We start from the raw sequence: 57,243 nt of genomic DNA on the forward strand, positions 1-57,243 counted from the left end.
CGCCATTCGGCATTACCTGAGAATCAATAACGCCGACCCCAAGCCGTTTGTCTGGACCAAATCCGCCGACGACATCCTGGCCAGCATCGAACGATTTTGTCTTCGAACTTCTAACTCAGGACACTAGCAGGAAAGCAGCCAAGCCTGGCAGGCGGGATTATCAGGCTGAAAGGAGCGAGACATGTTCAAGCATCTTCTGTTGCCGACCGATGGTTCCGCTGCCTCGGAAAGCGCCGTGCAGCAAGCCGTCGAGTTCGCCAGGGCGACCGGTGCAAAGATCACCGGCTTTCACGCAATGCCTGCATTCCATACCTTCACGACGAATCCCGACATGCTCGAGGATACGCGGGAGCAGTTCGAGAAGGATCGCGAAGAACAGGCGCGCAAATTCCTTGCTTCGATTGAGACCGCCGCACGCGAAGCGCGGGTGCCGTGCGAGGTGGTGCACAAGACCGCCGAACATCCGTATGAGGCGATCATCGACCTTGCCGCCGAGCGCGGATGCGACCTGATCGCTATGGCGTCACATGGGCGGCGCGGCATGAAAGGCCTGTTGATGGGCAGCGAAACGCAAAAAGTCCTGACTCACAGTACGATACCGGTGCTGGTGTACCGTTGAGCTTTCCTGATTTTTCCTGATTGAAGCCCGGTGCACGGCAGTCGTGGCCGCATGAAGATGGCGGCCACGATTTTTTGTGTTGATGCCCACCGGGCTCAGGAAAAAGGACCAATGCATGCAGATACTGGACGCCGCGCGCACCGCGCAAGCCCTTCCTTACGACAAACTGGTGCCCGCCGTGGCCCGTGCCGCGCATGAACTTGCCAACGGCAAGATCCGTGCGCCGGAACGCCAGCTAGTGCCGATCGATGCGTCCAGCGTGTTGCTGTGCATGCCGGCGATTGCCGACGACATTGGCGTGACCAAGCTGATCACGGTGCACGCCGGCAATGCCGTGCACGGGCTGCCTGCCATCCAGGGTGAAGTCATCGTCTTCGATACGGCAACCGGCCGTCGCATCGCCTTGCTCGACGGGCCGACGGTCACCGCGCGACGCACTGCGGCGGTGACCCTGCTTGGCATCGATGTGCTGGCCGCGAGGAAGCCGCAGTCGGCACTGCTCATCGGCGCCGGCGTACAGGCTGCTGCGCACGCCGAGGCGCTGATCGCGTATTTCGGTATCTCTGCATTCTGGCTGGCCGCACGCGACGCGTCCCGTGCACAGGCATTCGGGGAATCCCTTAAGCGCCGTTATCCGCATATCCATTTCCAGTCGATTGCGGCAGACTCGCTCGCAACGGAAGTGCCGGAAACTGATCTCGTGCTGGCATTGACGACGTCCAAAGTCCCCGTCATCCCCGCATCATTGGCGCCGCAGACGCTGGCGATCGGCGTGGGGGCGTTCAAGCCCGACATGGCCGAGTTCCCGCCGGAGCTGCTCCGCAGCCGCCGGGTTGTCGTCGATGACCTTGCCGGCGCACGACACGAGGCAGGCGACCTGCTGCAGGCCGGGATCGACTGGTCTGCCGTCAAGCCATTATCTGCAGTGCTGGACGGTAGCTGCAGGGGGCTGGAACCCATGCCCGTTCTCAAGACCGTGGGGCAGGCTTCATGGGATCTCGCCGCCGGCCGGGTCGCGGCTGCAAGCCTCGAGTCGCGTTGAAAGCCGTAGCAGATGGATTCCGGCAGCCTCTTGCTGCCCCAGCCAGCGCATAGTGCCCCTTATCGGCAAACAGATTTCGTGTTTTTCTCGCTGTTAAGTTGTGTTATAAGTGCTGCCACTTTCTCCCCGGTGCTCGTTACCCCGTGGTTCGCCCAGTACTTTCCGCTGATCTTTTCGCTGCTCTTAGTGCTGACAGGCGAACCCATGTCCATCTCGGCTTCCACGGCAGCCAGAAAGTGCGTATAACGGCAGTGCCGGCTTCTCCTGTACAAGGTGCGCGACGATGTTAAACGGACGTTTTGAAATGTATGACAAGCTAGGAATCAAGCCACGAAACCTGGAGGCGTTGGAAACCAGGGTTCCAGCTCCCGTCGTTGCGATTGCCATCGGGGTGGCAATGAAGCTGTACGCACATGCCGCCCACATTCCGATGGATAGTTGGCCGATCCTCGCCGAGGTCGGCGTCCGTCTCGCCCAGCTCAGCGCGGTCATTGCGGTCCTGGCCTTTGCCAGCTTTGCACTCGCCAGGACGACGATCAATCCGCGCCATCCTTCACGCGCATCGGCGCTTGTGACGAGCGGCGTCTATCGCGTTACGCGCAATCCGATGTACCTGAGTCTCCTGCTGCTTCTCGTTGCGTATGCGGCGCGCCTGGGCAGCTGGTCGGAAGGGCTGGGGCCTGTCTTGTTCGTGGCCTATGTCACGCGTTTCCAGATCATTCCGGAGGAAAGAGTGCTGGAGGCAAAATTTGGCGCCGCCTTCCTTGCGTACAAGGGGCGGACGCGCCGATGGATATGATTCTTCGCGTTTCCTGATCCGTCACGCCTTGTTGTCCGCAGTAGCGCTGCGCGCGGGCAGGGAAGTCATGGAGCTGCCTCGTTCCGAACGGGCGGCGCAGCTCAGCTTTTTGCGCCTCCGGCAAAGTGTTCGAGCGCGGTGGTGAGGTCGGCAAACTTGACCGGTTTGGGAAATACCATGTCAAATCCCGAGTCCAGTGCCTGCCGGCGGTCCTCCTCGGTCGCATAGCCGGATACCGCGATGAGCGGAACGCTGCCCAGTGCCGGATGGGCGCGCAGGCTGCGGGCAAAATCATGGCCGTTCATTTCCCCGGGCAATCCGATATCGCAGAAAATCAGGTCGGGTTTGTTCTGCTCCGCAATCTCAAGGCCGACTTTTGCTGTGAACGCGATCTCGGTCTCGCATCCCTTTATCTTCAGGATGTCGCTCAGGATGCGGGCAATATCGCGGTTGTCTTCAATCACTAGGACATTCATATTCGAGCCGTTGTTCGTTCAAACGCCTTGCGCTGCAGGGGTTTTCTGCAAGGTGGCCAGCGCCTTTTCAAGTTGTGCGAAATGGTAGGGTTTGGTCAGGACGACCGGATCTTTCTGGGAAAAACCGTTCAGCGTATCCCCGTAGCCGGTGGCGAAAATCACCTCGATATGCGGTTGGGCGGCGAGGGCCTTTTCCGCCAGCTGGATGCCGTTCATTCCCGGCAGATTGACATCTGTCAGCAATACGTCGATGCGCTTGTCGGAAAGAGCCTTCATCCCTTCCTCGGCAGTCGAAGCGCTCATTGCGGAATGTCCCATGATCCGCAGGAAGTGGATGGCGATCTGCCGCAGATCGTCGTTGTCTTCGACGACGAGAATGCTTAATGGAGTCTCGATACGGGCCTTGGGTTCCAGTCCCGCGTTCGCTTCGAGACTGTGGATCATGGTTTCGGCTGCGGCCTGCGGCGGAAACGGCTGGCTGCGGTCGGCGAGCACCTGGCGCACCTTGCGGGCAAGCTGCTGGCGCGTGTACGGCTTGCTGATGAGTTCGACGCCGGGGTCGAGCCGTCCGCCATGGACGATCGCGTTTTGCGTGTATCCCGACGTAAACAGGACCGCAAGCTCGGGCAACATCTCTTTTGCACGCTTGGCGAGTTCAGTGCTGCGCAGCGAACCGGGCATGACGACGTCTGTGAAGAGCAGGTCTACCTTGCTGCCTTGTTCGACGATGTCCAGGGCGCTTTGCGCATCACTTGCCTGCAGCACCTTGTATCCGAGGTCGCCGAGCATGCCGACTACCGTCGTGCGCACCTCATTGTCGTCTTCCACCACGAGCACCGTTTCGGAGCCGCCTGCCAGCGTTTCTGCGGTGCGGTCTTGCATTTCCTGTTCCGTGCCGAAGGAGCGCGGCAGGTAAATCCTGATCGTCGTGCCGTGACCAAGTTCGCTGTAGATGCGGATATGGCCGCCGCTCTGCTTGACGAAACCGTATGCCATGCTCAGGCCGAGACCGGTACCGACGCCTTCGGCCTTGGTGGTGAAGAAGGGCTCGAAGGCGCGTTCGGCGACCTCCGGCGCCATGCCGGAGCCGGTGTCCGACACGGCCAGCATCACATACTGTCCCGCGCGCATGCCGGGAATCAGCGAAACATATTCGTCATTGAGCACCGCGTTTTCGAGCTCGATGGTTAACCGGCCGCCGCCGGGCATCGCATCGCGGGCGTTGATCGCAAGATTGAGGATCACGTTCTCAAGCTGGTGCGGGTCGACCAGCGTGTTCCAGAGTCCGCCGCCTACCACCGTTTCGATATCGACTGCTTCGCCGACCGCCTGGCGCAACAGCTCGTCGATGTTGCGGAGCAGGCGCCGTGGATTCACGACGCGCGGCTCCAGCGGCTGGCGCCGCGCAAAGGCGAGCAGCTGCGTGGACAGCTTGGTGCCACGCTCGACGGCGTTCAAGGCATTTTGCACCAGGCGCTCCCGCTCGGATTCCGAGCCGCCGATGATCTTCAGCATTTCCATGTTGCCGGAGATGATCTGGAGCATGTTGTTGAAGTCGTGCGCAACCCCGCCTGTCAGCTTGCCGACGGCTTCCAGCTTTTGTGCATGCAGCAAGGCGGTACGCGCCTGGTCCAGCGCCTTCTGTCGCTGGGTTTCCCGACGCTCGGTTTCCTTGCGCTCGCTGATATCGCGGATGAACGCATTGGCGATGTAGCCGTCACCGACCTTGACCGCCGCGAGCGACAGCTCGACCGGGAAATGACCGCCACCACGGCGCGCAGCAATCAGTTCCCGGCGAATGTTGCGCACGGAGCCCGAGCTGTCGTCGAGGAAGCGTGCCATCCGCTCATGCGCAGCCGCGCGCTGCTCGGGCGGGATGAGCAGGTCGACCCCGTTCTTGCCGATGGCCTCGTTTGCTCGCCATCCGAAAATGCGCTCGGCCTGGCTGTTCCAGTCGGTAATGCGGCCTTTTGTATCGATAGCCACAAAAGCGTCATGCGTGTTTTCAAGAATGACCTTGATACGCCTTTGTTCAGCGTCCAGGCGTGCGTTGGACGACCGCAGCTCCTGCGTCATGCCGACTGCGATCTCTACCGCGCGCGTACGCCCTTGCGCCAGCATCCACACCAGCACCGCGAGCAGAAAGCTGATGCTGGTGCCGGCAACGGCAATGGTGGACGCCGTGATCGTTTCAAGGTCCGCTTCGAATTCAGGTGTCGATTGGGCGTCGATGGTCCAGGGGTGCCCGGCGATGTCGATCAGCCTTGTGGTCTTGAACAGGGGAACATGACCGGCAGGCTCGGCGCATCCGAAAAGGCAGGCATCGGCCGCCCGGGTGTCGCCATCGAAAATCCGGGTGTGCAGGTCTGCCGAGCGCTCGCCGCCGAGCCCGGCCATGAAGTCGATGGCGCGAAACGGTGCGTAGACCCAGCCGACGAGTGCATCGCGGCGTTGAGCCAGCGTGCTCAGGGGCGCGCCCAGCCGGTATACAGGCAGGTACATCAGGAAGCCGGACTGTATGTTCTTCTCGGCTTCCTGCACCAGCACCACGCGCCCCGAGAGGGCGGGGCGGCCGGTGTCGCGCGCCTGTTCCATTGCGGCGCGGCGCACCGGCTGTGTCCACATATCGAAGCCGAAGGCGCGCCGGTTCATCTCGGTGAAGGGTTCGATATGCGTGATCGAGGTATAGGTTTCACGTTCGCCCTCCGGCCAGATTGCATAGCCGGGAAAGCCTTCGCGCTGCACGGAGCGCACATGCGCTTCCTTTTGTGCCTTCGGAATCAATTCGGTGATCGCAACACCCTGGATACCCGGATGGCGCTCGGCCAGGCGCAGGCTCGCGGCGTAGTACGCGAATGCCTCGCGCTCGATGGTCATCGAACCGTTCAGCATTCCCTGGGTTGCGCGAAGGACCTGCTCGTAGGTGCCCATGCGGCGAATGATGTTTTCCGCAAGGTCTCGGACGCGGAAATCGAATTCCGCTTCCAGGTTCTTGTGCGCCGTGTATCGTGCATTTGCCCAGAGCGCGTAGACAACGGTGAGGGAGACGAGAAGTACCAAACCGGTCAGGACGACTGTCAGAGCACGGTTGACGGGTTTCATCCGCAGAACCGAAGGGGCAGCGATCAGGCCGGCATCAGCCGAAGAAACGTTAGAGCGCATTGTTTTACTTGTCTGGATAGTGATCTGGGCAGGAACGCCGGATTCCTGCGCTTTCCCGGTTGCTTGGTACGTACCTGGAAACCAGCGTCAGGTGCGCATGAAATTGGTGCTGAATGGCAATGTCGTCGGACAGGCAGCGGTAGGCGCACAGCATTATATGTGCATACCGCAATCGCCGCAGATGGAGGGAAACGCGTTGCCAACATGAGGAAAATTGGCGGAACCAGCGGCAGCGGAAGCGAGAGAAATTTCCGACCCGAAAAATTTGATGCAAGTGCCTGTGTGCAACCAGATCGCGCTTGTCGGATGAAATCGTCGTCCGTGCTCTTCCTCATGAAGGTTAAGACCGGAATACGCTTTATCCGTTTCCGTCACATCTGTTTTTCAGTCGCAGGCTATGCATGCCTTCCTGCAACGTGGGCACATAGGAACGAAAGCCGAATCCTGTCGACCGCGTACGGCGCCGGAGCCGGACCGCAGCGCAGATTGTCACGCCGGCAGGCGGCGCAACAGCCGTACGTGCATCGGGCGCGTGAAATGCGCACCGTCCGGCCCGCAGTGCGGGGCGAACGCCTTAGCCACCTCAGCGATCATGGCATCGTCGAGCTTGTGGTCGGCAAAGGTCGGACGCATCATTCGCGCTTCAAATTCCGGGAAGTCCTTGTAGGACACCGGCATGGCGAAGCGCCGTTCCGCCACCTGTTCCCATTTGCCGCCGGTGAGTGCGGTGTCGACCGCAGCCTGCGCGGCGGCACGGACGATGCCCTCGTCGTTGAACAGCCTGATCACCTCGTTCAGCGCGCCATCGTAAATCGGCTCCGACACATACAGATGCCCGTCGGGCTTCAGCACGCGCGCCACTTCATCGAGCGCGCGCGCCATAGCGGGCAGCGGCACGTGGTGCAGGGATTTGAGCATCAACGCGAGATGGAACGCGGCATCCGGAAACGGAATCGCTTCCGCGCCCGCGGCAACGAAGCGCAGCCCCTCTTGCGGAGCGGCGAGGTTCTTCACATGCTGGCGCTCATCCACCTCCAGCCCGGTCACCCGGCAGCCCGGATGGCGTTCGAGCAGCGTGCGCGCCATGCGTGCATTGCCGCAACCCAGTTCAATGATGTCGAGCCGCTCCAGCGGCACGAGCTCGGCAAGGATGGCCAGTTCGTCGTTGACAAGGGGAAGGGCGGTATCGATGTTCGTCATGATGTCCTTGCAGCTGCGGGAATGCGGTGTTTGTGGGCGGGATGCGCATTACCAGTTGGGCGTTTCGACTGGCGGCGGTGGCGGTGGTGGTGCAATCCATGCGCCGCTTGCTCCGTACATTGCCGCACCGGCCACGACAAGCGCAACGAGTACCGCCACGAGGCCGCCACCACGGGCGGGTTCGCCATCGGCGCTGTTCTTCCAGCCGGTGATCATGGGCTTGACCAGGTCCTGTTTTTTGAGAACGACATAGAAAACCACCGCAAGAATGTGCAGCACGACGAGACCGATCAGCACATTGGACAACTGGTGGTGAATGCCGGTGAGCGTGTTGCTCAGTTCGCGGCCAGCGACGTCGTAGAGCGGGCCGTAGAAGGAAATGTCGTCATTGGAGACGAGACCGCTTACCGACTGTACGAGGAGGACGGCGAGCAGCGCAAAGACGGACAGTGCGCCCAGCGGGTTATGTCCCGCGGTACGCAACTCGCCGCGCAAATAGGCGCGGATCCTTCCGGGCGTCGGCATGAACTGCGCGAACCGGGCGTAAGTTGAGCCCAGCAGCCCCCATACGATGCGGAAGGCAAGCAATCCAACGATCAGGATGCCGATGCGGCCATGCCAGACGATCAGGTTGCCACCGGCTTTTCCCGTGACGATGGCCGCCGTCACGGAAATGACGAGCGACCAGTGAAAGAGGCGCGTGGGCAGGTCCCAGATGCGTATGCGTTGATGATTCATCAATGGCTTTCCAAGTGAAAAAGGCGCCCGCAGGCGCCTTGAAGCAGGCACCAGCGGTGCCCGTCAGTCCTTGATCTTGAAGTCGTCGTGGCAGCCCTTGCAGGTGGCACCCAGCTTTCCGAGCTGTTGCTTGACTGCGCCTGCGTCGCCGGTAGCGGCTACCTTGGCCATTTCATTGGCTTCCTTGTTGAAGGCCATCGCTGCCTTGCCGAGCTTTTCCTTCTCGGTCCAGATCGCCGGCTTGGCGCGGGTCTGCTCCCAGCCCTTGCCCTTGTCGGTGCCGGGCAGGTAGAGCGCGCCCATGCCGGAGTTGGCGATTGCCTGGATGGCGTTGGCGGACTTCACGACCTCATCCTTGTCGAACTTACCTTCGACATTGGCCTTGATGCGCTGCATGTTCCAGGCCATGAAACCGTAGCCGGACTGGCGGAACTTGATCGCGTCTTCAGGCTTGAGCTGTGCGCCGGCGGTTCCGGCGATCGTGGCGGCGAGCAGAGCAATGACCAGTTTTTTATTCATCTGTACTTCTCCATGTGTAAAAAAGGCGACGGGAACTCCCCGGTCGGTGCAAGCGGATGCTGTCGCCGAGGACAGATCCGTATTCTTATCAAGAAGCATGCCATCTGGAAACGGCAGGACAGTATACGAAAAATCAACGATTTACGTGCGAGCACCGTTCTGCCAGCTGCCGGTATGCACGCACATGCTGCCAACAATGGCAGCAGTGGCAGGCAAGCCCGCGCCAAGTGTAGCGAAAAATGCGCTGCGGACTTGGTGACCCAGGTTACATACGCAGGAAAAGGAAGTCGTTAGCATGCTGGCAGCCGTGCGGAAACCGTTTCCGCGCGAGTCAGCAAGCCAGTGCGAAGCCGCAAGCGGCTCGCTCCCTATCCAGGAAAAGGAATACCCGAAGCCATGAAAAAGACTCTTCTCGCCGTCGCACTGTCATCCCTGTCGCTTGCCGCGGCAGCCCAGGAATGGCGGTTCGCTCCCGGCCTCAAGGATCCCAGCTTCAAGCACGAACCGACCATCGCAGCCACCGTCGGCGCGATCAAGCCGAATGGTGGCGGCGACACCGCCACTGCCTATGGCGTGGAGCTGAACTTCAACTGCGGCCTGTTCCAGTCGCCCGACAACCGCATCCGCACGCATCTGAGCGTGAGCCGGGCGGATGAAGACGATGTCGACGCAACGATGGTCGAACTGTCGCCGCGCTATACCGTGCCGCTGTCCAACGGCTTCTCCGTCGGTGTCGGCCCGAGCATCGGTGCAGTGCGCGTGAATCCGGCCGCGGCCGGTGCGGATACCGAAACGGTATTCGCCTATGGCGTCGTTGCCGGCCTCAACTATCGTTCTGGTGGCCTCTATGCGGGGCTGGACCTCGGCGTACGGCGCACGACAGAAAAGAGCGGCATCGATTTCGACAGCCGTGGCGCGACGCTGAAGGTCGGCTACAACTTCTGAACGGCCAACCCGACGGCAGTACGCCAGTAGATAACTGGCCCAAGTGCAGGGGGCAGCCTGTGGCGAAGCTGCGCCGCATGCCGTGCTCCTTGCACTCTCCTGCGGCGATGCATTGCTTTCAGCGGCGGGATCGCTGTCGGATCATCGCCAAAACGCTCACTCCATCCATCACATCTTTCCGCACCGCGCTCGCTTTGCCCCCGACAGCCTGACACATTTCGATACGAGCGCGACAAACGCCATACACATGGCGCGACTACGATTTTCCCGATCGAAAAGCAGAATCGATGCAGAAGGAGAAGCACGGACGGGATACTTCGCTTCGCCCCTGCTTGCGTCGTCCAATGTGATTTGTCCTTGATTACGGCCCCCGCTGATGCACCCGCAGGCGCAAGACCCGAAATGTTTGATCTGGCGCATACAAGTTGCAGCTGGCCATCCAGTACCCTGTCCTGATGACCGGTCTCGTCCAATGTTTCTTCTTCTCGCGGGAATACGTTCCGGTCGCATATTGGAGTCATCGCCAGAATGCGCAAGAAAATGAATTGCATCGGCAGCCGACAAACAAGGTTGGCGACGAGGCTGGTAGAAGAGGGAGCGCAGTCTCCGAGCTTGCGAAAGCATGCAGCGCGCCTGTCATTTCTGATCCTCGCAGCGGCACTTTCGGGCTGCGCTGCCGTCGGCCCGGACTATCGCCTGCACGAGGTCGCCGCCCCGGCGACATGGCACGCCGATATCGCTGGTGGCCTCCCGTTGGAAACGGCCGGTCCGGAAGCGAACGCGCAATGGTGGCGCCAGTTTGATGACGCCGCGCTGTCGGAGTTGATCGAAAAGGCGCTTGTTGCGAATCCCGACCTGCGCAGCGCCCAGGCAGCATTGCGTGAGGCGCGGGCCCGCCGTGCCGCTGCAGGCGCAGCCTTTTTTCCCGTTGTTGGCGCATCCGTCTCCGGCCGGCGCACGTCGCCCGCATCACCGGCAACGGGGAGGGAACTGTATTCCGCAGGTTTCGATGCACGCTGGGAGCCGGACATTTTCGGCGGCACTCGCCGTGCCATGGAGGCGGCCGAGGCGGACTTGCAGGCCAGCGAAGCGACGCTGGCCGCGACGCAGGTATCGCTTGTTGCCGAACTTGCGCTCAACTATGTGGAATTGCGTGCGACGCAGGCGCGGCTCGCAATTGCACGCAACAATCTGGGCAGCCAGTCCGAAACCCTGCAACTGACCGACTGGCGCGTGCAGGCCGGCCTGGTTGGCTCGCTCGAACTGGAGCAGGCAAGGGCAAACCTCGAACAGACCCGCGCGCAAATTCCGCTGCTGGAAACCAGCCTTGTCGAAGCGCAGAACCGCCTCGCGATCCTGATCGCCGCCGCGCCCGGCACGCTGAACGAAAGGCTCGCACAGCCCCGTGCAATCCCGGCCATGCCGGAAAAACTGGCCGTCGGCATCCCCGCCGACACCTTGCGCCGCCGCCCGGATGTGCACGCCGCAGAACGGCGGCTCGCCGCACAAACGGCGCGCGTCGGGCAGGCCCAGGCCGCGCGTTATCCCGGCTTCAGCCTGACGGGCTCCATCGGGCTGGATTCGCTGACCTTCGACCGGCTGGCCGACGGCACGGTGACGCGTTCCTTCATCGCATCGATTGCGACGACGATTTTCGATGCCGGCCGGCTGAAGCAACAGGTTGTCGTACAGGACGCGGTGCGCGAGCAAGCCATGGTCGCGTACGAGTCGGCCGTGCTGACCGCGCTGGAGGAGGTCGAGAACGGCCTGGTTGCCTTCGCCCGCAGCAAGGAGCGCCAGGCGGCGCTGCTTGCTGCCGCTCAGTCCGCCCGCAACGCTGCGCAACTCGCGCGCCAGCGCTATCTAGGGGGCGTCATCGATTTCCAGACCGTGCTCGACACCGAGCGCAGCGTGCTTGCCATCGAGGATTCGCTTGCTGCGGCACAGGCCGACGGCGCCGCCGCGTCAATCCGGCTCTACAAAGCGCTTGGCGGAGGCTGGACACCGATTGCGGCATCGACAACAGAACGGAATGAATGACGCCTCCATGAACGACAACCGGACATCACGAAAAAAAGAGATCGCGACCATGCTGCAGGTGGGCGGCGGACAGGGAGCACTTTCCGGCCGGCGCCGCTGGATCGCCGCTGGTCTGCTGATTGCGCTACTCGCAGCCATTGCCGTGGGTGTTACGCGATTCGGGGGCGATGAGCAGACTACGCGCTACCTGACGGAACAGGTCACGAAGGGCAATCTGGTCGTCACCGTTTCCGCCACCGGTACCTTGCAGCCGACCAACCAGGTCGATGTCGGCAGTGAATTGTCGGGCACCATCGAGAACGTGTTCGTCGACGACAACGACCGGGTGAAGAAGGGGCAGCCGCTTGCCCGCCTTGATATCTCCAAGCTGCAGGACCAGGTGACGAAGTCGAAGGCGGCTCTCGTTGCCGCCGAAGCGCAGGTGCAGCAGATGCAGGCCACGGTCGAGGAAGCCCGTGCCAACCTTGCCCGGCTGCGGCAGGTGGCGGAGCTCTCCGGCGGCAAGGTGCCGTCCAGGGCGGAACTGCAGACTGCGGAGGCGGTGCTCAAGCGCGCCATCGCAAACGAGGCTGCAGCGCGAGCATCGGTCGGGCAGGCGCGCGCGACGGTGAAGTCGGATGAAACCAATCTCGGCAAGGCGACGATCCGCTCGCCGATCGATGGCGTTGTGCTCGTGCGCAAGGTGGAGCCCGGCCAGACGGTTGCCGCCTCGCTGCAGGCGCCGGTGCTGTTTACGCTCGCGGAAAACCTCAAGCAGATGAAGCTGGAGGTGGATGTCGACGAGGCCGATGTCGGGCAGGTGCGGGATGGGCAGAGGGCAAGCTTCCGCGTGGACGCCTATGCCAACCGCGACTATCCGTCGAAGATCGTGCGCACCTCGTACGGCTCGCAGATCAAGGAAGGCGTGGTGTCCTACCTCACGGTGCTCGAAGTCAATAATGACGATCTCAGCCTGCGCCCGGGCATGACCGCCACCGCCGCGATCGTCACGGCGGCGAAGGAGAACGTGTTGCTGGTGCCGAATGCGGCGCTGCGCTTCACGCCGCCGAGCGCGCAGCAACCGGCAAAAGCGGACAGCCGGGGGCTGGTCGGCAGCATCATGCCGCGCCCACCGTCGAGCGGCGTCAGGAAAAGGAACACCGATACCGGCGCAGGCAAGGGCGGCGCGCAGCAGGTGTGGATATTGCGTGACGGGCAACCGGTCCCGGTATCGGTGACCGTCGGTGCGAGCGACGGGCGGGTGACTGAAGTGGTCAATGGTGACCTGCAACCGGGCATGGAAGTTATCACCGAAAGCCTGGGTACCGCCCAATGAGCGGCATCGACGAACGGCCCGGAACGGATGGCCCGCTGATCCGGTTTGCGGGCGTGACCAAGACCTTCGGCGAGGGCGCGGCCGCCTTCCAGGCCTTGCGCGGCGTCGACTTCTCGATCGAAGAGGGGGAGTTCGTCGCGATCATGGGGCCGAGCGGGTCGGGCAAGTCGACGGCGATGAACATCCTTGGCTGCCTCGATACGGCGAGTTCTGGAGAATATTTCTTTTCCGGCGTTCCCGTTCATGCGCTGGGCCGCAAGCAGCGTGCGCTGCTGCGCCGGAATTATCTCGGCTTCGTGTTCCAGGGGTTCAACCTGCTGGGGCGTACTTCGGCACTGGAGAATGTGGAGCTGCCGCTGGTGTACCGCGGCATGGCTGCCGCCGAACGGCACAAAGCCGCGCAGGCGGCGCTGGACGCCGTGGGACTGAAAGGATGGGAAAAGCATGTGCCGGCGCAACTGTCGGGCGGCCAGCAACAACGCGTGGCGATTGCGCGCGCGATTGTCACCGACCCCATCGTGCTGCTCGCCGACGAGCCGACCGGTAATCTCGACACCGCGCGCAGCCGCGAAATCATGGAGTTGCTGTCCGCGCTGAACCGCGACAAGGGCATCACGATCCTGATGGTCACGCACGAACCTGACATGGCGGCCTATGCGCGGCGCATCATCCGCTTCGTCGATGGCAAGGTGGAGTCGGATATCCGTCAAGAGGAGCATGCCTGATGTTCTGGAATACCCTGTTGCTGGCCGTGCGGGAGATCCGGCGCAACCTGATGCGCTCCTTCCTCACGATCCTCGGCATCGTGATCGGCGTGGCGGCGGTGATCACCATGGTTACGCTGGGCAACGGCGCAACGCGTTCGGTGCAGGACCAGATTGCATCGATGGGCAGCAACCTGCTGATGGTGCTTCCCGGGCAACGGCTGGGACCGATGGCCGGCGGCGCGCCGCAGTTCAAGGTGACGGATGCGGAAGCGATCGAGCAGCAGATCAGCGGCCTGCGCGCGGTGGCGCCAGTTGCCAGCAGGGCGGTGACGGCGGTACGCATGGCCAAGAACTGGTCCACCGGCGTGACCGGCACGACCGCCGACTACTTCGAGATCAGCCGCTGGCGGCTGGCAAGCGGACGGGTATTCAATGCGGCGGAGGAGCGTGCAGGCAAGGCTGTCTGTGTCATCGGCGAAACGGTGCGGCGCGAGTTGTTCGGTCGGCAAAACCCGATCGGCGAGGCGATCCGGATCAAGCAATTCTCCTGCGAGGTGATCGGGCTGCTGACGTCGAAAGGACAATCGACGATGGGATCGGACCAGGACGACACGATCATCATGCCCTTGCGCACGGTGCAGCGGCGGCTGACCGGCACGCAGGATGTACGGATGCTGCAGGTATCGGTGATGGACGGCGTCTCCATCGAACGCACAAAGGACAGCGTGCGGCAGTTGATGCGGGAACGGCGCAAGATTGCCGGCAACGAGGATGACAACTTTACCGTGATGGATACCAGGCAGATCACCGAGACGCTGACGGCGACGACGAAGATCATCACCGCCTTGCTGGGCGCGGTCGCAGCCGTCAGCCTGATGGTGGGCGGTATTGGCATCATGAACATCATGCTGGTGTCGGTCACCGAGCGGACGCGGGAAATCGGTATCCGACTCGCCATCGGTGCGCTGGAGCGCGAGGTACTGCTGCAGTTCCTGATCGAGGCGGTAGTCCTGTCCAGCCTGGGCGGCGTGGTCGGCATTATCGTGGCGACGCTTGCGTCCATCGGTCTTGCGCAACTGATGCAGGTGCCTTATCTGTTCAACCTGAAAGTCAATGCGCTGTCGTTCATGTTCTCGGCCGCAATCGGCGTCGTGTTCGGCTACTTCCCGGCACGGCGCGCCGCGCGTCTGGATCCGATTGAGGCACTGCGGCATGAATAAGCGGAACATCGATGATGACGAAACGGCATCCTTTGGATTGCCGAATGCACATGTTTATGACGGTTTTTGGCATTTACGGTATTTCTACGGTAAAGGGCGATGCGCTGCGTCCAATTTCTGTACATCGGGATTTTCCGTCCTGAAACTGGACAGCTCGACCTTGGAAGATTTGTTTTCCCTGAATCCCCGTTTCACCCCTTGGTTGTTGGATGAAAAGGGAATGTGGCTCGGTTATCCGGTGCTGTAGAAACACCAACTTCCGGTTCGCATTGCGCCGGCATGGTGTCCAGACAGAATACATATTCCCGTTTTTTCCCACCTACCCACAACGGCAACAGATGTTTCCGTGTGGAAAAAATCATTTTCCTTCGCTACACTGGGCCGAGTGCGTTCTGTGGGCAATCCGCGCGCAATGCTTAATGCATGGATTGCAAGGCGGGCACGCATTGCAGTCCCACCTCGATAAAAAGTGAGCACAACAAGACCGGGCAATACCAGTCCGGCTGGCGGTGTCCAATTCACCGCACACCACAACAGGGAGACAACCAGTGAATCTGCGTACGGTTCGTATCGGTACGAGGCTCGGTATCGGCTTCGGCATCATTCTCGTCATGGTGATCTGCGTTCTTCTCGCAGACATCGTCATCAGTGCAAACAGCAGGCGCCAGCAACATGACGGCATGACGCATGCGAACGCCAAGGCGGTCATCGCCAACGCCATGCGCGGAGCGATCCTCGAGGGCGGCATCGCCATGCGCAACGTCGGCCTGCAGTATTCCACGCCCGACATGGAGCGCGAGGAAGCCAAGGCTCAGGTGCAGCGCAAGCGATTTGAAGAGGTGCATGCCAAACTGCTTGCGATGGGCCTCAATCCGGAGGAAAAGGCGATCGTTGCCACCATCGCGGACCTGCAGAAGCAGACGGACGCACCGTTCACGGAAGCGATCCAGAAGGTCAAGGATTATGCAAACGAATCCGCCGGCAAGCTGATCTCTTCTCAGATCGATCCGCTCAACCAGAAGGCGATCGCCGAGATCGACAAGCTGGTCGGGATGCAGCAAAAAGCAGTGGACCAGCTGCTGGAGAGTTCGGAAGCGGCCGGGCAGCGCCTGACGTATCTGCTTATCGCCATGGGGGTGGTGGCCGTTGTCGTCGGTGGCTTGCTGTCGGCAATCATCACCCGCAGCATCATCGGTCCGCTGCAGGACGCGGTCGGCGTCGCAAAGAAGGTTGCCGCCGGCAAGCTCGGGGCACAGATCGGCATCGCCGGGAAGGACGAGACGACGGAGCTGCTGCGTGCACTGAAGGAAATGGACGACAACCTTGCGCGCATTGTCAGCCAGGTGCGGGCGGGGACAGACGAGATCGCGCATGCGTCGAACGACATCGCCGCAGGCAATGCAGACCTGTCCGGCCGGACGGAAGCACAGTCCAGCGCGATCGAGGAAACCGCATCGACGATGGAAGAACTGACCTCCACCGTCAAGCACAATGCCGACAACGCGCAACAGGCCAACCAGCTCGTGCAGTCGGCGTCGGAAACCGCAGTCAAGGGCGGCGAAGTGGTGGGGCGCGTGGTCGAGACGATGAGCTCCATCAAGGACAGTTCGCGCAAAATCGTGGACATCATCGGCGTCATCGACGGCATCGCCTTCCAGACCAATATCCTTGCGCTCAATGCCGCGGTGGAAGCGGCGCGTGCAGGCGAGCAGGGCCGCGGTTTTGCCGTGGTCGCTGCGGAAGTCCGGACGCTGGCGCAGCGCTCGGCGCAGGCCGCCAAGGAAATCAAGGACCTGATCAGCGACTCGGTAGCGAAGGTCGAGAGCGGCAATGCGCTCGTGGGCGAGGCCGGCGAGCAGATGCAAGAGATCGTCTCCGCCGTCAAGCATGTGGCCGACATCATGAACGAGATCACCGCCGCAAGCCGGGAGCAGAGCAGCGGCATCGAGGAAATCAACCGTGCAATTGCGGCGATGGATGAAATGACGCAGCGCAATGCCGAGCTGGTCGAGCAATCCGCAATCTCGGCCGCGGCGATGCAGGAACGCGCAGCCGCTCTGGGCATGACGGTGTCGGCATTCGATGTCGGCGGCAAGCCTGCGCCAGCCGACGCACGCGTTCCCGCCGTGAAGACGGAGCCGTCGATCCGGCACCTGAACAACCAGGCGGGAAGTGGCCAGACACAGGCGCCCGACACGACGGAACAGGCGCTGCCGCCGCCCGTGCGGACGACGCGTGTGGGCTTCAGCAGAGGGTAGCCGTCGCCGCAAGTCCGCGGGCAATCCAGTACGGCTGCGTGACGCGGCAACGCAGACAGGGAGGGAGCATCTCCGGAGATATGCAACATACCGTCCATGACACCTTGCGTGAGGAACTGGAAAAATACCGGCGCCTGTTCCAGGCGACGCCGGACTATGCGACGTTTTCCAACCTGGAGACGGGGCTGTTCCTCGATGTGAATCCGGGGTTCGAGAACATGATCGGCTACCGCCGCGAGGAAGTGATCGGCAGGACGGCCGCGAGCATCGGTCTGTGGGTCAGCCCGGAGGATCGCAGGGCCGCCGTGGAGCGGCTGAAGCAACGCCCCTCGGAGAAAATCTCCATCGTCACGCGTTTTCGCCGCCGCAATGGCGAAAGCGTTCTCGTCGAAGCGTCGCTCTCCACGTTCCGCATGCAGGGTGAACTGCTGCTGGTGGCCAGCGTACGCGACATCACGGAGCGCCACCGGGCGGAGCAGGAGCTGCTGCAATACCGGAACCAGCTGGAGCAGCTGGTCGCGCAGCGCACGGCGGAGCTTGAGGAAGCGATGCGCCGCCTGCATGAGCTGTCGGTCAACGACGAACTGACCGGCGTGGGAAACAGGCGCGATCTCAACAGCAAGCTGGAGCTGGAGCGGCAGCTGTTCGAGCGGACAGGGCTGCCGTTCAGCATCGCCGTCCTCGACCTCGATGGTTTCAAGGCGGTCAATGACCGCTTGGGCCATTCTGTGGGAGATGAAGTGATCAAGACCTTTGCCGGCCTGGTCAAGAGGGAGATGCGGTCGACGGATTACCTTGCGCGTTATGGCGGCGACGAGTTCGTCATCATGCTGCGCGGTGTGTCGGCTGGTGCGGCGATAGCGCCGCTGCAAAGGATCTGCGAAGCGGTTGCCGCGCATGACTGGTCGCTGCTGACGCCCGGCATGTCCTTGTCGACTTCGATCGGCGTGGCGGCCGTACACGCCGATGAAACCGTCGACGACACCTTCAGCCGCGCAGATGCAGCGCTCTACGACGCCAAGTTGGGCGGCAAGAACCGCGTCGTGGCAGGCGAGCGCTGAAGGCGGCTAGTCCGGTACACCCTCGGGCGCAGTCCATTTGCGGTGGCGTCACCGGTGCAGCCACACCCGCATCAGCGACAGCAGTTTGGCCGGATCGACCGGCTTGGTGATGTAATCCGACGCACCGGCGGCAATGCATTTGTCGCGGTCGCCCTTCATCGCCTTGGCGGTCAGCGTGATGATCGGCAGCGACCTGAACTCCGGCAGCCCGCGTATCGCCCGCATCGTGTCGTAGCCGTCCATCTCCGGCATCATGATGTCCATCAGCACGATCTCGATGCCGGGATCGGAGCGCAGCACTTCGATGCCGTCGCGCCCGTTTTCCGCAAACAGCACGGTCATCTCGTGACGCTCCAGCACCGAGCTGAGCGCGAAGATGTTGCGCAGGTCGTCATCCACCACCAGCACCTTGCGGCCGGCAAGTGCGGCGTCGCTTGACTCCGCGCGTTCCAGCATGCGGCGCTGTGCGTCGGGCATGCTGGCCGGCGAACGGTGCAGGAAGAGCGAGGTCTCCGCCACGAGCCGCTCCGGTGAGCGGGCATCCTTGATGATGACCTTGTTCGCCACGCGGTGCAGCGCCGCCATGTCCTCCGGGTTGAGGTCGGAAGCGGTATAGACGACGATCGGCAGGTCGCGCAGCTGCTCGTTCAATGCGATGGTTTCGAGCAGATCGGGGCCGTCGATATCCGGCAGCCGGAGGTCGAGAACGACGCAATCGAAATGCGCGGCCTTCATGCGTTCCAGCCCCTCGGCACCGGTAGCGACCGCTTCGATGTGCACGTCGATTTCACCGATCAGTTCGACGATGGCGGCGCGCTGCAGCGGGTCGTCCTCGACCACGAGCAGGCGGCGCTTGCCACCGGCGGCGAACTGGTGGATGCGCTCCAGTTCATGCTGGAGTTGTGCCGGCCTCACCGGTTTCTCAAGGAAGGAAAAGGCACCGCTGCGCATCGCGCGTGCACGTTCCTTTTGTTGCGACAGGACATGGACCGGGATATGCCGCGTCCACGGATCGCGCTTCAAGCGGTCGAGCACGAGCATGCCATCCGTGCCGGCCTGGTCGATGTCGAGCAGAATGGCGGAGGGCAGGTAATCGCGGGTCAACGGCAGTGCAGCGTCAGGTTGCGGCGCGACGATGCCCTTGAAATTCCGTTCCCGTGCCTGCTCCAGCAGGATGCTTGCCATCTGCTGGTCTTCCTCGACAATCAGGACTGCCGGATCGCCCGGTGCAACGAGAGCGCGGTCATCGGCTGGCGAGTGTTCGTCGCTGGCGACGGCGACAGGCTCCTCGACCAGCACGTCGCTGTCGGCGGATTCCATGCCGGCTTGCTGCACGGTGGCATGTTCGGCTGCCGGCCTGGATTCATTCTGCAGCGGGTACGCGACATTCTCGTTGACGGCTGGTGTGGCGAGGCTTCGCTGTCGCGGGAAATCGTAAGTGGCATGACCTTCCCGCTGGTACGGCAGGTACAGCGTAAAGGTGCTGCCGACACCGACCGCACTTTCGACGCGGATCTCGCCGCTCAACAGGCGCGCCAGTTCGCGGCTGATCGACAGGCCCAGCCCGGTGCCGCCGTACTTGCGCGCGGTGCTGCCGTCGGCCTGCTGGAACGCCTCGAAGATCAGTTGCAGCTTGTCGGCCGGAATGCCCACGCCGGTATCGGTCACCGAGAACGCCAGCACCGCATCGGCGCCGGCCAGGCTCGGATGATCCGGCGTCCAGCCGCCGTGGGCGATGCCGATCTTCATCGACACCGTGCCGTGGTTGGTGAACTTGAACGCATTCGACAGCAGGTTCTTCAGGATCTGCTGCAAGCGTGTGGTGTCGGTGCGCAACGACGGCGGCAGGCTGCGGTCGAGCTCGATCGCGAAGTCGATTCTCTTCGCCTCGGCCATGTGCCGGAACGTGCGCTCCACATACGCGCGCAGCGTCTCGAAGCGGTAGTCGCTAACTTCCAGCGTCACGGTGCCGGACTCGATCTTCGACAGGTCGAGGATGTCGTTAATCAGCGTCAACAAATCGCTGCCGGAGCCGTAGATCGTCTTCGCAAACTCGACCTGCGTGTCGGTCAGGTTGCCTTCCGGGTTGTCCGACAGTTGTTGTGCGAGGATCAACAGGCTGTTGAGCGGTGTGCGCAATTCATGCGACATGTTCGCCAGGAACTCGGACTTGTACTTCGATGACAAGGTTAGCTGCGTCGCCTTTTCTTCCAAGGCGCGCTTGGCCTGTTCCACTTCGCGGTTCTTGCGCTCGACCTCGATGTTCTGGTCGGAAAGGAGCCGCGCCTTGTCCGCCAGTTCCTGGTTGGTCTGCTGCAACTCCTGCGCCAGCGACTGCGACTGCGTCAGCAGGCTTTCGGTGCGGCTGTTGGCTTCGATCGTGTTCAGCACCACGCCGATCGATTCCATCAGCTGGTCGAGGAACGACAGGTGGGTTTCGGTGAAGCGGTCGAGCGACGCGATCTCGATGACGGCCTTGACCTGCTGCTCGAACAGGATCGGCAGCACGACGATGTTGGTCGGCGGCGCGGCGCCCAGCCCGGACGACACCTTGATGTAGTCGCGCGGCACGTTGGTGAGCCAGATCCGCTGTTTTTCCAGCGCGCACTGGCCGACCAGCCCTTCGCCGGGTGCAAACGCGTTCGGCACCTTGTTGCTGGTGCGGTAACCGTAGGACGCGATCATGCGCAGCCGCGCTTCCGGCTCTGCCGCATCCATCATGTAGAACACGCCGTGGTGCGCCGACACCAAGGGCGCCAGTTCCGACAGGATCAGCGTGGTCACCGCCGACAGGTCGCGCTGGCCCTGCAACAGGCGGGTGAAGCGGGCGAGGTTGGTTTTGAGCCAGTCCTGCTGCGCATTCTTTTGCGTGGTTTCCTTCAGGTTGCGGATCATCTCGTTGATGTTGTCCTTCAGGTCCGCCACCTCGCCGCGCGCTTCGACCTGGATCGAGCGTGACAGGTCGCCGCGCGTGACCGCCGTTGCCACTTCGGCAATCGCGCGCACCTGCGTGGTCAGGTTCGCCGCCAACTGGTTCACGTTCTCGGTCAAATCCTTCCAGGTACCGGCCGCACCCGGCACCGATGCCTGGCCGCCGAGCTTGCCTTCGACGCCCACTTCGCGCGCGACCGTGATCGCCTGTTCGGCGAACACCGCTAGCGTATCGGTCATTTCGTTGATGGTGTTGGCCAGCGCCGCGATCTCGCCGCGCGCGGCCACGGTGAGCTTCTTCTTCAGGTCACCGTTCGCCACCGCGGTCACCACGCCGGCGATACCGCGCACCTGCGCGGTCAGGTTCGCCGCCATGAAGTTCACGTTGTCGGTCAAGTCCTTCCAGGTGCCGGCGGCACCCTCGACCTGCGCCTGGCCGCCGAGCTTGCCTTCGGTGCCCACTTCGCGCGCCACGCGCGTCACCTCCGACGCAAACGACGACAGCTGGTCCACCATCACGTTGATCGTGTCCTTCAACTCCAGGATCTCGCCCTTCACGTCGACGGTGATTTTTTTCGACAGGTCGCCGCGGGCGACCGCGGTGGTCACCGCAGCGATATTGCGCACCTGGCCAGTCAGGTTGGATGCCATGAAATTCACGTTGTCCGTGAGGTCTTTCCACGTGCCGGATGCGCCCGGCACATTGGCCTGTCCGCCGAGGCGGCCTTCGGTGCCCACTTCGCGTGCCACGCGGGTGACTTCAGATGCGAAGGAACGCAGCTGGTCCACCATCACGTTGATGGTGTTCTTCAGCTCCAGGATTTCTCCCTTGACATCGACAGTGATCTTCTTCGACAAGTCACCATTAGCCACCGCCGTCGTCACCTCCGCGATGTTGCGCACCTGTCCGGTCAGATTGCCGGCCATCGAGTTGACCGAGTCGGTGAGATCCTTCCAGGTACCCGCCACACCCGAAACGTTTGCCTGGCCGCCGAGCTTGCCTTCGGTACCCACCTCGCGCGCCACGCGTGTCACTTCGGATGCAAACGACGAGAGCTGGTCGACCATCACGTTGATGGTGTTTTTGAGTTCGAGGATCTCGCCTTTTACGTCCACGGTGATCTTCTTCGACAAGTCTCCGCGCGCCACGGCGGTGGTCACATCGGCGATGTTCCGCACCTGCCCCGTGAGGTTCGATGCCATGAAGTTAACGTTGTCGGTCAGGTCCTTCCACGTGCCGCCGACGCCGCGCACCTGCGCCTGTCCACCGAGCTTGCCTTCCGTGCCCACCTCGCGCGCCACACGAGTCACTTCCGACGCGAAGGAATTGAGCTGATCCACCATCACGTTGATGGTGTTCTTCAGTTCCAGGATTTCACCTTTCACGTCAACCGTAATCTTCTTCGACAAGTCACCATTAGCCACCGCAGTCGTCACGTCCGCGATGTTGCGCACCTGCGCGGTCAGGTTGCCTGCCATCGAGTTCACCGAATCGGTGAGGTCCTTCCAGGTACCGGCAACGCCGGAAACATTGGCCTGTCCGCCAAGCTTGCCTTCGGTGCCTACCTCGCGTGCGACGCGGGTCACTTCCGAGGCGAAGGAAGACAGCTGATCCACCATTACGTTGATCGTGTCTTTCAGTTCACGGATTTCTCCTTTGACGTCAACCGTGATCTTTTTCGACAGATCGCCGCGCGCCACGGCAGTGGTCACTTCCGCAATGTTACGGACCTGGCCGGTCAGGTTGGAGGCCATGAAGTTCACGTTGTCGGTGAGGTCCTTCCAGGTACCGGCGACGCCGGGCACGTTCGCCTGCCCGCCGAGCTTGCCCTCGGTGCCGACTTCGCGCGCCACGCGCGTGACTTCCGAGGCAAATGCGGAGAGCTGGTCCACCATCACGTTCATGGTGTCCTTCAGTTCCAGGATCTCGCCCTTGACGTCGACCGTGATCTTTTTCGACAGGTCGCCGCGCGCCACGGCGGTGGTTACTTCCGCAATGTTGCGCACCTGCGCCATCAGGTTGGAAGCCATGAAGTTGACGTTGTCGGTCAGGTCCTTCCATGTGCCGCCGACACCGGGCACGTTCGCCTGGCCGCCGAGGCGGCCTTCGGTACCGACTTCGCGCGCCACGCGCGTTACCTCGGAGGCGAAGGAACGCAGCTGGTCCACCATCGTGTTGATCGTGTCCTTCAGCTGCAAAATCTCGCCGCGCACGTCCACGGTGATTTTCTTCGACAGGTCGCCGTTCGCCACGGCGGTGGTCACTTCGGCAATGTTGCGCACCTGCGAGGTCAGGTTGCCGGCCATGAAGTTCACGGAATCGGTCAGGTCCTTCCAGGTACCCGCCACGCCTTTGACCTGCGCTTGCCCGCCGAGCTTGCCTTCGGTACCGACTTCGCGCGCCACGCGCGTTACTTCGGATGCAAAAGAGGAGAGCTGGTCCACCATCGTGTTCGCGGTCGACGCCGCGCGCAGGAATTCGCCTTTCAGCGGCTGGCCTTCGACCTCGAGTGACATGGTCTGCGACAGATCGCCCTTGGCCACGGCACCGATCACGCGTGCCATTTCGGTGGTCGGCCGCACCAGGTCGTCGATCAGCGCGTTGACGGATTTGACGATTTCCGACCAGCCGCCGCAGACATGCGGCACCGATGCGCGCTGCCCGAGACTGCCTTCGCGCCCCACCACGCGGCTGACGGTGGTGATGCCTTCGACCATCTGCTCGTTGGTCTCGATGATGTCGTTGAGCGTGTCGGCGACCTTGCCGGCAAGGCCGGTCCAGTCGGATGGCATGCGTGCTGAAAAATCACCTTTCTTCAGTGCTTTCAAGGTGTCGAGCAGGACCTTGACGTCGAGCTCTTCGCACATGTCGGATCTCGTGTCCATTGCGGCACTTTCCTTTTGATTTGAGATTGTGAGCTTCGGGAGGCGCGGTTCAGGCGCTGCTTGCCTGTAGCAGCTGCTCCGCGAGCGCATCGGCGGGGAGGGGCCTGCTGTAGAAATAGCCCTGGTGCTCTTCGCAACCCAGTTCGCGCAGGATGTTCAATTGCTGTTCGGTTTCCACGCCTTCGGCGACGACATGCATTGCCAGCGCGCGCGCCATATTGACGATGGCCTGGACGATCGCGTTGTCGCCGAGGTCCTTGCCGAGGTCGCGCACAAAGGACTGATCGATCTTCAGGATGTCGATCGGCAGCGCCTTCAGCACCGAGAGCGAGGAGTAGCCGGTACCGAAGTCGTCGATCGCAATCGAGATGCCGGTATCGCTGATCTGGCGCAGTACGGCAGTCGCCTTTTGCACATCACGGATCACCAGCGATTCGGTGATTTCGAGCTGGAGGCTGGATGCGGGAATTTCGTAGCGCCGCAGTGCGCGGGAGATCACTTCCGGCAGGTCGGCATAAATCTGCGGGATGGCGATATTCACCGCGATCGGAATCTCGGGCAAGGGATGGCCTGCATCCTGCCAGCGTCGCGCCTGCGCGCAGGCTGCGGAGATCACCCATTCGCCGATGGGGACGACCTGCTTTGTGTCGGTCGCGGCGGGAATGAACTGTCCGCCACTTAACAGGCCGAGCCGCGGATGGTGCCAGCGCAATAGCGCTTCCAGCCCGACAGTGCGCCCGCTGGCTGCATCCACCTTGGGCTGGTAATACAGTTCAAACTCGTCATTCTCGAGCGCATGCTGCAGCTCATGTTCGAGCTGGGAACGCTCGATCATGCGCGCATTGAGTTCTTCATGGAAGAATTGCGCGCCGCCGCGGTGCTCCTGCTTCGCGTGGTACATCGCGAGGTCGGCGGATCGCATCAGTGCCTGCATGTTCGTACCATCCTGCGGATACAGGCTGATGCCGACACTGGCGGATGTCCGAACGATCTGGTCGTCGACGTCGAAGGGGGTGGAAATCGTCTTCACGATCTTGTTGGCGACTTCGCCTGCTGCTGCGTAGGAGGGCAGGTCTTCCATCAGCACCACGAATTCGTCGCCGCCGAGGCGGGCGATGATATCGGACTCGCGGACCGCCCGGCGGATGCGTTTGGCGGCCTGCAGCAGCAGCTCGTCGCCGGCATGGTGTCCAAGTGTGTCGTTGATGCTCTTGAACTTGTCCATGTCGAGGAACAGCAGCGCCAGCCGCTGTCCATTGCGCGCCGCGCGGTAAATGGCGTGCTCCAGGTGCTCGGTCAGCGAACGGCGATTCATGAGGCCGGTGAGCGGGTCGCGCGTCGCGAGTTCATGCGCGCGCTGCTCCGCCTGGCGGCGTTCCATGATCTCCGTTTCCAGCGCAGCGTTGATGCGCTTTAAATCCTTTACCTGCTGCAACTGCAGGTCGCGATTCATCGCGGCCATCTGTTCACGCTGCATCTGCAGCAGCATGTTTTTCTTGGCAAGCTCGATGAACACCGAGACCTTGCTATAGAGAATTTCCGGCACGACGGGACTGATCAGGTAGTCGGCGGCGCCGTGCTGGTACCCCTTTAGGCGATTGAATTCGTCGGCGTAGTGCGCCGTAATGAAAATGATCGGAACGGATGCCGCGCGAGGATGTGAGTGAATGGTTTCTGCGGTTTCGAAGCCGTCCATGCCGGGCATGCTGACGTCAAGCAGAATGACCGCGAACTGATGGTCGAGCACGGCGCGCAAGGCTTCCGCACCGGAAGTGGCCGTGATCACCTGGTACTCATGCGAGCCCGGTGCCGACTTCAATAACGTCTTTAAAGCGAGAAGACTGGCCGGATGATCGTTAACGAGGAGTATCTTGGGTTTATGCAACTTTATCTCCGAATCCCTATAAGCTGATCGCGAGCGCGATCCTCGAAAGCAACTTCGAGATTTCTTAGAAGGATGAAAATGCCCAACGTTCCCTTAATCCCCGACAAATCGTTCTTGCGGAATGAAGATTCGGTTCGGCAAGGTGAACTTTAGGGAAAATGGAGTAGGACAAAGTGACGGCGATCAATATCCGAGCCGTCCCAAGACAGACAACCCGTGCCCTTGTTGAAACCGCGCAAGATTCGACGACAGTTGCTGCCATACGGTGAGCAAACGCGTCTCTTTCCACGCCTACAGGATGATGTTCGTTCTGTCGCTGATCGCGTCGGCGTAGGTGCTCTTGCAACCGGGCAATTGTGCTCCGGTAGAAGCGAATGCGAACGGGTGGCAGCGCTCAGCGCAGGCGTGCGGGACTCAGTTGAGCTGCCCGTACGCCGAAGTCGGTAATGTGCGATGGCAACGGCATTCCTCTAAGCATCGCTGCATAGGCTTCGCCAGCCGCCGCGGAGGACTGGATGCCGTAGCCGCCTTGGCCGGCAGCCCAGAAGAAGCCGGGAAGAGCGGGATCGAAGCCGCCGGCAAAACTGCCGTCCCCGACGAAGGAGCGCAGACCCGCCCAGACGTGGCGCGGACGTCGGATCGACAACGTAGTCATGGTTTCGATGCGGTCGATAGCCAGCGCGATGTCCAGTTCTTCTGCCTGCACATCATGCGGCGCAACGGGATCGGCATTGGCGGGTGAACCAAGCAGAATGCCCGCATCGGGTTTCACGTAATACGACTCGTCTACGCCGATGAACATCGGCCATGTGGATACATCCATGCCTTCCGGCGGGGCGAAGGTGAACGCCGAGCGGCGCATCGGCACCAGTCCGATCGGCGCGGCGCCGGCCAGCGAAGCGATGACGTCGCACCAGGCGCCGGCGGCATTGACGACGACCGGCGCCTCGTAATGGTTGCCCCCGGCGGTCACCTGCCACACACCGCCGTTGTATTCCATTGCAGTGACTTCCGCATTGCAGCTGAGTTCGCCTCCTGCAGCGCGCATGCCGCGCAGATATCCCTGGTGGAGCGCATGCACATCGATGTCAGCAGCGTCCGGTTCATAGACCGCTCCGAGCACCTGCTCGCCCCGGAGCACCGGAACCAGTTCGCACGCCTGGGCCGCATCGAGCCGCCGTGCATGGGCGGAGACCGAACGTACGATCGCATCGTGCTCGTCGAGGAGGGTGGACTGCCCTTGCGCGGCAACCATCAGGGCGCCGCGCGGTGAAAGGATGGGGGGGGCAGTAAATCCGGCCGGCGGGTTCTCGAGGAAAGCGCGACTGGCACAAGTCAGTGCCCGAACCTGCGGCGGGCCGTAGCTCTCCATGAAGAGCGCCGCCGAGCGCCCGGTACTGTGGTATCCAGGCTGGCTCTCGCGTTCGAGCAGCACGACCCGCGCATGCGGCGCCAGCCAGTAGGCGATGGATGCACCGGCAATGCCAGCGCCAATGACGAGAAAATCGGCTTGGTTTTTTTGCATGTCCTGATTCGCGTTACAACTGGTCAATAACCTCATGCCTGTCGGTAAGAGCGTGACATATAAACACATCTAACCACGGGTGTGCGATGGAGCAGATCAAAGGAAGCCGGTTTTTTCAATTTCATTCTGATTCGTGGCGCTGCTCGGCGATGCTTATTCCATTATTTCGGAATTGGAAACAGTGCCTTTCCGATTTTCGTATTTATTGCTGAAAGCTCCTTGTATAGACTTCACTCCATCGATGAGCGCACAACCAATCAAGTGAGGCTCACCGAGGCAGCCAAGGAGGAACGATGTGCTCCCGGCTTGCCGAGCACTTGCTTGTTTACCTATTTCTGGAGAAAAAAATGAAAGCCAAACAATTGATCCTTGCTGTTACTGCTGTTGTCGCTACCGGTTCCGCTTTTGCACAGGGCAATTCGGAATGGGTCGAGTTCAACGACTTTGTCTCGACCAAGAGCCGTGCAGAAGTAAAGGCGGAACTGGCGCACGCCTACGCACAAGGCGAGATCGCACGCAATGCTGAATATGTGGAATTCAACAAGGTTGCGTCGACCAAGCCGCGTGCGCAAGTCCGCGCCGAGCTGGCCTCTGACACGGTCAGAAACACCGAATGGGTTGAACACACCAACGTTGCATCCACCAAGACCCGTGCCGAAGTGCGCAACGAAGTTCTGCAGGCCGCGAAGCCGGCCCGCGCAAAGCTGGGTAGCTGATCAGTAGTTGTATCACGAGAGACGCCAGTCGCTTGACGCGACTGGCGTCTTTTTTTATGCCCATCAAAACAACAAGCCGAGCGTCGCGGCCTTCACCGCAGCTTGCGTCTTGTTGGCCGTGCCGAGCTTGCCGACGATATTGTTGATGTGAAAATTGACAGTGCGCTCGGCCACGTTGAGGATCTGCGAGATTTCGTAGGCTGTTTTGCCTTCCGCAGTCCAGCGCAACACTTCTTTTTCCCGCGCAGTCAGGACGACGCGCGACTCCGGCGCAAGCCTGGGCGTAAGCAGACGCGCCATCGCCGCATGCACGTACTGCCCGAGCCAGCTCATCCTTGCCTGGTTGGCAGCAAGCTCTGATTCGGTGAACGTCTCTGCGCCGCGTGCGAGCGTCAGCAATCCGACGGTGCCGCTTGCGTCACGCGACGCTTGTGCCCACCCGACTTCCAGACCATGCTTGCGGGCGTCGTCCCAGAACTCCGGCGTATCGGCAAAGAGCTGGTCGGACCAGAGCAGCGGCAGGCTGGACCGAAGCGCGTGGCGCACGGTCGGGTCGACCGCGAGATAGCCGCGCGCGTCATAGCACTGGCGCCATTCGTCGGAATAGTTATTGAACAACGCAACATTCGGGCGGGACACCGGCACCGGCATCTGGATACCGTACGCGCAGTAATCGAACCCCATGCTGTTCGCAATCCGTGCCGCCTGCTTAAAGAGTTCCTGCTCGGACTCGATTGTCAGCAGCGCGTCAAAGCAATCTTGTTGCCACGGGTCCATGGCATGCAACTTCCATCAAGTTTATTTTGGACCGCAATCGTAAAGGCGAAAACGACACTTTTCCGGTTTCTTGACTCGTCGACATTGGCAACAAGTCAGCATTGTTGTGACGTCACAACGTGCGGTCATGTTGCATGCGCGCTGTGTCAATTCTGACAGTGGTGCGATTGTGCCGGCTTGCATAGTATCCGCCGGATGCGGACTCGCTCCCGCCAGTCACCCGTACCGATCCTTTCACCATCTCGCATACCGACGTGGATACCAACCTGCACATCCGACCACTCGAGCACCGCGCGCCGGCCTTGTCACCCGACGGCTATATCCGCATGCCTCTGTCCAGCCTGAACAGCTTGCGCTTCGTACACCTGTATTCCGACAACGATGCGGATTTTCTCGACGAACTGCGGGGGCAGACCATCCCTGCGCGTTCTGCCGGTTTTTCCGAGTGGAAGAGCAGCTCGGAACCCTCCGTGTCACTCGGCTGGGGCTGGTTCATCCACACCCCGAGCCAGCGCATGATGCTGGCACCGGACGGCGTGCGCAGCAACGTCATGTTGATCGATTTGCATGGCTACGACCTCGGACCGATGAAGACATCGAGCCTGTTCGGCATCTGGCTCGGCACCTTCAACTGGCAAGGTGATGTCAGCCTGGCACTGCAGGAAACGATGGCCTGTTAACCTTAACAGTTACCGGAAAATCCACCGGGAGATGTAATGGCGGCCAACAACAACCTGTTTGACCGACCATGCAAACGATCTCCGCACGCCGCAGCGAATTCGCTCCCGAAATGGAAAATGCACTTGCCGAATACCGCCACAAAATCTTCATCGAACGTCTCGGTTGGCCGCTCCCCGTCGAGGACGGCAAGGAGCGCGACCAGTTCGATCATCCGGATACCTTCTATGTCGTCACGCGTGATGACACCGGTGCGATCTGCGGTTGCGCGCGCCTGCTGCCCACCATCAAGCCCTATCTGCTGAGCGAGGTGTTCCCTCATCTGCTGGGCGGTGCAGCAGTGCCGTGCTCAAGCGAAGTCTGGGAGCTCTCCCGCTTTGCCGCCGCCACCGTGGCGCCGAATTCGACTATCGATGCTGCAGCCAACACGCGCAAGCTCCTTGCCGGCGCGGTCAAGATCGCGGCAGGGCAGGGTGCCCAACGTCTGATCACTGTATCGCCGCTTGGCATCGAACGGCTGCTGCATCGGATGGGCGTGCACGCGCACCGAGCCGGTGCGCCGGTGCTGGTGGACGGCAAACCCGTATTCGCCTGCTGGATCGAGATCGACCAGCAGACCATGGAGGCACTTGGCATCACAGCGGATGCCGGCGCACAAGCTGCAGCGGCGGCAGAAGGCACGAGGCCGCAAGTGCGCCGCGCTCCCGGCAGGAACCGGGAACAGCCTGCCCAAGCCTGCATGTAATCCTATCGCGGAGTGAGCATTGAACTTCTTCCATGGGCTTTTCTGAGGTAAATAATGAGCAAGACCATCATGGTGGTGGATGACTCCGCATCGATGCGCCAGGTTGTCGGGATTGCGCTCAAGGGGGCAGGATATTCGGTCATCGAGGCACGCGACGGCACAGACGCGATGTTCAAGCTGAACGGACAGAAGGTCCATCTCATCATCAGTGACGTCAACATGCCGGTGATGGACGGTATCAGTTTAGTCAGGGAGGTGAAGCTGCTTCCGAACTATCGTTTCACCCCGATCCTGATGCTTACGACCGAACCCGATGAGCAGAAGCAGCGCGAAGGTCAGGCTGCGGGCGCGCGTGCCTGGATGGTCAAGCCATTCAAGTCCGAACAGCTGCTGAACGCCGTACAAGAGCTCTGCCTGGCGTGACGGAACCAACCATGCGCGCCCGGAACAAGGACATCGTTGCGCCGCTGCGCCTGCGGGGCGAGCTGACGATCTTCCGTGCTGTCGAACTCAAGCGCACGTTGATGGCGCCATTGCATGAGGGCGTCATCCTTGAGGCAAACCTCGCCGAGGTGACGGAGATTGACGCCACCGGCCTGCAGCTGCTGATGCTGGCCAGGAAAGCGGCGCAGGAGCGCGGCGGCGAGTTGCGGCTTGTGGAGCATAGCGCGGCGGTCATCGATGTCCTGGAGCTGCTGCATCTGACCGACTGGTTTGGCGAGCCGGCTCCGCTTGCCGCAGCCGAGGGCATGCGCAATGCAGGCTGAGCAGAACCCTAACAATCTACTAACCTATTTCATCAGGGCTCAGCAGGGACTACTTGCTGGTAAAAATGGTAATGGATTTGCCTAGTAGGCTAGCTGGAAGCACTTGCCGGGCTCAATTCGGTAGAAATCTAGGGATAAATAGGCTGATTTTGGCTTGGAAATCGCCCCTTGGGGCTGACCTTTGGGCAAAGTAGGCGTAATATACCCCGCGTTGGCGGCGCGCCAAACGAGTTGGAACCACTCTAATACCGCAATCCCCGCCTCATACGCCCCCGCATACGCATGCGCCGGCGGCCGAAAAGAATCCATACAACGTACTGAGAAAGTCCCATGTCGAACTTCAACACCGAACGCGTCCTGAGCGTTCATCACTGGAATGACACTTTGTTCAGCTTCCGGACTACGCGCGACAAGAGCCTGCGCTTCCACAACGGTCATTTCGTGATGATCGGCCTGCCGGTCAACGGAAAGCCACTGATGCGCGCCTACAGCATCGCCAGCCCTAACTACGAAGAACATCTGGAGTTCCTGAGCATCAAGGTTCAGAACGGCCCCTTGACTTCCCGCCTGCAGCATCTGCAGGTCGGCGACGAGATCCTTGTCAGTCGCAAGCCGGTCGGCACGCTGGTGCTGGACGACGTCAAGCCAGGCAAGAACCTTTATCTGTTCGGCACCGGCACCGGCCTCGCGCCGTTCATGAGCATCATCCAGGATCCGGATACCTACGAGCGTTTTGAAAAAGTCATCCTGGTACATGGCGTGCGTGTCGTGAGCGAGTTTGCCTATGCGGACTACATCTCCCAGGAATTGCCGAAAAATGAATTCATCGGCGACATGGTTCGCGAAAAGCTCATTTACTACCCGACGGCAACCCGCGAACCGTTCAAGTACCAGGGACGCCTGACCGACCTGATCGCGAGCGGTAAGCTGTTCTCGGACATTGGCCTGCCGCCAATCGATCCCAAAACCGACCGTGCCATGATCTGCGGCAGTCCGGCCATGCTGGAAGACACTTGCAAGATCCTGGACGAGCGCGGCTTCGTGATTTCGCCGGCTCAAGGCGTACCCGGCGACTACGTGATCGAACGCGCCTTCGTCGAGAAGTAATAGCGCCGCTTCAATTGTGTTGACGGGTTTTCCGCTTGATGCGGATTTGACGCAATAGCGTGCTCGTCAACCGTCCACCCAGGATTGAGCGTCATTCAGTGGACGCTCAACCAGCCGGCACGATGAAACGACACTTCGTGCCGCCTCCTTCACCACACCCCTTGCGGCATACCGCATCCCGGCGCACAACGCCGATACCATCCCGTTTTTTGAATTATTGCCACGACGGCCGCGTCCTGTTGCGTGCTCATCACGCGCGCCGCGATGCCGTGCGCTATAGTGAGTCCGGAGCCATTGGCATAACGCCAATGGAATTGGCGACTCCCATGCGTCGAAGGAGCGATAACTTGAAGAGAACCGCACTGATCACCGGATGCTCGTCTGGCATCGGCCGCGCCCTTGCAGGGCAATTCCATCGTGCCGGATACCAGGTCTATGCCACTGCCCGTCGCCCCGAAACCTTGGTCGAACTTTCCGGAGCCGGCATGCGTACCGTAGCCCTTGACGTGACGGATGCCGACAGCATTGCCGCGCTTCGTGCGCTGATGGAGGCGGAGGGAGTCAAGCTGGATGTGCTGGTCAACAACGCAGGCTACGGCGCAATGGGTCCGATTGTGGAAATGCCGTTGGCGGAATTGCGGCGCCAGTTTGAAACGAATGTCTTCTCCACCGTCGCGCTGGTCCAGGCCGTTCTGCCTCGTCTGCTTGCTGCGGGCAACGCCAGGGTGGTAAACATCAGCAGCATCTCTGGCGTCCTGGCTACACCGTTTGCCGGCGCCTATTGCTCGTCGAAAGCCGCCGTCAACCTTCTGTCCGATGCGTTGCGCCTCGAGCTGGCTCCGTTCGGCATCCAGACCATCACCGTCCAGCCGGGCGGGATTGCGTCACAGTTCGGAGAGAGCGCCAGGCTGTCTGCGGGCGATCTGGCGCCGGACTCGCTTTACATATCCATGCAGGCACAAATCCACGCCCGCGCGACCGCTTCGCAGGAAGATGCCATGCCCGCCGAGGAGTTTGCACGCATACTCTATGAGCGGCTCCATGTCGCGAACCCGCCGGCCGTCATACGCATCGGCCCCAAGAGCAACCTGCTGCCTTTCCTGAAGCGCTGGCTGCCCACACGCACGCTTGATGGAATACTGGCGCGGAAATTCGGCTTGGATGGTTTTACACACGCGCCGGAAAAGACGCAGGAAAACTAAGCAGCATTGGAAGCGAAAGCAATACTGGTATAGCGTACCGGCGTTAGTCGCCGGCCGGTTGCCGATCGCTTTCCGAGCACTCTTTTGAAACCGCCTCGCGAATAATCTCCGCCAGCCGTCGCGTACCCGGGCCAGCGCTGTCCGGGTCGGCGAGGACAAGGTAAAGCTCGGTAAATCGCTCCCCGCCATCCCGCAGCGGAAGTGGTTTGAGCCTGCCGTCACGCAATTCGTCACGGATTTTCTCCTCAGCGAACCAGGCGAACCCGTATCCCTTTACTACCGCCTCGACGGAGGTTGCGCTATGGCTGACGGTCCAGCGCTGTGTGACATCGACGGTGAGGATCTTGCTGCTGCGCTTGGTACCCGACTCGCGAACCACGAGATGCCGGTGCGCCTTCAGGTCGTGCAGCGTCAGTTCCCGTCCGAGCTGGTGCAGCGGGTGATCGGGGTTGGCCACGGGGATGAAGCGCAGCCGCATGAGCGGCATGCCAAGAAAACCGGGCGGCACCTTGCTGGCGATTGCCAGGTCGACGTGGCCGAGCATCAGCGCTTCGGTCGTGCCGCCCAGGACGGATTCGATCAGCTCGATGCGCGTATGCGGGCTCTCCTTGCCCAGTCTGTCAAGGCAGTCGAGCAAGAGCCACGTGGGGAAAATGATCTCGGCCGCTACGCGGATCTCCGCTTCCCAGCCTGCAGAAAGTCGCTTTGCGGCGCGCTCCAGCGCAGCGGATTCATCCAGGAGTGCACGAGCCCGGCGATACAGGAACTGCCCGGTCGGCGTCAGGATCGCTTTGCGCCCCTGGATCTCGAATGCTTTCACACCAAGCATGGATTCGATTTTTTGTACTGCGTAGGTCACCGAGGACTGGCTTTTGTGCAGCTTCGCCGCAGCCTGCGCATAGCCGCCGGTGTCGACGACGGTAATCAAGGTGCGCCATTGTTCCAGCGTAATGTATTGAACGTCTGGCATTTATTATCGGGTGGCTAGATAGTTATGGCCGAATTATTCTACTTTTTCATCGAATGGATAAATAGTTTAATGCATCCATCAACTCAACCTGGAGAAAAAGATGCAGAACTTGCTACAAATTAACGCCAGCCTGTTCGGTGAAAACGGCCAGTCCACCCAACTCGCAAACCAGTTTGTCGCGGGTTGGAGAGCCGCCAATCCGGCCGCCGATGTCGTTGTCCGTGACGTGGACGCCGAGCCGATTCCCCACCTGAGCGCGCAGCGTTTTGGCGCCTTCCTTGCGAAGCCGGAGGAGCGTACCGCCGAGCAGCAGGAGGTCGTCGCACTCTCCGACAAGCTAGTCGAGGAGTTGCGCAATGCCGACGTGATCGCGCTCGGGCTGCCGATGTACAACTTCGGCGTGCCGTCGACGCTGAAGGCCTATTTCGACCACATTGCGCGCGCCGGTGTAACCTTCAAGTACACGGAACATGGCGCAGTCGGCTTATTGACCGGCAAGAAGGCCTATGTATTCGCGGCACGCGGCGGGATGTATGCGGATACGCCAGCCGATACGCAGGCCGCTTATGTCCGCAACTTCCTGAGCTTTATCGGTATTTCCGATGTGGAGTTTATCTACGCTGAAGGCATTGCGATGGGCGAGGAGAGCAAGAAGGCCGGGCTGGAGAAGGCCCGCGCGGCAATCAGGGAGCTGGTGGAGCCGTTGCGCGCCGCCGCCTGATCAACACCAAACGAAAGAGTCATCCATGAACACTACCGTCACATCCACCGCCGCATCGACCGCAAGCACCGCAACATCCGGCCGCACATCGCGCCAGCTGCAGCGCGTGATCGAAAGCATGGCGACCTCGGACGGTGCCGGCGTCAAGCTGCGCCGCAGTATCGGCCAGGGGCAGGGCGCGCGGCTTGATCCCTTCCTGATGCTGGACGAGTTTTCGTCGGACAACCCCGGGGATTACATTGCGGGCTTTCCTGCCCATCCGCACCGCGGCTTCGAGACGGTGACGTACATGCTCGACGGCCATATGCGGCATGAGGACCATCTCGGTAATGTCGGCGAGCTCAAGAATGGCGGTGTGCAATGGATGACAGCCGGCCGCGGCATCGTGCATTCCGAGATGCCGCAGCAGGAGAAAGGGCGTATGCGCGGTTTCCAGCTGTGGATCAACCTGCCGGCAAAGGAAAAAATGAAGCCGGCGCATTACCGTGACATTGCGCCCGGGGAGATTCCGGTAGCGGCACTGCCGGATGGCGGAAATGTCAAAGTCATTGCCGGCACGATTATCGTGGACGGGGCAACGGTCAGCGGCCCGATCCAGGGGTTGTCCACGGAACCGCTCTACCTCGATGTAGAACTCCCTGCGGGCGCGGTGTTCACGCAAGCGGTTGACGCCGGACACAATGTCTTCGTTTATCCGTATGAAGGCAGCCTTGCGATTGGTGATGCGGTCGCACCGTGCAGGCTGAAGACGCAATCCGCCGGCATCCTGTCGTCCGGTGACCGGATCGAGATCCGTGCTGAAGAGGGCGGAGCGCGCTTTCTTGTGCTCGCCGGCCGCCCGCTGCGCGAGCCCGTCGTGCAGTACGGTCCTTTTGTGATGAATTCGGTTGAAGAAATCGAGCAGGCGATTGCGGATTACCAGAGCGGGGTCTTTACGCGGGCGGAAGGCTGAAAGGCCGTATCTTGCGGGCGGCCAACCGCGATGATCCCCGCGATGGCCACCAATACCAATGGCCATGTTGTTCATGGAGGCAGGTGCAATGACCATTTCCCAGTCCGACAAGCCGTACGATCTGATCAGGCCGCATGTGCGGGATATTGGCGGCCTGAACGTCAGGCGCCTGCTGCCAAGCCATCCGCACAAGATGGTCGGGCCGTTCATCTTCTTCGACCATATGGGGCCGGCTGCTTTCGGCCCCGGCGCCGGACTCGACGTTCGCCCGCATCCGCACATCGGACTGGCGACAGTCACGTATCTCTTTGAGGGCACAATCCTGCACCGCGATTCGCTGGGCAATGTGCAGCCCATTCGCCCCGGAGACGTGAACTGGATGACCGCGGGCAGCGGCATCGCGCATTCGGAGCGCACCCCGGCGGAATTGCGGGAGTCCGGCGGCACGCTCCACGGCATCCAGGTGTGGGTCGCGTTGCCGAAGGCGCATGAGGGCGTGGCGCCTTCCTTCGAACATCATCCCGCAGCGACGCTGCCGTCCATCACCTCGCCGGGTGTTTCGATGCGCGTCATTGCCGGTTCTGCATTTGGCGAAACTGCGCCGACGACCACCTTTTCCGACATGTTCTATGTGACGGCAACGATGGCCGCCGGTACACACGTGCGCATGCCGGCGGAATTTCTGGAGCGCGCCGTATACCCTGTTGACGGTGAGGTTTTTGTCGGTGGTAATTTGCTCGCGGCACAACATATGGCTGTCCTGCCGGGCGCACAAGAAATTACAATAGAGGCAAAGACGAACGTGCACGTCATGCTGTTGGGCGGACAACCGCTCGACGGCGACCGCTTCATCTGGTGGAATTTCGTCGCCAGCAGCCGGGAGGCGATCCGGCAGGCGAAGGAGCGCTGGCGTGTACAGCAGTTTGGTTCGGTGCCGGACGAGTCCGAATGGATTCCGCTTCCGGACGAGCCGAAGGCGCCCGAGTCTTTCAGTTGAGTCGTTCCGCATGCGGAGCGCCGCTCCGGGTGCCGCAACCGACCAAGAACAGGAAAGCAGAATGACTACTACCGGAGATCAAACACCGGCAAACGCCGGCTCCGACAAGACCAGTGAGAAGATTTTCAACCATGTCGCGTCGTCCTTGCTGCCGACAAAGCACGGCGAATTCCGTATCCATGTCTACCAGCCGGTGGACGAGACCGTCGAACATGTCGCGGTCGTGAAGGGCGACGTCAGCGGCAAGGAGCGTGTGCTGGTGCGCGTGCACTCCGAATGCCTGACAGGCGACGTGCTCGGTTCGCAGCGCTGCGACTGCGGCGAACAGCTCGATGCGGCGATGGCAAAGATCGCGGAAGAGGGCTGCGGTGTCGTGGTCTACCTGCGCGGTCATGAAGGTCGCGGCATCGGCCTGGCCAACAAGATCCGCGCCTACCAGTTGCAGGACCAGGGGCAGGACACGGTCGAGGCGAACCTCGCGCTCGGCCTGCCGGTCGATACGCGCGACTACAAGGTCGCGGTGCGCATCTTGGAAGACCTGGGCGTAAAAACGATTCGCCTGATGACCAACAACCCCAAGAAGATGAAGAAGCTCGCCGATTACGGCATGCACGTGGTCGAGCGTATCCCCGTCCTGACCGCGCACACGCCGCACAACATCGGCTATCTGCGCACGAAGCAAGAGAAGCTGGGCCACATGCTCGACTTCGACTGATCCGCTGCCGAGTGCCGGCCTGAGCAAGCCGATCCGGTTGGATCAGGCCGGTACAGCTGGATGATCGTTACGCGATTGTTATGCAATCGCTATCCATTCTCGGCGCTAGGTGTGGCGTGGTGCATTGCGCTGCGGCTCGCCACGATTGGCGGTCTGGCGCACAGGCTCCGACGGCGTGGATATTTTTTCCAGCGCATCTTCCACATCCGCCTTGTGCCGGGTCGCGAGGTCGCCGAGCGACACGATGCCGACGATTTCCATCTGGTGGTTGATGACCGGAATCCGCCGGATCTGCATATCGCCCATCTGCTGCAGCGCCTCGCCAACCGACTGGTCGTCAAAGCACCACATCACGTTGGTGCTCATCACGTCATGCACCTTGATGTCAGCCGGCGATTTCCCGCTCGGTACGGCGCGTATCGCGATGTCGCGATCGGTAAGCACACCTTTGAGCGTCTTGCCTTCGCAGACCGGCAGGATGCCGACGTTCCAGTCGGCCATCATTTTTGCGGCATGCTGGATCGTGTCGGTCGGGGAAATCAGTGTCACATCGCGCGTCATTATTTCGGAAATTCTGGAAGCCATGCTGTCCTCCTGCAAGGATAATAGGGCGCTGTTGACGGCCCTCGGCTGTCATCCAGCGCCAGTGAAAAGAGGAATTCCGCTTTGACTTCGGCCGTGCATGTGCGGTTTCCTTAGTCTCATGCCGAACTCGCAGTAAACTGCTGCGTTCTCCGATTCCATGCATTTCAAGACAACAAGGTTTATCTGATGGTCAACGCAATAAAGGGCCGCCGCTGGCTGGCCGTTCTCTCCTTGCTGACGTGCGGCGCAAGCCACGGCGCCGAGGCTATCCGCATCGGCATGATCGACGGCATGTCCGGCCCGTTTGCCAATGCGGGCCAAGCGGTCGTGCGCAACCTGCAGTTCGCCATCGAGCGGATCAATGCGCGCGGCGGCGTGAAACTGCCTGACGGCATGCATCCGCTCGCGCTCACGACGTTCGACAACAAGCAAGGCGTGGAGGAATCACTGATCGGGCTGCGCCAGATGACGGACCAGCGCATCGGATTTGTCATGCAGGGCAACAGTTCGGCTGTTGCAGCGGCGCTGATTGACGGCATTGAAAAGCATAACCAGCGCAGCCCGGACAATCGCGTCCTGTTTCTGAACTACTCCGCGGTCGATCCCGCATTGACGAATGAGAAGTGCAGCTTCTGGCATTTCCGCTTCGATGCAAACGCCGACATGCGCATGCATGCGCTAACGGAAGTCATCAAGGGCGACACCAGCGCAAAGCGCGTCTACCTGATCGGTCAGGACTACAGCTTCGGGCAACAGCTGGCAAAGGCGGCGCGATCCCAGCTTTCCGCCAAGCGCGCGGACATCAGCATCGTGGGCGACGAGCTGCATCCGATCGGGAAGATCAAGGACTTTACGCCGTACATCGTCAAGATCAAGGCCAGCGGTGCGGACACTGTCATTACCGGCAACTGGGGTAACGACCTGACGCTGCTGGTGAAGGCGGCGCGCGAGGCGGGACTGAATGTCAAGTTCTACACCTTTTACGGCAACGGCCTCGGCGCACCGGCAGCGATCGGCGACGCCGGTGTCGGCCATGTGCGCGCCGTCGCGGAATGGCATCCGAATACCGGGGCGGGCATCAAGGACTCGGCAAGCGATGCCTACTACCAAAGCTTCCGCCAGCGTTATCCTCAGCCCGAGCACGACTATGTGCACTTGCGCATGCACCTGATGGTCGAAATGCTGGCCGCGGCGATCGAAAAAGCAAAGACGACGGAAGCCGCTGCAGTGGCACGCGCGCTGGAGGGAGCGCGTTACAAGAACGCCTTTCACGAAGCAGTGATGCGCGCCGACGATCACCAGCTGCTGCAGCCGCTGTATGTATCGGTGATGCGAAAAGTCTCCGATGGTTCGGTGCGCTTCGATAACGAAGGCAGTGGCTACGGATTCAAGACGGAACACTACCTGCCGCTTGCGGCAACAGCACTTCCGACGACATGCAAGATGAAGCGGGTGGATTAAGCGCGTCTGCGCATGACAGTATGGTGACACTGCGCTGTTGCCGGCCCGTGTGTCCGGGCCGGTAATCAGCCTAGCTTCAGGCGCAGCACGGTCAATGTGTCGCAGTGCCCTTCAATGGCAAGCGCACCGACGTATTCCTTGCCCACGGGAAGATCGATCGTCGTCCAATCCTGGCGCGCGGTTTTCGGTGGCGGGATGCGCAGCCAGTTGCTCTGGCGAGATTCGCAGTCGACTGCATAGGCGCGCAAGGGGAGCGAGAGTCCCATGCCGGTCGCCTTGGACACGGCCTCCTTGCGACTCCAGCAACGTATGGTTGCCATCTTTGTATCCGGCATCCTGCGCAGGGCTGCAATTTCATCCGGATGGAAGCCGGCGGCGATGTCGTGAAATTCTCGCGGGGCATTGGTGGATTCGACGTCAATGCCGACACGCGGGAAAGGGGACAGTGCTACCCATACCTGCGTGCCCGCATGGCTGACATTGCATCCGACCGCGCAGCCGATCAGTTCCGGCTTGCCCCAGGTGTTGCTGCGAATAGGCTGCTTTGGGTCCATGCCGCCGTAATGGGATGCGACGCGTCGCAAGAGTGTGCGCCCGAGCAGGTTGCGCAGGCTGTCCTCCGGGCGCTGAAAGCGCGCTGCACGTTCGTGTTCGTCGGGGAGGGTATGGCGCAGCGCGTAGTCGCGCAGGACCAGCTGCTCGCGCCAATCTATGGTCAGGCCGATGCAAATCGCACCGGCTTCAGTCAACTCGGGATAGTCGATGTCGAAAGGCGCATCCGCACGGACCTTCAATTCATGCGGTACCGGTAAGGCAAGAGAGGCGGTAGGCATTGATTTCTGGCTTCGCAAAAACATGACGTGGGTCAATCATAAGGCACAAGCCAGCTCCACGTCATGGTTTATCGCAAGGAAATTTTGCCGTTTCCCATACCCGCAGCACCGAACGCCACGGGTATTTAATGAATTGGCATCAAATTGCGAATCAAATCGCCATGTAGCGTCCCGGCTTGTGATTGATCGCGAGCGTGAGGTTCAGCATCGCGGCGCCAAGCAGCGAAATGGCAACCGAGGTCAGCGAAATCATCGGAATCGACAGCAGCAGGATCGTCGCGTCGAGGCCAAGTTGCACCAGTCCCGCACGCAGGCCGTAGCGTTCCTGCAGGTACAGCACCAGCACGTTGATGCCGCCGAGGCTGGAACGGTGGCGGAACAGCACCAGCAGCCCGACGCCGCACAGCAGGCCGCCCATCGCCGCCGCATACAGCGTATTGAGCTTGTCGACCGAGAACACCAGCGGCAGCATCTCCGAAAAAGCGGACAACAAAAACACCGCGCTGAACGTCTTCAGCGTGAACTTCCAGCCCATCTTGCGCACCGCAAGATAATAAAAGGGCAAGTTAATCGCAAAGAACAGCTTGCCGAAACTGATGTCAGTCAGGTAATGAAGCAGGAAGGCGATGCCGACGGTACCGCCGGTAATCAGGCTGGCCTTGCCGAGCAGGGCCACGCCGAGCGAAACGAGCAGCGTTCCCGTGAGCAGCGCCTGTATGTCTTCAAACAGGGTGTGCTGCTGCATGTTGCGCGGTGCACCGGTGAGTGATTTTTCACGTTCGGCGGACGTTTCCGGTGCTGCGTCCGAGACGCCGTTTTCAGTAGTCTTGTTTTGCATGAAAAAGCTTGCTGCACAGCGGGAGCTTGCATCAACGTACCGTGATGCCCTTGGCTTGTGCGAAATTGTTCGAGAGGCGTGAAGCATAGCGGTGCGCGGTACGCCCTGCAAACATGCATCGACTTTATGAGTTCGGATGAGAACCATTCATTTGAATGATTGTTTGGGGGCAATTATGATTTTCCATAGATTGCGCGGCGAATTTCTTCCGCCTTCAAACAAGCTACTGATTACGCTTTGACAGAAAGCCCATCATGGATTTCGCCTATTCGCCGAAAGTTGAACAGTTGCGCCGCAAGCTGCTCGATTTCATGGACAGTTACGTCGTGCCGAATCTTGGCCTGTGGCGCAAGGAAATCGGCAACGGCCTCGAACATCCGCAATGTGTGGAAGACCTGAAGGCGCTGGCAAAATCCGAAGGGCTGTGGAACCTGTTCCTGCCGACGCTCGATGCAGGCGCGCCGGGGCAAGGCCTGACCAATCTGGAATATGCGCCGCTGGCCGAGATCATGGGTCGTGTGCACTGGTCGGCAGAGGTATTCAACTGCAGCGCACCGGATGCCGGCAACATCGAGCTGCTGCACATGTTCGGTTCGCCGGAGCAGCGCGAATGCTGGCTGGCGCCGCTTCTCGACGGACGCATCCGCTCCTGCTTCGCGATGAGCGAACCGGACGTCGCCTCGTCGGACGCGACCAACATTCAGATCTCGATCCGCCGGGAAGGCGACCAGTATGTGATCAATGGCCGCAAATGGTTCATCTCCGGGGCGGCACATCCGCTCTGCCGCTTTGCCATCGTCATGGGCGTGACCGACGCCGGCGCGGAGGTGCATCGCCGCCAGAGCATGGTGATCGTGCCCTTCGATACGTCCGGCTTCAAAGTAGTGCGCAATATCCCGGTCATGAGCCACAACTTCCCCGGCGGGCATTGCGAACTGGTTTTCCGCGACGTGCGCGTGCCGATCGCCAACCTGATCCATGAAGAAGGCGCGGGCTTCGCGATTGCGCAGGCCCGGCTCGGCCCCGGCCGCATCCACCACTGCATGCGTTCCATCGGCCAGGCGGAACTGGCGCTGGAGCTGATGTGCGAGCGCGCCGCGGAGCGCCGTACCTTCGGCAAATACCTCCACCAGCATGCCAACCTCGCCGAGTGGATTGCGATGTCGCGCATGGAAATCGAGCAGGCGCGCCTGCTGGTGCTGAAGACTGCGTGGCTGATTGACCAGCACGGCACCAAAGGCGCACTGCGCGAGATTGCGATGATCAAGGCGATCGTGCCGCGCATGCAGACCACGATCTGCGACCGCGCGATGCAGGTATTCGGTGCCATGGGGCTAAGCCCGGACACGCCGCTGGCCGAGCTCTGGACCTGGGGCAGGGTGTTGCGCATCGCGGACGGGCCCGACGAAGTGCACCTGCGCACCGTCGCCAAGCAGGAAATGGCCGCGGCGGGGGAACGGCGCGGCGCGACCTTGCCGTACATGGATACGCCGGATTTGAGCTGAAAGGAAAGCGGAACGGGTATTTCGCCGCGCCGGTCAAAGATGACATTCTTTTATTTGTTCAGGCAGAGCCGGGGGCGGAAGCTTTCCACTGCTGCGCATGCGGGATAAACTGCGCGCCCACGTTTTGCTTTTGTTCCATCTTCAATGACAAGTTCCGATCCCGCTCCGTCGACCACAAGCTCGCCCATTCCTGCACTCGCTGTCCCGCTGCTGTCCCTGGCTGCCTTCGGCAGCGGCGTCTCCCTGCGCCTGACCGATCCGATGCTGCCGCTTCTGTCCGCCGATTTCGGCGTGTCGCTTGGCGATGCGTCGCTGGTCGTGACGGTATTTTCGATTGCCTACGGGCTGTCGCAGCTCTTCTTCGGCCCGTTGGGAGACCGCTACGGCAAGTACCTCGTTGTTGGTGGCGCCGCGCTGGCCTGTGCCATTGGCGCCGTGCTGTGCGGGCTTGCGCCGGGTTTCGAGATGCTGCTCGGTGCGCGGCTCATCGCAGGAGCGACCGCTGCGGCGATCATCCCGTTGTCGATGGCATGGATCGGCGACGTGATTCCCTATGAGGACCGGCAACCCGTGCTTGCACGCTTCCTGATCGGCCAGATCCTCGGATTGTCGGCGGGCGTATTGGTCGGCGGGCTCGCGGCGGATGCCGGCCAGTGGCGTGTGCCGTTTTTCCTCGTGGCGCTGGTATTCGTCGTCGTCGGTATTGCGCTGCTGATGCTGAACCGCCGCCTTCCCCAGCATGCAAGAAAGACGCATCGGGCCGAAGGGCAGGTCGCAAGCCGGATGGCAAAGGAATTCCGCCAGGTCGCGGTGCGCCCCTGGGCGCGGCTGGTCTTGCTGACGGTATTCCTTGAAGGCGCCTTTCTCTATGGCGCGTTTGCCTTCATCGCGTCCCACATGCATCGCGTTCACGGCCTGTCGCTGGCATCGGCCGGCGCGCTGGTGATGCTGTTCGGCTTCGGCGGTTTTCTGTTTGCGCTGCTCTCGCGCGTGCTGGTGCGACGCCTCGGCGAAATCGGTCTGTCGCTCTGGGGCGGCATCTGCCTTGCCGCGTCGCTGCTGGCGATCGGCCTGGCCCCCGCATGGTGGTGGGCGATCGGCGGCTGCTTTCTTGCGGGGCTCGGCTTCTACATGCTGCACAACACGCTGCAGATCAATGCGACGCAAATGGCGCCAGAGCGCCGGGGCGCGGCCGTCTCTGCATTCGCCTCCTGCTTTTTCCTTGGACAGTCCGTGGGTGTCGGCGTGGCCGGCATGCTGGTTGAACAGTTCGGCACCGGCAATGTGATGGTCATCGGCGGCTTGGGTGTGCTGGTCGTTGCGCTGCGCTTCAGCGCGCGATTGCGCAGCCGTCCACCACAGTGAAGCGTGCCTTGCTGCGTTAGCTCAACACCGGCGGTAACTTGACCAATAAGATCGAAAGGACCAACAACGGTGGGCGACCATGGCATACGAACAGGACTGGCATACGGAAGTGTACAAAGGCATGGAAGTGCATGTGACCGCCTTGCCGCGCGATGAGACGGGGACGAGCTGGGACTACACCGTGCGTGTTGCGCAGCCGGGTGACGACGCCGGCTCACAGAGCGAACTTGCGGCGCAGTCCGGCGATGACATGGACTACACGACCGAAGAAGCCGCACTGGAAGCCGGCTTTGTGAAGGGTTATGCAATCGTCGATGACTTGCTGAAGTAATCATCGATTGCCCTCAGCAATCCTCGACGAAGGGCTGGCGGACACGCCGCTTCGTGTTACCTGCTCCCCCTTGCGTGCATTAGTGCACGGTTTTCTCGCCGGGATTTTTTCCTTCCGGGGCGTGATGTTCGATCACCGCGTTGATCTCCGCACCGAAAAGCATCACCGCCGCGGAGATGAAGAAGTACAGCAGCAGTACGATGATGGTGCCGATGCTGCCGTAGGTCGCGTTGTAGTCGCTGAAGTTGCTGACATAGAAATTGAAGGCGACCGAGGCGGCCACCCACACGAGTACGGCAAACGTCGCGCCGGGAGTGATGAAGCGGAACTTCTGCTCTGCATCCGGGGCGACGTAATAGACGATGGCCACAACCAGAGTCAGCAGGATAAGCGCGGCCGGCCAGCGCAGCCACGTCCACAGCGTCACGAACAGATCTTCCATGCGGACGTACCGTGCCACCCATTGCACCGCCTCGGGACCGACTACGAGCAGGACCGTGGCGAGAATCATCAGCGCCGCCAACCCGATCGTGTACAGAATGGACAGCGGGTACAGCTTCCACGCCGGACGGCCTTCCTTCACGTCGTAAGCGACGTTCAGCGCATTCATCGTTGCGCGCACCGCGGCGGACGCAGACCATAGCGCAACGATCACGCCGATTGACATCAGGCCGCCTTTCTCCTGCTGCAGGTCATTGATTACCTGGTTGACCGGCTCCATGGCCTGTTGCGGCAGAAGCAGTTGCGCCTGCTCCCGCAGCCAGTCGAAAAAGCTGCTCAGGTTAAGAAAGCCCAGCAGCGCGATCAGGAAAATAATGAACGGGAAGATTGAAAAAAATACCTGATAGGCGAGCGCCGACGCATACGTCGTCATGTCGTCATCAAGAAAATCCTTGACCGCTTCCTTGACGATTGTCGTTGGGCTGGTGCCACGAAGTCCGGGTATCCGCATGGAATGGCAGAGCCTCCTCGTTGTTGTGAAACAGATAAGGGCGCGTCGGCATAGGCTGTTTCACAGCCGCCGTGAGCCGCTGCGCGATGGCACAACGGCTCCGCCCCGTCACTTGTCCGTGCTGTACTTCAGAATCGATATCAGTGGTGCTGTCCGTATGACTGGGTATCGAAAGCCCGCTTGGCGAAATAGGTTCCGGCAAGCACTGCGCCTGCGGCCACGAGCATGGAACTGGTCGGAAAGCTGCGGGCCGCATTGGCGGCAAATTCGCCGGCGCGCGGCGCCATCAGCTGCATGCGGCGCTTGGTCATCTCGGTACCCAGTTCGCCGAGCCGGTCGGCCAGCAGGCGCTCTGCCTGCGGCAACAGGGTCGTTTCCTCATCCGCCACGTGGTGCAGAACGTCGCGCATCAATTCCATGAACGTGTCGTCGTAGGCGGGATCGGTCGGCTTCATTGCACGCAGCTGTGCGATTAGGCGGCGCATTTCCATGTGTTGCGGTACGGACTGGTCCAGCACAGTCGAGTCTGCCGCCACGCCACGCATGGCCGGATAGAAAATTTCCTCTTCGAGCTGCGCATGGATTTCCAGCGCGAGACATGCCGTGTGCACCAGGGCTTTCTTGGTTTTCGGGCTGGACGCAATCTCGTATTGATGGAAGGTTTCCATTACCGTGGTGTGATCCATGCGGATCATGTTGGTAATGGTCGGCGACAAGGAATTCTTGATCGATTTCATGTTTGCATCCTCCAGTCAGTTGAGTGCGTGGCTAATGGAGACAGCAACCGATAGCAAACGGCATACCTGCCACCGCAGGAAGCAAAAATTGCCTCAGGCTTCCATTGCCGCAGCAGCAATCTGCGTGCGCAACTTTTCATCCGGCAAGCGTCCGTAACCGGCGCGCATGTTGTCCCGCAAATGCACGGGATTGGAGGTGGCGGGAATCGCGCAGGTCAGCGCCGGGTGGCTGACGACAAATTTCAGCAGGAGCTGCGCCCAGCTGTCGCAGTCAATATCAGCTGCCCATGCGGGGACGGGCTTGTCCCGCAAACGGCGGAACACGTCGCCGCCTGCGAACGGGCGATTGGCGATCACGGCCACCCCGCGTTCCCTTGCCAGTGGCAGGAGCCGCTGCTCGGCTTCGCGTTCGCCCACTGAATAGTTGATCTGGATGAAATCGATCGGCTGCGATTCGATGATCTGCGCAACGCCGGCATGTCCGCTTGCAGTGTAGTGAGTCACGCCGATGTAGCGCACGCGGCCTGCGCGCTTCCACTCCTGCAGCGTTTCCAGGTGCCTTTCGACATCCACCAGGTTATGAACCTGCATCAGGTCGATCGGGTCGGCACGCAGTTTTTTCATTGATGCCTCCATTTGCGCCATGCCTTCGTCTTTCCCGTGCGTCCACACCTTGGTGGCGATGAAGAGCTTTTGGCGCAGGCCGAGCTTTCTGCAGAGCTCGCCGACCACCTGTTCGGAGCGGCCATACATGGGAGAGGAATCGATCAGCCTGCCGCCCATCGCGACGAAGGTCTTCAAGACGGTTTCCAGCGGCCTTCTCGCGGCACTACCGACGCCGACATCAAAGGTCTGCCATGTGCCAAGGCCGATCACGGGCAGCAACTCGCCGGAAGAGGGAATAGGGCGGACGAGCACCGAGCGGCGACCTGCCGAATCGCCGCCTTCGGAAGCGGCAGCGAAAGCATGGCGAGACGATCCGATCCCGGCCGCTGCAGCGGCCAGCAGCCGCAAGGCGTCACGCCGATTGATTCCTGTCATGTCGTCCTCCTAATCGGGATCCCGTTATCAGCCACAGCAGCGCGACCGGCAAGCCGATCAGGGCCACCGCATCCAGGCCCGCGCCCCTGGTCGCCGCGATCACCCAGGAACTGGCGGCATCGCCGGCGCGGTAGACCGCAGTATCGATGAAGTTCTTGGCCTTGTAGCGGCTTTCGGCATCGACCGTGGTGTAGATCATCTCGCGTCCTGGCTTGCCAAGCGCATATTCGCCCGAGCGGTGCAGGATCTGGACTGCCGCAATGGCAATGGCGCCGCGCAAGGTGGCCCATGCGGCCAGGGCCGACAGGCTGGCGATCATCAGCGCCGGCGCGGCGGAAAGCACCACGCGCAAGCCGAATTGCCCAACGAGCTTGCGCGTGCCGAGCAGCTGCAAGATGAGAGCGACGGCATTGACCGTCAGGTCGACGCTGGCGAAGAAACGGGTGCGCTCACCGGACGTCGGAAAAGTCTGTCCGACCTGGTTCACGAGCTCGACATACAGGACAGTGGACACCGTGGTGTAACACAGCACAAGCAGCGTCATGCCGCGCAGGTCCTTCAGTCTTGCCGCAAGTGGAATGCCAGCAATGATGGAACCGCCCAGCGGACGTGTGTTGGCACGGACATCAACGAGTTTGCAGCGTCTCAAGGCCACGACAACGACTGCCGCCAGCGCCAGCAGGCCGGCGGACAACAACAGCAGGGATGCGCTGTCGACGTGGTGTGCGAGCGTGACAGTGATGGTCGGTCCGGTAAGCGCACCCGCGGTGCCGCCGGCCGCCACGTAGCCATACAGGCGATGCGACTCCGCCGTGTTGAAACAGTCGCCCAGCGTGCTCCAGAACAGCGAAACGACGAAAAGATTGAATACGCTCAGCCAGACGAAGAACGCCGCCGCGCTGCCTGCGCCGGACGCATAGGTGAACAGGAGATGAAAACCGGCCAGGTTCAGCACGAGGAAGCCGTAAGTCAGCGGCAGCACGTAAGTGCGAGGTATCTTCCTCACCACCCAGCCGAAGGCGGGAACCACGGCAAGCGTGAAAACGAAGGTGGCGCTGAAGAGCCACTGCAATCGATGGGCTCCGTACTGCACGGCCATCTCGTCCCGGACGGGGCGCAGGATGTAGTACGCGCAGAGGATCAGGAAAAAGGCGACGAACGCGAGTGCCACACGTACCGGTTCGCCGGGCTCGAAAATCCGTCGCCGGGGGCGTGAAGGTGCCGGTTGCGGCGAAGCGTCCGTTCTCGTTGCGTCGTCATGCATGTTGTTATCCAGTCGACATGGATAGCGCCCTGGCATTATAGAAGGGACAAGAAGGAACGCGCGCTTGGCGTCGACGCATGCCGCGGGCATTTTCTTCTGTTCATCTTTCCGGAGCTTTCGTGCCTTTCGTACCGCGCTGTCTTACATGGCGCATGTACAAATTACAACGCACCGCTGCACCGCGCAGCAGGTAGACCCGGAACTAATCAATTTGGCAAGGACCAAACCAGATTCGTGCAACACAAACGAAAGGAGAACCTATGCCAACACAACAGCTCAGAGAACGTTTCTCGCAAGTCGAACAATGTATCGATAATGCTGCGCAGATGTGCGAAATGAGCAGCGACGTGCCCGAGCGCCTGCGTACTTGCCTGAGCGAACTGGAGCAGGAGTCGGACCATGCAATCCAGATGGCCGAACAGGATCAGGGCGACGAACAGATCCGTCAATGTGTGTCCAAACTGGAAAAGATCGGCGACCGTGCGATCCAGGCGTGCAGCCAGAGCGATTATGTCGACCAGGGACTCCAGAACGCAGTGCGTCAGGCACGCAAGGCCATTTCCAGCCTGAAGCAGCAGCTTCATTGATAGCGCCAAACGTGGCCAGCGCAGCCATGGAACGGGGCCGGATTGCCGGCTCCGCATCTGGCGAAAATGACAACAAACAGTTTGTAACGAATCCCTTCACCTTTAATACATACCAGGCAATGCTGTTACAGTTGCGCTGCTACAGTATTCAGAGGGGATTCCAGTGCGCTGGATTTCATTGCTTTTATTGAATCTCAGACGATGGTGGCAGCGTCCGCTTCGTCAACGTCTTGTCCAGGTCGTGCTTGCCGCGACCGCTGCCATGGTATTCGGTGTTGTGCTGGTGGCCGGCTATATTGCGCTGATCGTCCTGCCCACGCTGCCTGACCTTGATGCACTGATTGATTACCGTCCCAAGATTCCACTTCGCGTTTATACCGCCGACAACGTGCTGATCGGCGAGTTCGGCGAGGAGCGGCGCGACTTCGTGCCGATTGCCGAGATGCCTGCCATCATGAAGAACGCGTTGATCTCGATCGAGGACGACCGTTTTTATGAACATGGCGGCGTCAACTATGTCGGCGTACTGCGTGCCGGGCTTGCCAATCTTGCCTCCAGCCGCTCGCAAGGCGCCTCGACCATCACGATGCAGGTGGCGCGCGCGTTTTACCTGAGCCGCAAGAAAACCTACACGCGCAAGATCAACGAGATGGTCCTTGCTTACAAGATCGAAGGCAAACTGACCAAGGATCAGATCCTCGAGCTGTACATGAACCAGATCTATCTGGGCGAGCGCGCCTACGGCTTTGGTAGCGCCGCGCGCATCTATTTCGGCAAGACAGTGCAGGAACTGACGATTGCCGAAGCAGCCATGCTCGCCGGCCTGCCGAAAGCGCCCGCAACGGCGAATCCGGTCGTCAATCCCACCCGCGCGCGACAGCGTCAGCAATACATCCTGACGCGCATGCGCGATCTCGGGCACATCACGCCGGCGCAATACGAGCAGGCGGCGCGGGAAAAGCTGGTCGTGCGCAGCAAGGGTTACCGCTTCCAGACCCATGCCGAGTACGCGGCGGAACTGGTACGCCAGGTGATGTACGAGCGCTACAAGGACGATGTCTACACCGCCGGCTATACGGTCTACACGACCTTGAACAGCGCGGACCAGGATGCCGCCTATGCGGCCGTGCGGCGCGGCGTGCAGGAGTACGACCGGCGCCACGGCTACCGCGGGCCGGAGGGCTTTGTCGAGTTGCCAAAGGATGAAGAAGAACGCTCGCAGGTCATCGACGAGGCCCTGCTCAGGCATCCCGACAGTGACGACCTGCAGTCCGCCGTCGTCATCGCCGCATCAGCAAAACAGGTACGTGCCGAGCTGCTTTCCGGCGATGTGATCGCGCTGAGTGGTGAAGGACTGCGCTTTGCAGCGTCGGCGCTTTCGCCCAAGACAAAGCTCCAGAAACGGATCCGTCCAGGCTCGATCATCCGCGTTGCACAAGACAACAAGAAACGCTGGTGGATCACGCAGATGCCGGAAGTCGCCGCCGCCTTTGTTGCGCTCAATGCGCGCGATGGTTCATACCGCGCGATGGTCGGCGGTTTCGATTTCGCGCTCAATAAGTTTGACCATGTGACGCAGGCCTGGCGCCAGCCGGGGTCGAGCATCAAGCCGTTCATTTATTCGGCGGCGCTGGAAAAGGGGTTTTCGCCGTCCACTATCATCAACGACGAACCGCTGACCGTCGACGTTGTCGATGCAGGCAACAAGATGTGGAATCCGCAGAACGATGACGGCGCCTACGACGGTCCGATCAGCATGCGCACCGGCCTGAAGAAGTCCAAGAACCTGGTGTCCATCCGCATCCTGCAGACGATTTCGCCGCAGTATGCGCAGGAATACCTGGGACGATTCGGTTTCGACCCCGACCGTCATCCGGCCAACCTCACCATGACGCTCGGGACCGGCGCGGTGACGCCGCAGCAGCTGGCCAGCGCGTATGCCGTCTTCGCAAACGGCGGTTACCAGGTTGCGCCGTACCTGATCCAGAAGGTGGTGGATGCACGCGGCGACATGCTGTCCGAGGCGATCCCGGTGCCGGCCGGGGAAGAATCGATGCGCGTGATCGATGCGCGCAATGCGTTCATCATGGACAGCATGCTGCGCGACGTCATCAATTCCGGCACGGGCTACGCGGCCAGCCAGCGGCTGGGTCGGCGCGACCTCGCCGGCAAGACCGGTACCACCAACGACTCGGTGGACGGCTGGTTTGCGGGATATGGCGGCGATGTCGTAGCAGTGGCGTGGATGGGCTACGACAAGCCGCGCTCGCTTGGCGGGCGCGAATTTGGCGGAACGGTCGCGCTGCCGATCTGGATCGACTACATGCGCGTTGCCCTGCGTGGAAAGGGACCTTTCCAGCAAAAGGTTCCTGCCGGCATCGCGCAGGTTGACGACGACTGGATGTACGAGGAGTACATTGAAGGCGAAGCAGTGCGTTCCGTCGGCGTAGAAGAGCGCGGCTTCTTCGAGCGCCTGTTTGGCGGCTGGCCGAAGGCGCCAGGCGGCAACGTGCCGCCACAACCTTCGCCGCAGGACGACCTTTATCGCGGTGGCTGACGCCGGGCTCCCAGCCCGGCATCCGGCCGACGATCATCACGCAGCAGTCGCCGGCTTGTCGCTTGCCTCTTCTGCGATGAAGTCTTCCTTGAATCGCACCGCGCAGTCCGGACAGGCGAACTCGTCCGGGATGTCATCCCAACGCGTCCCCGCAGGATAGCCTTCGCGCGGCGCGCCAGTTTGCTCGTCATAGATGTAACCGCATGCAGGACAGGTGTGTCGCATCATGTCAGGCTCCGTGTCCGCTCAAGGCGCGTGCCGGCGCCTGCAAGCCATGGCGGCTGATCAGGCTGGTCTTGTGTGACGGATCGAAGTTGATTCGTGCCGGATCGCCGTTCACGACTTTCAGAAGCCGCGGATCCATGACGCGGAACCACAGCGGCGGCACATAGGCGAGCAGGAACATCACCGCATATCCTCCCGGCAGCTGCGGCACGTTATCGAAGTGGCGTAGCGACTGATAGCGCCGTACCGGATGCGCATGGTGGTCGGAATGCCGCTGCAGATGGAACAGTGCCCAGTTGGAGAAGAGCTGGTTACTGTTCCAGGAGTGATGCGGCTGGCATAGCTCGTAGCGGCCATTGGGCAGTTTCTGGCGCAGCAGCCCGTAATGCTCGACATAGTTGGCCGAGGTGAGCTGGAAATTGCTCCAGAAGGCTGTCAGCAGCATGAATGGAATCGCCCCCACGCCCAGCCACGCAATCATGAGCGTGAAAAAGACGACAGTCAGCAGCAGCGGCTGCAGGATTTCGTTGCGCCATGTCCAGGGAGAACTGCCGCACCGCGCGAGTCTTTCCTTTTCCAGCGCCCAGGCACGGCGAAATCCGCCTGGCATCTCGCGCAATACGAAGCGGTAGATGCTTTCCCCCATGCGCGAAGAAGCCGCATCTTCCGGCGTTGCCACATCACGGTGGTGCCCGCGGTTGTGCTCGATGTAGAAGTGGCCGTACCCGCTCATTGCCAATGTGAACTTGGCGAGCCTGCGCTCCAGGTCCGGCCGCTTGTGTCCGAGTTCATGGCCGAGGTTGATCGCATAGCCGCCGATCATGCCGGTGGAGATCACGCCGGCCAGCTGCGCATGCCATGGCAAATCGTGGCTGGTGAAAAACCAGATGCCGTAGATGTAGCCAAGCCAGAGCAGCGGCACGAGCGCGTACGTCACATAGCGGTAGTAGCGGTCGGCTTCCAGCCGCGGCACGACTTCCTCCGGCGGATTGCTCCGGTCTTCACCGAGTGCCCAGTCGATGACCGGGATGACGACATAGATCAGCAGCACCGGCGCCCATACCGACCAGGTCTTGCCGGTCAGGTGATAGAAGGCCGGGCCTGCTGCGGTCAGTGCCGGGACCAGCAGCGACAGCAGCCAGGCGTAACGCTTGCGATCGCGGTAGATCAGGGGGGATGGCGGGGAAAGGCTCGTCTCCATGCTGGGTCTCCTTGTCTTGTTGTTGTTTCGGTATCACGAAGCATCGTTTGATGCGCCGCAGAGCGACACCGAAAGAGATGGCAAGTTATCGTCATAACATGACAGCATGGCGAAATAGCGCCGCTGCCCACGCCGGCATCCTTTCCAGGTAAAAACGATGGTCATACCCGCTTTCTGGCACGAACCGGTTTTCCACCCGACCTACGCACGGCTGCTCTGTATGCTGCTGCGGCAACGCGGCGTGCCCACGCAGAGCCTCCTGGAAAGCGTTGGGCTGACATGGGCGGGGCTGGTGAATTCCGGCCGGGATACGAGCTTTGCGGAGATGCGCAGCCTGGTCCTGGCAGCGCTCCGCTTCGCGGACCAGCCGGCACTCGGCATGGAGCTGGGAGCCCTGATCCCGGCGTCGGCGCATGGCCCGGTTGGGTATGCGGCGCTGGCGAGCAAGGATGTTGCCGAAGCAGTCGATGTCATTACACGTTATGGCCGGCTGCGGGGCAGGGCGATCGAGTTCCACCTGATCCGGCGCGGACCGCAGTTCGGCCTGCAGGTGCGAGAGTCGTTTGACCTCGCGGACGTGCGCATCCCCATCCTGGAAGCGGTACTGATGCTGATCGTCACACTATTCGAAGCCTTGCTCGGCCATGCTCTGGACGAGGTGGAATACCTGCTCCCTTATCCCGCCCCGGCGTGGGCGGACCGCTACATGCATCGCTTGAAGGGCAAGGTGCAGTTTGATGCAGCTCACTTGGAAATCCGGATGCCGGAGGCGCTCCTCGCCGAGCCGTGCCTGACTTCCGACGCGGTTGTACATGCGTCTGCCATCCGCGATTGCGAGGCGGCCCTGGCAAGTCTGGCGATAGAGGAAGACGTACCCGCACAGGTCAGGCGCCACCTGCAAGGGCGGGATGAAGGCTATCCGAGCTGCGAAGAGATGGCCGCGCAATTGCACATGTCGGCGCGCACGCTGATCCGCCACCTTCGGCGGCATGGCACCAGCTACCAGACGTTGCTCGATGAAGTCCGGAAGGAAAGGGCGCACTGGTACTTGCGCCATACCGGACACCCGGTAGAACAGATCGCCGAGCGGCTCGGGTATCTCGACACGTCCAACTTCAGCCGGACCTTCCGCCGCTGGTATGGCACATCGCCCAAGGCGTATCGCCTTGCCGGAGCGCAGCCTGCATCGCTGGAGTCCCCGCAGGGGAGCTGACTCCGGTTGAGGCAGAGATATCCCCGAAAAGACTTTTTCGGCGAAACACGGTATCTTTTCGCCCTCCTATTACGCTCGTTGCAAGTGTTGCCGCTTTGGCATCACGCCGGCACGGAAAGTGCATAGCTCCGGCGAGCTCGCTATAAGGGTGTTGCGTGACAACGGAAAATGCGAAAAACAGCCTCAAGGCCCTGACGCTTGCCGCCATCGGCATCGTCTACGGCGATATCGGCACCAGTCCCCTGTACACGATGAAGGAAGTATTTGCGGAGGCTCACGGCCTGCCGCTGAGTCCGGCCAATGTGCTGGGCGTCGTGTCGCTGATCGTCTGGGGCCTGATCATCGTCGTGTCGTTGAAGTACGTCGTCCTGATCCTGCGCGCTGATAACCGGGGTGAGGGCGGCATCATTGCCCTGGTGGCGCTTGCCCTGTCGTCCGTGTCCCAGCAATCGCGCTGGTTCTCTGTCGTGCTGCTTGCCGGCCTGGTCGGTACGGCGATGTTCTTTGGCGACGGGGTCATCACGCCTGCGATTTCCGTGCTGTCGGCGATAGAAGGGCTGGAAGTCGCGACGCCGGCGCTAAAGCCGTATGTCGTGCCGACGACGGTCGCCGTGCTGGTCGGCCTGTACATGCTGCAGCACCACGGCACCGGCGGCATCGGCAAGTGGTTCGGCCCGATCGTATTGGTCTGGTTCCTCACGCTGGCCACGATGGGCATCGTCAATATCATCGACCAGCCATCCATCCTGGCTGCCCTGAACCCGGTCCATGGCGCGCGCTTTCTGGAAGCGAATGGCTGGCTGGCATTCATTGCCTTCGGCGCCATCGTACTGGCGTTTACCGGCGCCGAGGCGCTGTATGCAGACATGGGACATTTCGGCAGAAAGCCGGTTCGTCTGGCGTGGTTTGCAGTCGTGTTCCCGGCTCTAGCGCTCAATTACCTGGGGCAGGGGGCGCTGCTGCTGGCCAACCCGGAAGCCGTTTCCAATCCCTTTTACCAGCAACTCGGCCCCTGGAGCATCTATCCCCTCGTCGTGCTTGCAACGATGGCCACCGTGATTGCCTCGCAGGCGACCATCTCCGGTACCTTCTCCATCGTGCAGCAGGCGATCGCGCTCGGCTTCCTGCCGCGCATGCGGGTGATGTATACCTCCGAGCGTGAAATGGGCCAGATCTATATCCCGCTGGTGAACTGGCTGCAGCTCACGGTCGTGCTGCTCGCTGTCGTGGGCTTCGGTTCATCGTCCAACCTCGCGTCCGCCTACGGTATCGCTGCGACGGCGACAATGCTGATGACGACCATCCTGACCTTCTTCGTGATCCGCTATCGCTGGCGCTACAACCTGCTCCTGGCAGCGGCCGCGACCGGATTTTTCTTCACCATCGACATTTCCCTGTTCTCGGCGAACACACTCAAGATCATTCATGGCGGCTGGTTCCCGCTGCTGCTCGCCGCAGTCATGGTGACCCTCATGCTGACCTGGCGCGACGGACGGCGGCTCGTCTATGAAAATCTGCGCAAGCACCTGATCCCATTGGAGGATTTCCTTCAGTCGCTGTTCGTCAGCCCGCCGGTGCGGGTTGAGGGCACCGCTGTCTACTTCCGTGCGGAAGGCGATGGCGTGCCGCATGCAATGCTCCACAACCTCGTCCATAACAAGGTGCTGCATGAACGGACCGTCTTCCTGACGGTTTTTAACGCCGACATTCCCTACGTGCCTGCATCGGAGCGCGTCAAGGTCGAGGCGCTTGGACACGACTGTTACCAGGTCAGCGTCCATTTCGGCTTCAAGGACGAGCGCGATATTCCGGCAACGCTGCAGTTGTGCAAGGAACACGGATTGGAGTTTGAGATGATGTCGACCTCCTTCTTCATTTCGCGGCAAAACGTGATCCCCAAAGTCGGGGCTGGAATGGCGCTGTGGCGGGAGTCGATGTACGCCGTCATGTCACGAAACGCACGCGATGCCGCCGATTACTATCATGTGCCGAGCAACCGCGTTATCGAATTGGGAACACAAGTGGAAATCTGAAGGTTTATGACGCAGCAGGCTGGATGTTTTTACAGTGCTGTTGATTTGTACAGTAGTTGTGGTAGAGTAACACTCCATTCATTGCTGTTGAGAGAGGAGGACTGCCATGGCACAACTACACAATCCTTTGGCCCCGCGTTTCGGCCTTGAATATGCACCGACGTCGTTCCTGTTGCGCCTGGGGCGGCGCGAGATCTTCGTCTGCCGCGACTTCCGCAAGCGCTACTACCATGTCAGTCCAATCCTCGATTGCAGTACCGGAATCGAGGCAGGCCACCTGGAACTCCTGTTGTTCCGCCGCTGGCTGGTGATTCTCTCCAAGGCACGTTAAGCCTTTATTCAGTTTTTCATGCGCTGCGGCCGCCAGGAGGGTGGCCGCGTGGCTCTTGGCCTCTTCATTGACTGTCCGTAGCGCCCTCGACGGAGCTGCGCGAAGCACCGTCCTCCAAGCCCTTGATCTTGCTTCTGCATGTCGGCAAAGCTTGCGCTTTTTTGCGATCATTCCATCGACAATTCAATGACTTTTTTCGATTACTTCAAGTAATGTGGGAAGTGTATCGCCAGGTCGATCTTTTTCATTATTGACGGTCGGACAAGGTCGTTGATGCACCTCAGTGTCAAGCCCGGCTAATAAAGTAATCCTGAGTGTCCCGTGTCTGAACATGACGCATCCAGGGATAGCCGAGCAAAAAAACCAATTACATACTGACAGGAGACATGCCATGAAGCCAGTTGCACAGATTCTTCGCGCCAAGGAACACAAGTCCGTTTATTCGGTCGCACCGGAGGCCAGCGTCTGGGAGGCGCTAAAACTGATGGCAGAAATGAGCATCGGTGCGC

51 protein-coding genes and 1 pseudogene (1 of these 52 only partly in view) are annotated in these 57,243 nt (G+C 61.1%); 33 read left to right on the forward strand and 19 right to left on the reverse strand.

Annotated features, from left to right (window positions below; all coding sequences use genetic code 11):
- The 4 genes and pseudogenes from ACYVIA_RS17945 to ACYVIA_RS17960 all read left to right on the forward strand — a co-directional run.
- Positions 1–127 (forward strand): annotated as a pseudogene (locus ACYVIA_RS17945) (IS630 family transposase); the annotation flags it as partial.
- A gap of 54 nt (positions 128–181) precedes the next feature.
- Positions 182–619: a universal stress protein gene (locus tag ACYVIA_RS17950; RefSeq protein ID WP_460843224.1), complete on the forward strand. Its 438-nt coding sequence runs from the start codon at positions 182–184 to the stop codon at positions 617–619.
- 115 nt (positions 620–734) lie between these two features.
- Positions 735–1,661: a delta(1)-pyrroline-2-carboxylate reductase family protein gene (locus tag ACYVIA_RS17955; RefSeq protein ID WP_460843226.1), complete on the forward strand. Its 927-nt coding sequence runs from the start codon at positions 735–737 to the stop codon at positions 1,659–1,661.
- 304 nt (positions 1,662–1,965) lie between these two features.
- Positions 1,966–2,460 (forward strand): methyltransferase family protein, encoded by a 495-nt coding sequence (locus ACYVIA_RS17960; RefSeq protein WP_460843227.1) that lies wholly within the window; start codon positions 1,966–1,968, stop codon positions 2,458–2,460.
- Positions 2,461–2,561: 101 nt separating this feature from the next.
- Here the strand turns inward: ACYVIA_RS17960 and ACYVIA_RS17965 are convergent, their stop codons facing one another.
- The 5 genes from ACYVIA_RS17965 to ACYVIA_RS17985 form a co-directional block, all read right to left on the reverse strand.
- The gene (locus ACYVIA_RS17965; protein ID WP_460843229.1) at positions 2,562–2,936 is read right to left on the reverse strand and encodes a response regulator; all 375 of its coding nucleotides are present in this window, start codon (positions 2,934–2,936) and stop codon (positions 2,562–2,564) included.
- A gap of 18 nt (positions 2,937–2,954) precedes the next feature.
- Positions 2,955–6,098: a CHASE domain-containing protein gene (locus tag ACYVIA_RS17970; protein WP_460843230.1), complete on the reverse strand. Its 3,144-nt coding sequence runs from the start codon at positions 6,096–6,098 to the stop codon at positions 2,955–2,957.
- A 489-nt stretch (positions 6,099–6,587) separates the two neighbouring features.
- Positions 6,588–7,298 (reverse strand): class I SAM-dependent methyltransferase, encoded by a 711-nt coding sequence (locus ACYVIA_RS17975; RefSeq protein ID WP_460843232.1) that lies wholly within the window; start codon positions 7,296–7,298, stop codon positions 6,588–6,590.
- A 48-nt stretch (positions 7,299–7,346) separates the two neighbouring features.
- Complete coding sequence (locus ACYVIA_RS17980; RefSeq protein ID WP_460843234.1) at positions 7,347–8,036, reverse strand: cytochrome b/b6 domain-containing protein; 690 nt, start codon at positions 8,034–8,036, stop codon at positions 7,347–7,349.
- Between the two features lie 63 nt (positions 8,037–8,099).
- Positions 8,100–8,555 carry a c-type cytochrome gene (locus tag ACYVIA_RS17985; protein ID WP_460843236.1) on the reverse strand — a complete coding sequence of 152 codons (456 nt, stop codon included), beginning with the start codon at positions 8,553–8,555 and terminating at the stop codon, positions 8,100–8,102.
- Between the two features lie 396 nt (positions 8,556–8,951).
- On the opposite strand from ACYVIA_RS17985, the gene ACYVIA_RS17990 reads away from it, so the two are divergent.
- The 8 genes from ACYVIA_RS17990 to ACYVIA_RS18025 all read left to right on the forward strand — a co-directional run bounded on the left by ACYVIA_RS17990 (position 8,952) and on the right by ACYVIA_RS18025 (position 18,101).
- A complete protein-coding gene (locus ACYVIA_RS17990; protein WP_460843238.1) occupies positions 8,952–9,500 on the forward strand; it encodes an outer membrane beta-barrel protein in 549 nt (182 codons plus the stop codon).
- A 612-nt stretch (positions 9,501–10,112) separates the two neighbouring features.
- Positions 10,113–11,540 carry an efflux transporter outer membrane subunit gene (locus ACYVIA_RS17995; RefSeq protein ID WP_460843241.1) on the forward strand — a complete coding sequence of 476 codons (1,428 nt, stop codon included), beginning with the start codon at positions 10,113–10,115 and terminating at the stop codon, positions 11,538–11,540.
- The gene (locus ACYVIA_RS18000) at positions 11,533–12,855 is read left to right on the forward strand and encodes an efflux RND transporter periplasmic adaptor subunit (protein ID WP_460843243.1); all 1,323 of its coding nucleotides are present in this window, start codon (positions 11,533–11,535) and stop codon (positions 12,853–12,855) included. Before ACYVIA_RS17995 ends, ACYVIA_RS18000 begins: the two co-directional genes overlap by 8 nt.
- A complete protein-coding gene (locus ACYVIA_RS18005; protein WP_460843245.1) occupies positions 12,852–13,580 on the forward strand; it encodes an ABC transporter ATP-binding protein in 729 nt (242 codons plus the stop codon). Before ACYVIA_RS18000 ends, ACYVIA_RS18005 begins: the two co-directional genes overlap by 4 nt.
- Positions 13,580–14,782, forward strand: coding sequence for an ABC transporter permease (locus tag ACYVIA_RS18010; protein ID WP_460843246.1), 1,203 nt, complete (start codon positions 13,580–13,582; stop codon positions 14,780–14,782). Before ACYVIA_RS18005 ends, ACYVIA_RS18010 begins: the two co-directional genes overlap by 1 nt.
- Positions 14,775–15,029 carry a hypothetical protein gene (locus tag ACYVIA_RS18015; RefSeq protein WP_460843248.1) on the forward strand — a complete coding sequence of 85 codons (255 nt, stop codon included), beginning with the start codon at positions 14,775–14,777 and terminating at the stop codon, positions 15,027–15,029. Before ACYVIA_RS18010 ends, ACYVIA_RS18015 begins: the two co-directional genes overlap by 8 nt.
- 301 nt (positions 15,030–15,330) lie before the next feature.
- Entirely contained in the window at positions 15,331–17,040 is a 1,710-nt protein-coding gene (locus ACYVIA_RS18020; RefSeq protein ID WP_460843250.1) for a methyl-accepting chemotaxis protein, read from the forward strand.
- Positions 17,041–17,120: 80 nt separating this feature from the next.
- Entirely contained in the window at positions 17,121–18,101 is a 981-nt protein-coding gene (locus ACYVIA_RS18025) for a sensor domain-containing diguanylate cyclase (RefSeq protein WP_460843253.1), read from the forward strand.
- Between the two features lie 48 nt (positions 18,102–18,149).
- On the opposite strand, the gene ACYVIA_RS18030 is transcribed toward ACYVIA_RS18025, so the two are convergent.
- The 3 genes from ACYVIA_RS18030 to ACYVIA_RS18040 form a co-directional block, all read right to left on the reverse strand.
- Complete coding sequence (locus ACYVIA_RS18030) at positions 18,150–23,918, reverse strand: HAMP domain-containing protein (protein WP_460843255.1); 5,769 nt, start codon at positions 23,916–23,918, stop codon at positions 18,150–18,152.
- 49 nt (positions 23,919–23,967) lie between these two features.
- Positions 23,968–25,803: a two-component system response regulator gene (locus tag ACYVIA_RS18035; protein ID WP_460843257.1), complete on the reverse strand. Its 1,836-nt coding sequence runs from the start codon at positions 25,801–25,803 to the stop codon at positions 23,968–23,970.
- Between the two features lie 394 nt (positions 25,804–26,197).
- Positions 26,198–27,328: an NAD(P)/FAD-dependent oxidoreductase gene (locus ACYVIA_RS18040; RefSeq protein ID WP_460843259.1), complete on the reverse strand. Its 1,131-nt coding sequence runs from the start codon at positions 27,326–27,328 to the stop codon at positions 26,198–26,200.
- Positions 27,329–27,675: 347 nt separating this feature from the next.
- Here ACYVIA_RS18040 and ACYVIA_RS18045 point away from each other — a divergent pair, with 347 nt between their 5' ends.
- On the forward strand, positions 27,676–28,044 hold the full coding sequence (locus tag ACYVIA_RS18045; protein WP_460843260.1) for a DUF4148 domain-containing protein: 369 nt from the start codon (positions 27,676–27,678) through the stop codon (positions 28,042–28,044).
- Between the two features lie 63 nt (positions 28,045–28,107).
- On the opposite strand, the gene ACYVIA_RS18050 is transcribed toward ACYVIA_RS18045, so the two are convergent.
- On the reverse strand, positions 28,108–28,821 hold the full coding sequence (locus ACYVIA_RS18050) for an autoinducer binding domain-containing protein (protein ID WP_460843263.1): 714 nt from the start codon (positions 28,819–28,821) through the stop codon (positions 28,108–28,110).
- Between the two features lie 254 nt (positions 28,822–29,075).
- On the opposite strand from ACYVIA_RS18050, the gene ACYVIA_RS18055 reads away from it, so the two are divergent.
- The 6 genes from ACYVIA_RS18055 to ACYVIA_RS18080 all read left to right on the forward strand — a co-directional run bounded on the left by ACYVIA_RS18055 (position 29,076) and on the right by ACYVIA_RS18080 (position 33,320).
- Complete coding sequence (locus ACYVIA_RS18055; protein ID WP_460843267.1) at positions 29,076–29,501, forward strand: DUF4902 domain-containing protein; 426 nt, start codon at positions 29,076–29,078, stop codon at positions 29,499–29,501.
- Between the two features lie 68 nt (positions 29,502–29,569).
- Positions 29,570–30,244, forward strand: coding sequence for an acyl-homoserine-lactone synthase (locus ACYVIA_RS18060; RefSeq protein ID WP_460843269.1), 675 nt, complete (start codon positions 29,570–29,572; stop codon positions 30,242–30,244).
- Between the two features lie 54 nt (positions 30,245–30,298).
- On the forward strand, positions 30,299–30,667 hold the full coding sequence (locus ACYVIA_RS18065) for a response regulator (protein WP_460843270.1): 369 nt from the start codon (positions 30,299–30,301) through the stop codon (positions 30,665–30,667).
- Between the two features lie 11 nt (positions 30,668–30,678).
- Positions 30,679–31,011 (forward strand): STAS domain-containing protein, encoded by a 333-nt coding sequence (locus ACYVIA_RS18070; protein ID WP_460843272.1) that lies wholly within the window; start codon positions 30,679–30,681, stop codon positions 31,009–31,011.
- A gap of 330 nt (positions 31,012–31,341) precedes the next feature.
- Positions 31,342–32,118, forward strand: coding sequence for a ferredoxin--NADP reductase (locus ACYVIA_RS18075; RefSeq protein WP_460843274.1), 777 nt, complete (start codon positions 31,342–31,344; stop codon positions 32,116–32,118).
- Positions 32,119–32,465: 347 nt separating this feature from the next.
- Positions 32,466–33,320, forward strand: a complete 855-nt coding sequence (locus ACYVIA_RS18080; protein WP_460843276.1) for an SDR family oxidoreductase — start codon at positions 32,466–32,468, stop codon at positions 33,318–33,320.
- Between the two features lie 43 nt (positions 33,321–33,363).
- On the opposite strand, the gene ACYVIA_RS18085 is transcribed toward ACYVIA_RS18080, so the two are convergent.
- Entirely contained in the window at positions 33,364–34,290 is a 927-nt protein-coding gene (locus ACYVIA_RS18085) for a LysR family transcriptional regulator (protein WP_460843278.1), read from the reverse strand.
- A gap of 100 nt (positions 34,291–34,390) precedes the next feature.
- On the opposite strand from ACYVIA_RS18085, the gene ACYVIA_RS18090 reads away from it, so the two are divergent.
- From ACYVIA_RS18090 to ribA, 4 genes are all read left to right on the forward strand, one after another.
- Positions 34,391–35,011, forward strand: coding sequence for an FMN-dependent NADH-azoreductase (locus tag ACYVIA_RS18090; RefSeq protein WP_460843281.1), 621 nt, complete (start codon positions 34,391–34,393; stop codon positions 35,009–35,011).
- A gap of 25 nt (positions 35,012–35,036) precedes the next feature.
- Positions 35,037–35,963, forward strand: coding sequence for a pirin family protein (locus ACYVIA_RS18095; protein ID WP_460843282.1), 927 nt, complete (start codon positions 35,037–35,039; stop codon positions 35,961–35,963).
- 88 nt (positions 35,964–36,051) lie between these two features.
- A complete protein-coding gene (locus ACYVIA_RS18100) occupies positions 36,052–36,960 on the forward strand; it encodes a pirin family protein (RefSeq protein ID WP_460843284.1) in 909 nt (302 codons plus the stop codon).
- Positions 36,961–37,021: 61 nt separating this feature from the next.
- Positions 37,022–37,675 (forward strand): GTP cyclohydrolase II, encoded by a 654-nt coding sequence (gene ribA, locus ACYVIA_RS18105; protein WP_460843285.1) that lies wholly within the window; start codon positions 37,022–37,024, stop codon positions 37,673–37,675.
- Positions 37,676–37,780: 105 nt separating this feature from the next.
- Here ribA and ACYVIA_RS18110 read toward each other — a convergent pair whose 3' ends face one another.
- Positions 37,781–38,260, reverse strand: coding sequence for a CBS domain-containing protein (locus tag ACYVIA_RS18110; protein WP_460843287.1), 480 nt, complete (start codon positions 38,258–38,260; stop codon positions 37,781–37,783).
- A 186-nt stretch (positions 38,261–38,446) separates the two neighbouring features.
- Between ACYVIA_RS18110 and ACYVIA_RS18115 the strand changes: the two genes are divergently transcribed.
- Positions 38,447–39,721, forward strand: a complete 1,275-nt coding sequence (locus tag ACYVIA_RS18115; RefSeq protein WP_460843289.1) for a branched-chain amino acid ABC transporter substrate-binding protein — start codon at positions 38,447–38,449, stop codon at positions 39,719–39,721.
- A gap of 65 nt (positions 39,722–39,786) precedes the next feature.
- Here ACYVIA_RS18115 and ACYVIA_RS18120 read toward each other — a convergent pair whose 3' ends face one another.
- Positions 39,787–40,554, reverse strand: coding sequence for a 4'-phosphopantetheinyl transferase family protein (locus ACYVIA_RS18120; protein ID WP_460843291.1), 768 nt, complete (start codon positions 40,552–40,554; stop codon positions 39,787–39,789).
- A 151-nt stretch (positions 40,555–40,705) separates the two neighbouring features.
- Positions 40,706–41,392: a YitT family protein gene (locus ACYVIA_RS18125; RefSeq protein ID WP_460843293.1), complete on the reverse strand. Its 687-nt coding sequence runs from the start codon at positions 41,390–41,392 to the stop codon at positions 40,706–40,708.
- Between the two features lie 254 nt (positions 41,393–41,646).
- Here ACYVIA_RS18125 and ACYVIA_RS18130 point away from each other — a divergent pair, with 254 nt between their 5' ends.
- The 3 genes from ACYVIA_RS18130 (at position 41,647) to ACYVIA_RS18140 (ending at position 44,593) form a co-directional block, all read left to right on the forward strand.
- A complete protein-coding gene (locus ACYVIA_RS18130) occupies positions 41,647–42,897 on the forward strand; it encodes an acyl-CoA dehydrogenase family protein (RefSeq protein WP_460843294.1) in 1,251 nt (416 codons plus the stop codon).
- Positions 42,898–43,041: 144 nt separating this feature from the next.
- Positions 43,042–44,262 carry an MFS transporter gene (locus ACYVIA_RS18135; RefSeq protein ID WP_460843296.1) on the forward strand — a complete coding sequence of 407 codons (1,221 nt, stop codon included), beginning with the start codon at positions 43,042–43,044 and terminating at the stop codon, positions 44,260–44,262.
- A 79-nt stretch (positions 44,263–44,341) separates the two neighbouring features.
- Positions 44,342–44,593, forward strand: coding sequence for a hypothetical protein (locus tag ACYVIA_RS18140; RefSeq protein WP_460843298.1), 252 nt, complete (start codon positions 44,342–44,344; stop codon positions 44,591–44,593).
- A 79-nt stretch (positions 44,594–44,672) separates the two neighbouring features.
- Here the strand turns inward: ACYVIA_RS18140 and ACYVIA_RS18145 are convergent, their stop codons facing one another.
- The 4 genes from ACYVIA_RS18145 to ACYVIA_RS18160 form a co-directional block, all read right to left on the reverse strand.
- Positions 44,673–45,545, reverse strand: a complete 873-nt coding sequence (locus ACYVIA_RS18145; protein ID WP_460843300.1) for a YihY/virulence factor BrkB family protein — start codon at positions 45,543–45,545, stop codon at positions 44,673–44,675.
- A 140-nt stretch (positions 45,546–45,685) separates the two neighbouring features.
- The gene (locus ACYVIA_RS18150; RefSeq protein ID WP_460843301.1) at positions 45,686–46,282 is read right to left on the reverse strand and encodes a hemerythrin domain-containing protein; all 597 of its coding nucleotides are present in this window, start codon (positions 46,280–46,282) and stop codon (positions 45,686–45,688) included.
- 93 nt (positions 46,283–46,375) lie between these two features.
- On the reverse strand, positions 46,376–47,314 hold the full coding sequence (locus ACYVIA_RS18155) for an aldo/keto reductase (protein WP_460843380.1): 939 nt from the start codon (positions 47,312–47,314) through the stop codon (positions 46,376–46,378).
- Positions 47,301–48,587, reverse strand: a complete 1,287-nt coding sequence (locus ACYVIA_RS18160; protein WP_460843303.1) for an NTP/NDP exchange transporter — start codon at positions 48,585–48,587, stop codon at positions 47,301–47,303. The genes ACYVIA_RS18155 and ACYVIA_RS18160 overlap by 14 nt, the downstream gene beginning before the upstream one ends.
- Positions 48,588–48,847: 260 nt before the next feature.
- On the opposite strand from ACYVIA_RS18160, the gene ACYVIA_RS18165 reads away from it, so the two are divergent.
- Together ACYVIA_RS18165 and ACYVIA_RS18170 are read left to right on the forward strand one after the other, a co-directional pair.
- Positions 48,848–49,174 carry a hypothetical protein gene (locus ACYVIA_RS18165; RefSeq protein ID WP_460843305.1) on the forward strand — a complete coding sequence of 109 codons (327 nt, stop codon included), beginning with the start codon at positions 48,848–48,850 and terminating at the stop codon, positions 49,172–49,174.
- 187 nt (positions 49,175–49,361) lie between these two features.
- Entirely contained in the window at positions 49,362–51,731 is a 2,370-nt protein-coding gene (locus ACYVIA_RS18170) for a penicillin-binding protein 1A (RefSeq protein WP_460843306.1), read from the forward strand.
- 36 nt (positions 51,732–51,767) lie between these two features.
- On the opposite strand, the gene ACYVIA_RS18175 is transcribed toward ACYVIA_RS18170, so the two are convergent.
- The gene (locus ACYVIA_RS18175; protein ID WP_460843308.1) at positions 51,768–51,959 is read right to left on the reverse strand and encodes a rubredoxin; all 192 of its coding nucleotides are present in this window, start codon (positions 51,957–51,959) and stop codon (positions 51,768–51,770) included.
- A 1-nt stretch (position 51,960) separates the two neighbouring features.
- Positions 51,961–53,157, reverse strand: coding sequence for an alkane 1-monooxygenase (locus tag ACYVIA_RS18180; protein ID WP_460843310.1), 1,197 nt, complete (start codon positions 53,155–53,157; stop codon positions 51,961–51,963).
- A 157-nt stretch (positions 53,158–53,314) separates the two neighbouring features.
- Here ACYVIA_RS18180 and ACYVIA_RS18185 point away from each other — a divergent pair, with 157 nt between their 5' ends.
- From ACYVIA_RS18185 to ACYVIA_RS18200, 4 genes are all read left to right on the forward strand, one after another.
- Positions 53,315–54,370, forward strand: a complete 1,056-nt coding sequence (locus ACYVIA_RS18185; RefSeq protein ID WP_460843312.1) for an AraC family transcriptional regulator — start codon at positions 53,315–53,317, stop codon at positions 54,368–54,370.
- 155 nt (positions 54,371–54,525) lie between these two features.
- On the forward strand, positions 54,526–56,403 hold the full coding sequence (locus ACYVIA_RS18190; protein ID WP_460843314.1) for a potassium transporter Kup: 1,878 nt from the start codon (positions 54,526–54,528) through the stop codon (positions 56,401–56,403).
- A 106-nt stretch (positions 56,404–56,509) separates the two neighbouring features.
- Positions 56,510–56,734 carry a hypothetical protein gene (locus ACYVIA_RS18195; protein WP_460843317.1) on the forward strand — a complete coding sequence of 75 codons (225 nt, stop codon included), beginning with the start codon at positions 56,510–56,512 and terminating at the stop codon, positions 56,732–56,734.
- Between the two features lie 391 nt (positions 56,735–57,125).
- A protein-coding gene (locus ACYVIA_RS18200; protein ID WP_460843318.1) for a CBS domain-containing protein crosses the window boundary here: on the forward strand, positions 57,126–57,243 show its 5' end (the start). It continues 320 nt past the right edge of the window; 118 of the gene's 438 nt are visible here — the first part of the coding sequence; it begins with the start codon at positions 57,126–57,128; its stop codon lies off the right edge, out of view.

The sequence above is a fragment of the Noviherbaspirillum agri genome, assembly GCF_054780595.1.

What these genes read in the sequence shown, in the direction of transcription:
- ACYVIA_RS17950 (WP_460843224.1), top strand. Translation starts at nt 182, where the DNA reads ATGTTCAAGCATCTTCTGTTGCCGACCGATGGTTCCGCTGCCTCGGAA.
- ACYVIA_RS17955 (WP_460843226.1), top strand. Translation starts at nt 735, where the DNA reads ATGCAGATACTGGACGCCGCGCGCACCGCGCAAGCCCTTCCTTACGAC.
- ACYVIA_RS17960 (WP_460843227.1), top strand. Translation starts at nt 1,966, where the DNA reads ATGTATGACAAGCTAGGAATCAAGCCACGAAACCTGGAGGCGTTGGAA.
- ACYVIA_RS17965 (WP_460843229.1), bottom strand. Translation starts at nt 2,936, where the DNA reads ATGAATGTCCTAGTGATTGAAGACAACCGCGATATTGCCCGCATCCTG.
- ACYVIA_RS17970 (WP_460843230.1), bottom strand. Translation starts at nt 6,098, where the DNA reads ATGCGCTCTAACGTTTCTTCGGCTGATGCCGGCCTGATCGCTGCCCCT.
- ACYVIA_RS17975 (WP_460843232.1), bottom strand. Translation starts at nt 7,298, where the DNA reads ATGACGAACATCGATACCGCCCTTCCCCTTGTCAACGACGAACTGGCC.
- ACYVIA_RS17980 (WP_460843234.1), bottom strand. Translation starts at nt 8,036, where the DNA reads ATGAATCATCAACGCATACGCATCTGGGACCTGCCCACGCGCCTCTTT.
- ACYVIA_RS17985 (WP_460843236.1), bottom strand. Translation starts at nt 8,555, where the DNA reads ATGAATAAAAAACTGGTCATTGCTCTGCTCGCCGCCACGATCGCCGGA.
- ACYVIA_RS17990 (WP_460843238.1), top strand. Translation starts at nt 8,952, where the DNA reads ATGAAAAAGACTCTTCTCGCCGTCGCACTGTCATCCCTGTCGCTTGCC.
- ACYVIA_RS18000 (WP_460843243.1), top strand. Translation starts at nt 11,533, where the DNA reads ATGAATGACGCCTCCATGAACGACAACCGGACATCACGAAAAAAAGAG.
- ACYVIA_RS18005 (WP_460843245.1), top strand. Translation starts at nt 12,852, where the DNA reads ATGAGCGGCATCGACGAACGGCCCGGAACGGATGGCCCGCTGATCCGG.
- ACYVIA_RS18010 (WP_460843246.1), top strand. Translation starts at nt 13,580, where the DNA reads ATGTTCTGGAATACCCTGTTGCTGGCCGTGCGGGAGATCCGGCGCAAC.
- ACYVIA_RS18015 (WP_460843248.1), top strand. Translation starts at nt 14,775, where the DNA reads ATGAATAAGCGGAACATCGATGATGACGAAACGGCATCCTTTGGATTG.
- ACYVIA_RS18025 (WP_460843253.1), top strand. Translation starts at nt 17,121, where the DNA reads ATGCAACATACCGTCCATGACACCTTGCGTGAGGAACTGGAAAAATAC.
- ACYVIA_RS18030 (WP_460843255.1), bottom strand. Translation starts at nt 23,918, where the DNA reads ATGGACACGAGATCCGACATGTGCGAAGAGCTCGACGTCAAGGTCCTG.
- ACYVIA_RS18040 (WP_460843259.1), bottom strand. Translation starts at nt 27,328, where the DNA reads ATGCAAAAAAACCAAGCCGATTTTCTCGTCATTGGCGCTGGCATTGCC.
- ACYVIA_RS18045 (WP_460843260.1), top strand. Translation starts at nt 27,676, where the DNA reads ATGAAAGCCAAACAATTGATCCTTGCTGTTACTGCTGTTGTCGCTACC.
- ACYVIA_RS18050 (WP_460843263.1), bottom strand. Translation starts at nt 28,821, where the DNA reads ATGGACCCGTGGCAACAAGATTGCTTTGACGCGCTGCTGACAATCGAG.
- ACYVIA_RS18060 (WP_460843269.1), top strand. Translation starts at nt 29,570, where the DNA reads ATGCAAACGATCTCCGCACGCCGCAGCGAATTCGCTCCCGAAATGGAA.
- ACYVIA_RS18065 (WP_460843270.1), top strand. Translation starts at nt 30,299, where the DNA reads ATGAGCAAGACCATCATGGTGGTGGATGACTCCGCATCGATGCGCCAG.
- ACYVIA_RS18070 (WP_460843272.1), top strand. Translation starts at nt 30,679, where the DNA reads ATGCGCGCCCGGAACAAGGACATCGTTGCGCCGCTGCGCCTGCGGGGC.
- ACYVIA_RS18075 (WP_460843274.1), top strand. Translation starts at nt 31,342, where the DNA reads ATGTCGAACTTCAACACCGAACGCGTCCTGAGCGTTCATCACTGGAAT.
- ACYVIA_RS18085 (WP_460843278.1), bottom strand. Translation starts at nt 34,290, where the DNA reads ATGCCAGACGTTCAATACATTACGCTGGAACAATGGCGCACCTTGATT.
- ACYVIA_RS18090 (WP_460843281.1), top strand. Translation starts at nt 34,391, where the DNA reads ATGCAGAACTTGCTACAAATTAACGCCAGCCTGTTCGGTGAAAACGGC.
- ACYVIA_RS18095 (WP_460843282.1), top strand. Translation starts at nt 35,037, where the DNA reads ATGAACACTACCGTCACATCCACCGCCGCATCGACCGCAAGCACCGCA.
- ACYVIA_RS18100 (WP_460843284.1), top strand. Translation starts at nt 36,052, where the DNA reads ATGACCATTTCCCAGTCCGACAAGCCGTACGATCTGATCAGGCCGCAT.
- ribA (WP_460843285.1), top strand. Translation starts at nt 37,022, where the DNA reads ATGACTACTACCGGAGATCAAACACCGGCAAACGCCGGCTCCGACAAG.
- ACYVIA_RS18110 (WP_460843287.1), bottom strand. Translation starts at nt 38,260, where the DNA reads ATGGCTTCCAGAATTTCCGAAATAATGACGCGCGATGTGACACTGATT.
- ACYVIA_RS18115 (WP_460843289.1), top strand. Translation starts at nt 38,447, where the DNA reads ATGGTCAACGCAATAAAGGGCCGCCGCTGGCTGGCCGTTCTCTCCTTG.
- ACYVIA_RS18120 (WP_460843291.1), bottom strand. Translation starts at nt 40,554, where the DNA reads ATGCCTACCGCCTCTCTTGCCTTACCGGTACCGCATGAATTGAAGGTC.
- ACYVIA_RS18125 (WP_460843293.1), bottom strand. Translation starts at nt 41,392, where the DNA reads ATGCAAAACAAGACTACTGAAAACGGCGTCTCGGACGCAGCACCGGAA.
- ACYVIA_RS18130 (WP_460843294.1), top strand. Translation starts at nt 41,647, where the DNA reads ATGGATTTCGCCTATTCGCCGAAAGTTGAACAGTTGCGCCGCAAGCTG.
- ACYVIA_RS18135 (WP_460843296.1), top strand. Translation starts at nt 43,042, where the DNA reads ATGACAAGTTCCGATCCCGCTCCGTCGACCACAAGCTCGCCCATTCCT.
- ACYVIA_RS18140 (WP_460843298.1), top strand. Translation starts at nt 44,342, where the DNA reads ATGGCATACGAACAGGACTGGCATACGGAAGTGTACAAAGGCATGGAA.
- ACYVIA_RS18145 (WP_460843300.1), bottom strand. Translation starts at nt 45,545, where the DNA reads ATGCGGATACCCGGACTTCGTGGCACCAGCCCAACGACAATCGTCAAG.
- ACYVIA_RS18150 (WP_460843301.1), bottom strand. Translation starts at nt 46,282, where the DNA reads ATGAAATCGATCAAGAATTCCTTGTCGCCGACCATTACCAACATGATC.
- ACYVIA_RS18160 (WP_460843303.1), bottom strand. Translation starts at nt 48,587, where the DNA reads ATGCATGACGACGCAACGAGAACGGACGCTTCGCCGCAACCGGCACCT.
- ACYVIA_RS18165 (WP_460843305.1), top strand. Translation starts at nt 48,848, where the DNA reads ATGCCAACACAACAGCTCAGAGAACGTTTCTCGCAAGTCGAACAATGT.
- ACYVIA_RS18175 (WP_460843308.1), bottom strand. Translation starts at nt 51,959, where the DNA reads ATGATGCGACACACCTGTCCTGCATGCGGTTACATCTATGACGAGCAA.
- ACYVIA_RS18180 (WP_460843310.1), bottom strand. Translation starts at nt 53,157, where the DNA reads ATGGAGACGAGCCTTTCCCCGCCATCCCCCCTGATCTACCGCGATCGC.
- ACYVIA_RS18185 (WP_460843312.1), top strand. Translation starts at nt 53,315, where the DNA reads ATGGTCATACCCGCTTTCTGGCACGAACCGGTTTTCCACCCGACCTAC.
- ACYVIA_RS18195 (WP_460843317.1), top strand. Translation starts at nt 56,510, where the DNA reads ATGGCACAACTACACAATCCTTTGGCCCCGCGTTTCGGCCTTGAATAT.